The sequence below is a fragment of the Sphingomonas sp. GW821-FHT12D09 genome (assembly GCF_058807215.1).
This window is the reverse complement of the sequence record NZ_JBXAQL010000002.1, coordinates 489,544-547,214: the sequence shown is the minus strand read 5'-3', so window position 1 is coordinate 547,214 and position 57,671 is coordinate 489,544. Positions and strand designations below refer to the sequence as shown.

Below are 57,671 nucleotides of genomic sequence, written 5' to 3'. Positions count from 1 at the left end.
CGCCGGGGCCGATCTCGGCCTTCTTGATCTCGACGAAATTGCCGATCCTGGCGCCCTGCTCGATCCGCGCGCCGGGGCGCAGCCGCGCATAGGGACCGATCTCGGCGCCCGACAGAATCTCGGCACCCTCGATATGGCAAAAGGCGCGGATGGTGACGCGGTCGGCGACCGTCACGCCAGGGCCGAACACGACATCGGGCTCGATCGTCACGTCACGGCCGATCCGGGTGTCATAGGCGAACCACACCGTCTTCGGCGCAATCAGCGTGGCGCCTTCTGCCATGGCGCGGGCCCGGCGGCGCTGCTGCCATGCCTTTTCGAGCCCGGCGAGCTCGGCGCGGCTGTTGACGCCGGCCACTTCGATCGCGTCGGTCTCGACGCCGACCGAGAAGCGGCCCTCCCGGGCGGCGAGCTCGACCAGGTCGGTGAGGTAGAATTCGCCGGCGGCATTGTCGCTCTTGAGCTGGGCGAGCAGGCGGAACAGGTCGGACGAACGCACCGCCATCAGGCCCGAATTGCAAAGGGTTACCGCGCGCTCTTCCGGGCTCGCGTCCTTGTATTCGACGATCTTTTCCAGCCGGCCATCGGCGCCGACGATCACCCGGCCATAGGCGCCGGGATCCGCGGGGCGGAAGCCGAGCACCACCACGCTGGGGCCGCCCGCACCGTGCAGCGCGTCGAGCATGCGGCGCATCGTCTCGGGCGTGACCAGGGGCACGTCGCCATAGAGGATCAGCACGTCGCCGGTAAAGTCAGCGAGCACCTGCTCCGCCATGCGCACGGCATGGCCGGTACCGAGCTGCTCGGCCTGCTCCGCGGTCTCGACGCCGAGCGGATGGACCGCGGCCTCGACCTGCTCGCGCCCCGCGCCGACCACCACGACTTCACGCTCGGCGCCCAGTGCCTTCACGCTGTCGATCAAATGGAGCAGCATCGGCCGTCCGGCAATGGGATGGAGCACCTTGTGGGTGTCGGACTTCATCCGCGTGCCCTTGCCGGCCGCGAGGATGATTGCTGCGATCGGTGCGGTCATCGGTCCTCCGTTAGGCCCAGTCCCCTGCCATGATACGCTTGCCAATTCCATAGCTCCGCTGGCAGGCAGCACCGCGATGGCTGATTTCCCCTTCGATATCGTCGGTTTCGACCTGGATGGCACGCTGATCGACACCAGTGCGGACCTGCTGGGCGCGACCAACTATGCACTCGGCCTGGCCGGGCGGCCGCTGCTCGACAGGGCGGCAGTGGCGACGATGGTCGGGCGCGGCGCCAAGCACATGCTGGAGCAGGCGCTGGCGGCATCGGGCGGCTATGACGACGCACTGATGGAATGGCTCCACCCGACGCTCCTCGACTGGTATCGCGACCATCTCACCGACCATTCACGCCCCTTCCCCGGCATGATCGAAGCGCTGGACGTGCTGGCGGCCAAAGGCGTGACGCTGGGAATCGCCACCAACAAGCGCGAGGATCTGGCGGTTAAGCTGATCGAGGAACTGGGGCTGAGCGCGCGGTTCGCAGCGATCATCGGCGGCGATACGATGGGCAAGGGCAATGCCAAGCCCTCCGCCCTGCCGATCCAGGAGATGATCCGGCGCTGCGGCGGCGGGCGCGCGGCGTTCGTGGGCGATTCGATCTATGACACGCTGGCGGCGGGGAATGCCGGAGTGCCGAGCGTGGCAGTCAGCTTCGGGTTCCTGTCGCAGCCGATCGAGGAGCTGGGGGCGGATGCGGTGATCGACAGCTTTGCCGAGCTGGTGCCGGCGCTGGAGCGGCTGGGGGTTTCCTCTCCCGCTTAACCGCCGTCATCCCCGCGAAGGCGGGGATCCAGGATTACTCTGCCCGGTCGGTCCTTCTTGGCTCTGGATCCCCGCCTTCGCGGGGATGACGAGAAAAGGGGGGATGACGAATCAAGGGTTCTTCAGCTGGTGGAGCAGTACGGCATTGCCTTCGCTGTCGAGGATCACGCGCATCCGGCAGACGGGCGAATGGATCATGTCGGTCTTGAAGGTGACGCCCTTCGCTTCGAGATCGGCGCAGAGCGCGTCGAGATCCTCGACTTCGAAGGCAATCGTGCCGCCGGAATCGGCGGAAGGCTTGTTGCCGGTGACCGTGGTGAGCCCGAGGCAGCCGCCGCCGGGGAGATCGAACTCGATCCAGGGAATGCCCTCCGGCGCACGGCTGGGGGGCAGGCCCAGAATGTGCTCGTAGAAATTACGGGCCCGGGCGAGGTCGATGACCGGATACATGGTGAAGGCGACCTTGCGGAACATCGAACTACCCCTGCTGAACACCCGCCACGATAGCCACGCATCTCCTACAAAACAAGAATTTGTTCTCGTTATGTATCATGTCGTTAGCCGACCGGGCGATAGCCCTTGCGGTATTTGGTCCACAGGTGGCGCGCCAGCATCAGCGGCGGCATGCGCAGCCAGTGGCTCCGCACATAGAAGCCGAGCCGGGTAAGCCTGGCGGTCTGTCGACCCCAGCCGTTACGGGCAGTGAGGCGGCGGAGATAGAGGCGGTCGAGGGCGGTGCGGCCCTGCCATTCGGAGGGGATTTCGGTGCCGTACAGGGCGTGGCTGAGGCGGGCGGCCTGGGCCATTTCGCGGTGCAGGCCGTGGTGGCGGGCGCGGTCCGCCAGTCCCTCGGCGCTTCCATCCTGTAGCAGACAGTGAATATCCCAAAGGTTGCGCATGCCGCCGGCCAGGTCGCCGTCCGCCAGGAGGTGGGCGGCGGCGTGGACCAGCATGTCCGGACGCGAAAGGTTGCACAGTCCGTTTCCAAGCGGCTCGCTGGCGGCGAGCAGCCCCTCTGCGTCGGGACGGATTCGAGCGGTCAGCGGCAGGATGGTATGGTGCACGTCGATCATGCGGTCGCGCTCGCGGTGGATGAGCGGCGGCAGCTCGTGCATCCAGCGGCGGTAATAGGCGTCGTCATAGGGATCGGGCTTCACCCATTCCCAGCCCGCGGCGATGAGCGCGACTTCGACCTCGTCGATCCGGTCACGGGGCACGAGGATATCGAGATCGCCGATATTGCGGCCGACCGAGGGCGACAGCCCGGCTGCGGCGAAGGCGGTGCCCTTGAGGAGGACCACGGGCACGTCCAGCGGCGCGAGCGCACGCCTCGCCATCTCGGCTTCCCAGAGCGCTGCCTGGCGGACCTGCTCGGACGAGGCGATGGCATCGTCGACCAGGTGCTGGACCGGGGGCGGGAGCGCCAGGCCGTCCAGACGGTGGGCGAGCGTTCCGGCCATCTGCTCCGCCCGGCCGACGGCGAACAACTCCGTCCACTCGGCGGGAGTGAAGCCGAGCGCGGTTTCCGGCGCACGCAGGACGTTGGCGAGGCGCCAGCCGAGGCTCATGCGAGCGCTTCCACAAGCGCGATGCCAGCATCGGTGTCCGGATAGTCTATTGCGCGCGCCGGGACCGAGCGGACGAGCCGGGTGAGCGCGTCGAAGCCGCGCTCGGCCAGGTGGACATAGTTTGTCGAGGATTGGGTGAGGCGCACGAACGCTTCGCTGGGCTGGACCGGGCGCTCCGCTGCTTCGAAGCCGAAGCGGGGAAAGAGCAGCAACGCCGGCTCGGCAGGCTCGGCCATCGCGGCGATGGCGCGGGCATCGGGGACGAGGTGGCGGATATCGCCCTTGGGGGTGCCGGCGAGCAGCGGGCCGAAGCGGCCTGTCGGGTGCGCCGCCTGGGCGACGGCGATCGCTTCGTTCTTCAGGCTGATCAGGCGGGGAAAGGCGTGGGCGAGGCCGGTGGCGGGATCGATCAGCACGAACTCGTCGCCCATCAGCCGCCAGCCGCGCGCCATCAGCAGCGCCGCGAGGGTGGATTTGCCGGCGCCCGAGATGCCGGTCATCAGCACGGCCTTGCCGTCCCGTTCGACCGCGGAGGCGTGCAGCAGCAGATAGTGCCGCTGGGCGAGCGCCATCTGGAGGTTCATCCCCATCTCGGCGGCGAGCAGCCCCTGGGCGAGCGGCAGCGGCGCGGCATCCGGAATGGTGAAGTCGCCGCCGATATGGACGGACGGCCGGAGGAACCTGCGCCAGGGGCGTGCGGCGAAGAGGTGGACGTTGAAGTCCGGGATCTCGGGCTTTGGATAGTCTCGGTAAAGGTCTTCGAGCTGGGCGACGGGCGCGCGCCAGTGACTGCCGATGCGGAAGCCTGCGGGGCCGATCTGGAGATGGGTGACGTGCCTCACAGCCGCTCCACCAGTCCGGCGGCGACCAGCTCGTCGAGACGGACGGCGAGCGCCATGGGGTCGGCGTCGATCAGATCATAGCGGTCGCCAAGGCGTGCGAGCAGTTGGTCGACGGTGAGCTGGTCGGCGGCGAGCGCCTCCAGCATCTCGGGCACCGGCGCGTCGACGACATGGGTGATGCCCGAGGCGCGGTGGTAGATCAGGGTGAGCGCGTCGAGCGGGACGATCCGCAGGATTTCGGGCGGCGCGGCGCGGTAGCGGGTCATTTTGAGTCACGCGAAGGCGCGAAGGCGCGAAAGGAAGAGGGAAGAAGGGGTTTCGCGCGGAGGCGCGGAGAACGCGGAGGGGTCGGACGCGCGGCCAGCCCAAGCGCCGCATCAGCGGCGGGCATTTTGGAGACGTTCGGATCGAGCGCACCGCTGGCGCGGCGCGATACGTCTCTGCGCTCTCTGCGCCTCCGCGCGAACAAAATCTTCTTCTTCCTCGCGCCTTCGCGTCGTTGCGCGAGCCAATCCGCCACGGCGTTCAGCCGCGCGGCATCTGCAGCGAGGCGAAGCAGGTGAAGCCGCTGGTGCCCGATTGCAGGCGGCGGATGTAATTGGTGTAGGCGCGGCTCTGTTCGTAGGTCGTGCCCGGCAAAGTGCCGCCGTTGAGCGCGTTCTTCACGTCCTGCGCCTTGAACGGTGTGCCCGCCGCGGGAAAGGCGCCTTGGGTGCCGGCCGGAACGAGCTTGCCGTCGGCCGCGACATATTGGCCGGCGCGGCCCGGATCGGGGACGGGGATCTCGCAGTTCATCACCGAGGCGCTGGTCTGCGCCAGCGCCGGGCGGATCGAGACGATCGCCGAAGCGCTCGCCGCGCCCAGCATCAGCGCGCGACGGCTTGCGTTCGGTCCCTGATTTTCGTCTGCCATAGTGTCTTCTCCTGCGCCCTGCCCTCTTTCGCAATCGTAAATCGACGGCGCGATGCTTCCCCCTTCGTCAAGAAGCAGGCGAGCGACGGGACAATGGCGGGGTGACGAACCCGCGAGCGCCCCCTAGAAGGGCGCCGAATGGCCCATTTTTCCGGCATAAAGGCGCTGCTGGCGCTCGGTATCGTGGCTGCGGGCGCGCTGGTCGGGCTGTTGCTGAGCGGCGACGTGCAGATCAGCCTGGTCATGCTGGTGTGCGGGGTGGCCGCGGTGCTCGCCGCCACGGCCAGCGCCGATGCGATCGGACCGCTCGACACCGCCCCCGCCGTTGCCGAGGGACCGGGCATCGCCGAGATACTGGGCGCGATCGACGAGCCGATGCTGCTGATCGCAGACCGCCGCGTGATCGCCGCCAATGGCCCGGCGCGCACGCTGCTGGGCGAGCATATATTGGGCGAGGACGTGCGCGTGGCGATCCGCCACCCCGCCGCGGCCGAGCGGCTGCTCAACCCCGGCGACGAAGTGCCGGCGGCGCCGATCCACCTGGTCGGCCTGGGCACGCGCGACCAGCGCTGGGAAATGCAGGTGAAGACGCTGAGCGACGGGCGCCGCATCGTCCATCTGAGCGACCATACCGGCAGCTATGCCACCGACCGCATCCGCGTCGACTTCGTCGCCAATGCCAGCCACGAGCTGCGCACCCCGCTCGCCTCGCTGCTCGGCTATGTCGAGACGCTGGAGGATGGCGCGGGCGACGATCCGGAGCTGCGCGCGCGCTTCCTCAAGATCATGCACGGCGAGGCGCGGCGGATGCAGCGGCTGATCGACGACCTGATCTCGCTCAGCCGCATCGAGGCCGAGAAATATCGCGCGCCGGACCATCCGGTGGCGCTGGACGAGCTGATCGACGAAGTGTGCCTGGAGCTTTCGGGCGTGCCGCGCGCGGCGGACGTGGTCACCGAGGTCGGCGAGACGCTGCCAGTGCGCGGCGACGCCTCGCAATTGAGCCAGCTGCTCCACAACGTCATCGGCAATGCGATGAAATATGGCCGCGAGGGCACGCCGATCCTGGTCAGCCTGGCGCCTGAGGGCGACACGATGGTGCGCCTGAGCGTGACCGATCAGGGCGAAGGCATCGCGCCCGAGCATCTGCCGCGCCTGACCGAGCGCTTCTACCGTGTCGATTCGGGGCGCAGCCGCTCGCTGGGCGGCACCGGCCTGGGGCTGTCGATCGTCAAGCACGTCGTCGAACGGCACCGCGGACAGTTCGACATCACCAGCGCGGTGGGCAAGGGCTCGACCGTGTCCATCCTGCTTCCCGTGCACGCTGTCATAAAGACGTAACCGTGCTGCAACAGAGCCGGGGCGACCGCAGGGCGATTCTCGCCCCGCTGACTTGTTCCCGCAGGAGACACGCGATTTTCGGCAGGCTGGCACTCGTGGCGACTGCGCTGACGCTGACTGCCTGCAACGGCAACAGCGCGCGCGAGATCCGCGTCGTCGGCTCGTCGACCGTCTATCCCTTCACCACCGCCGTGGCCGAGGCCTTCGTCAACCAGGGCAGCGGGCACCGCGCGCCGGTGGTGGAATCGATCGGTACCGGCGCGGGGCTCAAGCGCTTCTGCGAAGGCGTGGGCTGGCAGTTCCCCGACATCGCCAACGCATCGCGCCGGATCAAGAAGAGCGAATATGCCGAGTGCCAGCGCAACCAGGTCGGCGAGATCATGGAAGTGCAGATCGGCATCGACGGCGTGGCGCTGGCCGAGGCGAACAAGGGCCCGAAGCTGACGCTGACCAAGAAGGACGTCTATCTGGCGCTGGCCGCGCACCCGTTCGGCAAGGACAGCAATCCGGCGCGGACCTGGCGCGACGTGAACCCGTCCCTCCCCGCCATCCCGATCCAGGTGATGGGGCCGCCCTCGACCAGCGGCACGCGCGACGCGCTGGTCGAGCTGGTGCTCGAGCCGGGCTGTGCCGAGGCCGATCCGGCGGTGCATGCGATGAAGGGGGCGAAGGACACCAGCCCCTATGACAATCGCTGCAAGCGCATCCGCGACGACGGGCCCTATATCGACAAGGGCGAGAACGATAATCTGATCGTCCAGGGGCTGGCGCAGAACCCCAATGCGATCGGCGTGTTCGGCTATTCCTATCTCGAGGAGAATGCCGACCGGCTGCACGGCGTGCCGATCGACGGCGTGGCGCCCAGTTATGCGACGATCTCCAGCGGCGCCTATCCAGGCGCGCGGCCGCTGTTCCTCTATGTGAAGAAGCGCCATCTGCGCGCAGTGCCGGGGCTGGCCGACTTCCTGAAGCTGTACGGCACGATGTGGAACCCCGGCGGCAAGCTGAGCCGGCGCGGGCTGATCGCGGCGCCCGACGCAGTGCGCGCGCATTCGCAGGACATCCTGGCGCAGCGCATCGCGCTCGATCCGGCCGGGCTGCACTGATGCACCCGCTGGCGCTGCTCTTCCTGATCGCAGGGCTCGGCCTGATCGGCTGGCTGACCGGGCGCGCGCGTGCGTTGCGGATCGATCGCGGCGGGGCGAAGCGGCTGCACTCCTTGCCCTCGCAGCATGGCTGGTACGTCGCGACCTGGGCAGTGCTGCCTGCGCTGCTGTTCGTCGCGGTCTGGGCCTCGCTCTCGCCCGGCCTGGTGCAAAGCGCGGTGCTCCAGCATCCCGCCGCGGCGCAGCTGCCGCAGTTTGAATTCGAGCGCGACGCGCTGCTCGCCGAAGCCAAGCGGGTGGCCGACGATCCAGTCGCCAAGGCCTATGACCCGCTCGCGCAAGCGCTCGCCGCGCCGACCCGCGCCGCCGAGCGCCGCTACAACTGGATGGGCGGCAGCATCGCGATTCTGCTCGCCTTTGCCTGCGGGCTGTTCGCCTGGTCGCGCGTGCGCGCGCAGCTAAAGGCACGCAGCCAGGTCGAGCGGATCGTCATGACCATGCTGCTGGTCGCCTCGCTGATCGCGATCCTGACCACGCTCGGCATCTTCCTGTCGCTATTGTGGGAATCGCTGCGCTTCTTCGAGCAGGTGTCGATCACCGACTTCCTGTTCGGCACGCACTGGAGCCCGCAGGTGATCGACGCGGTGCATCCCGGCAAGTCGCTGGGCGCGGTGCCCTTGTTCTGGGGCACCTTCTTCATCGGCGCGGTGATCGCGATGCTGGTCGCGATCCCGTTCGGGCTGATGAGCGCGATCTACCTGACCCAATATGCAGCGCCGCGGGTGCGCCGGTGGATGAAGCCGACGCTGGAGATGCTCGCGGGCGTGCCGACCGTGGTCTATGGCTATTTCGCCGCGCTGACCGTGGCGCCGGCGGTGCGCGACTTCGCGGTGATGCTGGGCATGCCCTTCGCTTCGTCCGAGAGCGCGCTGGCGGCGGGGCTGGTGATGGGGGTGATGATCATCCCCTTCGTCTCCTCGATGGCCGATGACTCCATCGCGGCGGTGCCGGCGGCGATGCGCGACGGCAGCCTGGCGATGGGCGCGACGCACAGCGAGACGATCTCGCGGGTGCTGCTGCCCGCCGCGCTGCCGGGCGTGGTGGCGGGGGTGCTGCTCGCCGTCTCCAGAGCGATCGGCGAGACGATGATCGTGGTGATGGCCGCCAGCGGCGCCGCGACGATCACGCTCAACCCCTTCGAGAGCGCGACCACCGTCACCAAGCAGATCGTCGACCTGCTGACCGGCGAGGCCGAGTTCGACAGCCCGAAGACGCTTGCCGCCTTCGCGCTGGGGCTGACGCTGTTCGTGATCACGCTGCTGCTCAACATCGTCGCGCTGCGCGTCGTGAAGAAATACCGGGAGGCGTATGAATAAGCCCGCTGCTCCCGCGCGCGCGCCGACGGACTGGAAGGCCGAGGCGATGCAGAAGCGCATCCGCCGTCGCTATGCGGCCGAGCGGCGCTTCCGCATGTTCGGCATGCTGGCGGTGATCCTCTCCGCCGCGTTCCTGGCCTTCCTGCTGTTCACGATGGTCGCCAATGGCTGGCGCGGCTTCACCCGCACCGAGATCGCGCTGCCGCTCGACTTCCCGGCCATGGCGATGAAGATCGACCCGGCGCAGCTTTCGACGCCGGGCGCGAACCTGGCGCTGGCGAGCGCGGAGCTGGAGGACAAGGTCGCCAATGCAGCACTCGCCGCTTACGGGCCGCAGGGCGTGCCGGTGCTGTCCGACGCCGCCTGGCTCAAGGCACGCGAGGCGCTGAAGGCCGATCCCTCGCTGCTCGGCCGCCGCACGACCCTGTGGGTGCCGGCATCGACCCAGATCGAGCAGGGGCTGCGCGGCAACGACGCCGCCGCGGCGCCGCTCGCGAAGAAGCTGGAGGGCGCGGGCAAGCTGCGCACCGGGTTCAATGCCGCCTTCTTCCATGAATCGGATTCGACCGATCCGGTCGCGGTGGGCATCTGGGGCGCACTCAAGGGTTCGCTGCTGACCATGGCGGTGACCTTCCTGATCGCCTTCCCGGTCGGCGTGCTCTCGGCGATCTATCTCGAGGAATATGCGCCCAAGAACCGCTGGACCGACCTGATCGAAGTCTCGATCAACAATCTGGCAGCGGTGCCCTCGATCATCTTCGGCCTGCTCGGCCTCGCGGTGTTCCTGGGCTCGTGGAGCCTGTTCGGGATGCGCGTGGGCCCGCTGCTGCCGCGCTCGGCCGCCTTGGTCGGCGGCGTGACGCTGGCGCTGATGATCATGCCGGTCATCGTCATCGCCAGCCGCAACGCGATCAAGAGCGTGCCGCCCTCGATCCGCGACGCCGCGCTCGGCATCGGTGCGAGCCGGATCCAGGTGGTGTTCCACCACGTCCTGCCGCTCGCCATGCCCGGCATCCTGACCGGCACGATCATCGGCATGGCGCGTGCCCTTGGCGAGACCGCGCCGCTGCTGCTGATCGGCATGCGCGCCTTCATCGTGACGCCGCCCGGCGGCTTCACCGATCCCGCCACCGTGCTGCCCGTCCAGATCTTCCTGTGGTCCGACGAAGTCAGCCGCGGCTTCGTCGAGAAGACCAGCGCCGCGATCATCGTGCTGCTGGTGTTCCTGCTCGCCATGAACGGGCTCGCCATCTATCTTCGCAACAAGTTCGAGACCCGCTGGTGATGACCGACGCTGCCCCCCTCCCCACCTCTGCGCACAAGATGTCGGCGCGGGGCGTGAGCGTCTCGTACAGCGACAAGCAGGCGATCCGCGACGTCTCGATCGATGTCGACATGGAGAATGTCACGGCGTTCATCGGCCCGTCGGGCTGCGGCAAGTCGACCTTCCTGCGCACGCTCAACCGGATGAACGACACCATCCCGAGCGCGCGGGTGACCGGCGACATCACGCTGGACGGCGAGGATATCTATTCCGCCGCCATGGATGTGGTGCAGCTGCGCGCCCGGGTCGGCATGGTCTTCCAGAAGCCGAACCCCTTCCCCAAGTCGATCTACGAGAACGTCGCCTACGGCCCGCGCATCCACGGCCTCGCCGCTTCCAAGGGCGCGATGGACGGGATCGTCGAGCAGTCGCTGCGCCGCGCGGGCCTGTGGGACGAAGTGAAGGACCGGCTGAGCGACAGCGGCACCGCGCTGTCGGGTGGCCAGCAGCAGCGCCTGTGCATCGCCCGCGCGATCGCCGTCGATCCCGAAGTTATCCTGATGGACGAGCCCTGCTCGGCGCTCGATCCGATCGCGACGGCCAAGATCGAGGAGCTGATCCACGAGCTCAAGGGCCGCTACGCCATCGTGATCGTCACGCACAACATGCAGCAGGCGGCGCGGGTCAGCCAGAAGACCGCCTTCTTCCATCTCGGCCAGCTGGTCGAATATGGCGACACCGACAATATCTTCACCGCGCCGAAGCAGGAGCGGACGAAGGACTACATCACCGGCCGGTACGGTTAGGATTGGGCACATGACGAGCAGCCAGGAACATACCGTCAAGGCCTTCGACCAGGATATCGGGCAGCTGCGCGCCCTGATCTCGCAGATGGGCGGGCTGGCCGAACAGGCGATCGAGGACGCGATGCTGGCGCTCCAGCGCGGCGACGCGAAGCTCGCGGGCGAAGTCCGGCTGAAGGACAAGCAGATCGACGCGATCGAGGCCGAGCTGGAGAAGCTCGTCGTCCGCGTGATCGCGCTGCGCGCCCCGATGGCGGACGATCTGCGCGAGGTCATCGCCGCGCTCAAGATCGCCGCGGTGGTCGAGCGGATCGGCGACTATGCCAAGAACATCGCCAAGCGCGTGCCGCTGATCCATGCCGAGGGCGAGGAGCGGATCGAAGTGGTCTCGATCCTGCCGGCGATGGGCCAGCTTGCCGCCGACATGGTCCACGACGTGCTCGACGCCTATTCGGCGCGCGATGCCGAGGCAGCGGTGCGGATCTGCAAGCGCGACAATGCGCTCGACGATTTCTACGATTCGATCTTCCGCACCCTGGTGACCCATATGGTCGAGAATTCGAAGACGATCAGCCAGGTGGCGCACCTGCTGTTCGTCGCCAAGAATCTGGAGAGGATTGGCGATCACGCCACCAACGTGGCCGAGATGGTCTATTTCGCGGCGACAGGCGATTACATGGCCGAGCGCGAGACCGGCGAAGCCGAGACGAACTGAGCGAATTGGGGAAGAACATGGCCCGCGTGAAAATGCTCCTGGTCGAAGACGATGCCGCGATTGCGGAGCTCGTCGCCTATCACTTCAAGCGCGAAGATTATGAGGTGAAGCACACCCCCGATGGCGAGGAAGCGCTGCTGCTTGCCAAGGAAGCGACGCCCGACATCGTGCTGCTCGACTGGATGGTCGAGGGGCTGAGCGGCATCGAGGTCTGCCGGCGCCTGCGCCGCATGCCCGAGACCGCGAACGTGCCGATCATCATGCTCACCGCGCGCGGCGAGGAAGAGGATCGGGTGCGCGGGCTGGAGACGGGTGCGGACGATTACGTCACCAAGCCCTTTTCCCCGCGCGAGCTGGTCGCCCGCGTCGGCGCGGTGCTGCGCCGCGTGCGCCCGGCGCTGGCCGGCGAGGCGCTGATCTATTCGGACATCGAGATGGACACGGTGGGCCACAAGGTCCGCCGCGGCGGCGAAGTGGTGCAGCTGGGGCCGACCGAATTCCGCCTGCTCAAGCATTTCCTCGAGCATCCGGGCTGGGTGTTCTCGCGCGAGCGGCTGCTCGACGCGGTATGGGGGCATGACAGCGACATCGAGAGCCGCACGGTGGACGTGCATATCCGGCGGCTGCGCAAGGCGATCAACCATGGCAACCGGCCGGACATCATTCGGACGGTGCGCTCGGCGGGCTATGCGCTGGATGCGGGGAACTAAGGCTTTTTAAGCCTGTCCCAGACCGTATTCCGTCATCCCCGCGAAGGAGTGGCAGAGCGGCGTCCTTCGTGACTCTGGATCCCCGCCTTCGCGGGGATGACGATCGTAGGTGGGCGGGTATCGCCTCCCACATGAACCCGATTTAACGAAACCAACCCCGGCCCTTCGCGTTGCTGGGTCCGGGCGTACCGAACGCGCCCGGTTCCCAGGAGAAAACCCCATGAAACTCCTTGCACTGGCCGCGGCCATGACGCTCGTCACCGGCGCCGCGCACGCGCAGACCTCGGCACAGAAGGCGGAAGCCCCGTCCAACAACGAAGCCAGCAAGCTGGGCGGCTATGCGCCCGCAGGCCCGCTGTTCAGCACCGGCACCACCCCGCCCCCGGGCACCCAGGTGATCTTCGTACCCAGCACCCAGACGCCGAGCCAGGCCTTTCCGCCGCCGGCGCCGAAGGATGCCTATCCGGTGTGCAAGCGCGGCCAGTTCGACGGCTGCCGCCAGCGCGGCGGCCGCTGAGCGCCGAAGCTCCCCGTTTTCGGGACCGAATGTGCCGGGCGCGCAACGTTTCGCCCGGCACATGCGTTTCGAGCGATGCGGGAGGGGACGGATTTGAGAGGAAGCACCGCATGAAGTTCATCTTGCTCGCATCGGCCCTGGCGCTTGGCGGCACTGCCTTTGCGCAGGACGTGCCCCAGACGGCACCGCAGACTGCACCGGCCCCGATGCCGCCTGCCCCGCCGACGGATACGCCGCCCCCGCCGCCTGCCCCCGACGCACCGCCGCCGCCGGCGACCACGCCGCCGCCCGCCGTGCCCGAGACGCCGGCTGCGCCGGATGCGGCGACCGCGCCGATGCCCCCTGCTCCCCCGCCCGCGCCCCAGGCTGCTCCAGCCCCGCCAGCACCTCCGGCTGCCGACGCGCCCATGCCTTCGGACCCGAAGAGCTATCCGCGCTGCTCGAAGACCATCAAGGATCATTGCCGCCAGTCGCGGTAAGGGGATTGCCGGCGGGCGCGCTTGCGTCCGCCGGTTCCTCGGCTAGGCTCCCGCGATCACTCCGGGAGCCTTTTTCATGACCATCGACTTCAAGGGCCGCGTCGCCATCGTCACCGGTGCCGGCGGCGGGTTGGGCCGCGGCTATGCGCTCGAGCTGGCAAAGCGCGGGGCCAGGGTGGTGGTCAACGACCTGGGCGGCGCGCGCGACGGCACCGGCCATTCGGACGCGGCATTGAAGGTGGTCGAGGAGATCGAGGCGCTGGGCGGCGAGGCGATCTCGAACGGCGGCAGCGTCACGGACTATGACCATATGGTCGCGATGGTCGAGACGGTGAAGGCGAAGTGGGGCCGGATCGACATCCTCATCAACAATGCCGGGGTGCTACGCGACAAGAGCTTCTCGAAGATGGAGCCCGAGGACTTCAAGTTCGTGGTGGACGTCCATCTGATCGGATCGGCGAACTGCACCAAGGCGGTGTGGGAGACGATGCGCGAACAGAATTACGGGCGCATCCTGATGACCGCCTCGTCCACCGGATTGTTCGGCAATTTCGGCCAGGCGAATTACGGCGCGGCCAAGCTCGGCCTGGCGGGGCTGACCAAGACGCTCTACCTGGAGGGCGCGAAATACGGGATCAAGGTCAACACGATCGCGCCCGTGGCCGGCACGCGGATGACCGAGGATCTGTTCCCCGAGGAAGCGTTCAAGGCCTTCGCGCCCGAGAATGTCGCGCCGGCGGCGCTGTTCCTCGTCTCTGAGGACGCGCCGACCAACCAGATCATCGGCGCGGGCGGCGGAGTGGTCCAGGCCGCCTATGTGACGCTTACCCAAGGCGCGAAGCTGGAGGCGCTGACGCCGGAGGCAGTGCAGGCGCAATGGGCGCAGATCGTGGATCGCACGGGCGAGATCGTGCCGGGATCGGGGGCCGAGCAGACGATGCTGATCCTGAGCAGGTTGCAGAAATCCTGACCACCCTCTTCTCCGTCATCCCCGCGCAGGCGGGGATCCAGAGCCAAACAGGACCGGTCGGGCCGAGTAACCCTGGATCCCCGCCTGCGCGGGGATGACGACGTTGCGTTTGGGCGGATGCGCCTTACCGTATTGCTTCACTAACACACGCATGATATACCCTCCCCCAACAGGAGGAGACTGCCATGTATAGCGAAAGCGATCTGGCCAGTGCCGTGGAAGCGGGGGCGCTTACCCCCGCTGCTGCGAATGCGCTGCGCAACTACGTCGCGGAGAGCCGGTCGGCGCCCGCGGTGGACGAAGAGCATTTCAAGCTGCTCACCGGCTTCAACGACATCTTCGTGGCGATTGCCGCCGCGCTGATCCTGGTCGCCGCGGGGCGCATCGGCGCCTATTTCGGCGAGATGCTGATCGGCATCGGGCCGGAGCCGCGCGTGGTGGGTGGCAACATGATCGGCGGGGGCTTCGCCGTGGCCGCGACCAGCTGGATGCTCGCCGAATATTTCACTGCCAAGCGCCGCATGGCGCTCCCCTCGATCCTGCTGCTGTTCGGCTTCATCGGCGGCGTGGCGGCGACGCTTTCGGGCATCTTCGCCGCGAACCTGCCCTGGATCGAGGAGCAGACGCATCTGGCGAGCGAAGCGCAGAAGCAGCAATTGGCCGGCGGCATCGCCGCGGTCGTCGGGCTGCTGACTGCCGCCGCGACCTTCATCCACTGGAAGCGCTTCATGGTTCCGATCACCGTGGCAGCCGGCGCGATGGTGATCGTCGGCATGGGCGTGGCGATCCTGCTCGCGCTGGTGCCCCAGGCCAAGGACTGGGTGAACGAGATGCTGCTCGTCGCGGGCGTGGCGATGTTCTTCTTCGCGATGCGCTGGGACATGAGCGACCTGGAGCGCCGCACCCGCCGCTCGGACGTCGCCTTCTGGCTCCACCTCGCCGCGGCGCCGCTGATCGCGCACCCGGTGTTCCACATGCTCGGCGTGTTCGACGGCGTGGTGACCGGCCCGGTCGCGGCGGTGGTGATCGCGCTCTACGTCGTCTTCGCCTTCGTGGCGCTGGCAGTGGACCGCCGCGCGCTGCTCGTCTCCAGCCTGATCTATGTGCTGTGGGCGATGTACGCGCTGTTCCAGGCGACCGGTGCGGTCGAGCTGGCGGCAGCGCTGACGGCGCTGGTGATCGGTTCGGCGCTGCTGCTGCTCTCCGCCTTCTGGCAGCCAGTACGCCGCATGGTCGTCGGTCTGCTCGGCGGGCTCGAGGAGCGGCTGCCGCCGACCCAGCTGGTTACCGCTTGACCCTTCCCGGCCGGGGACCTCGCGTTCCGGGCCGCGCTTTCGACGAGGAACGATATTCGATGCTGAACCTGACACTCGGCCTGCTGCTTGCCGCTTCCCAGCCTCTTCCGGCAGCCGCCGCTGTTCCCATGGCGGCAAAGACGGACAGCGCGCTCGTCGAACTCGTCGGCACCTTCATCGAGGCGGAGCGCGCGTTCGACCAGCAGCGGATCGCCGCGCTCGTCACCGCCGACTATGTCGAAGTGTCGCCGCTCGGCGATCTGGACCTGCACGATGCGTTCCTGGGCTTCTATGCAGCCGACAAGAAACAGCCGACGCCCGTCACCAAGCTGAGCGATCCGCTCGTCCGCATCTATGGCGATACGGCATCGATCATCGTGCGCCTGTCGTTCGAGCTGCCGGGTGCCGAGGGCCGGCCCGCCCGCGCCGTATCGATGCGCGCCGGCTTCCTGGCGGTGCGCGCCGGCGGGAGCTGGAAGCTCGCCTCGGCACAATACACGCCCGAGCGGGCGCCGAAGCCGCCGGTGAAGCCCTGAATCCGATCACGGCCTGACCTGACACAGGCTTTCGGAAGGGAGCGAGGTCCCCAGCCCTGTTCCCGACACCCCTGCCCCTCTCGCGCTCAGGCGCGGGAGGGGTTTTTCATTCCTCGACCAGCTTCATCAGCCTGCGCTCGACGGGCGCGAGGACCGGCCCGAGTTCGTGGCCGCGCTTGAGGATCATGCCGCTTTCATTGACCAGCGCCCACATGCCCTGGCGATTGCGCAGGGACGGGCGCTTCTCGATGCGGAACTCCGGCCGCTCGGCGGCGCGACGGAAGGCGGCGAAGGTCGCGGCGTCGTTGTCGAACGACATCGCATAGTCGCGCCAATGGCCGGCGGCGACCATGCGGCCGTAGAGATCGAGGATGCGGGTGAGCTCCAGGCGCTCGAAGCCGACCTGGCCGGGGCGTCCAATCGGGAGCGGCGTTACGGTGCCCATTTAGGCGCTGTCGCGCTGCTCCCCTTCGGGGCGCCGCTCGGCGAGCACGGCATCGAGCCGCTTGCGCATCGCCTCCAGCTCGCAGCGCATGATCTCGAGCTTCTGAGTCTGGGGATCGAACAGCTCGCTGCACGGCGTGCCATAGGGCACGAAGTCCTTCTGCCACTTCTCGGCCTCGACCAGGGTCGAGCGGGCCGGGATGCCGACCATCACCGCGCCTTCAGGCACGTCGCGGGTGACCACCGCATTGGCGCCGATACGGGCCCGCTCGCCGACCGTGATCGGCCCGAGCACCTGCGCACCCGAGCCGAGGATCGCGCCGTCCAGGATCGTCGGATGGCGCTTGCCGGCCACGCCATTGTCCGGGCTGGTGCCGCCCAGCGTGACGCACTGGTAGATAGTGACGTTGTCGCCGATCTCCGCGGTCTCGCCGATCACGACGAAGCCATGATCGATGAAGAAGTTGCGGCCGATCTTCGCACCCGGATGGATGTCGATCGCGGTGGCGAAGCGCGACCAGTGGTTCACCATGCGTGCGAGGAAGAACAGGCGATTGCGGAACAGCGCATGCGCGATGCGGTGATAGCCGAGCGCCCATACGCCCGGGTAGAGCAGGATCTCGGCATTGCTGCGCGGCGCGGGATCGCGCGCGCGGATCGAATCTAGATACGCCACCAGACGCTGGAACATGGCCGGTTCCCCTTTGCCGCGCCCATTTAGTGCATGATCGTCCGGATTTCCAGAACGGCCCATGCCCTGCTTTGCCGCGCTAAACAGGATGTATCTTGTTGGAACCCGTTACGCCCGTCATCCATTTCGTCCCGGCCCAACCTTCAAGGTACGAATGATCTTTGGAATCGACCTGAGCCTCCTGCTGCCGTTCATCGCGGTAGGATTTGCCGCCCAGATGGTGGACGGCGCGCTGGGCATGGCCTTCGGCGTGATCTCCAACACCTTGCTGCTCAGCCTGGGGGTGCCGCCCGCGGCCGCCTCTGCCGGCGTGCACACCGTAGAGACCTTCACCACCGCGGTTTCGGGCATCAGCCATGCGGTGCACAAGAACGTGAACTGGAAGCTGTTCCTGCGCATCGCGGTGCCGGGCGTGATCGGCGGGGCGCTGGGCGCCTATGTGCTTTCGAACATCAACGCGGCAACCGCCAAGCCCTTCATCCTCACCTATCTGACCGCGATCGGCCTCTATCTGCTATGGCGCAGCCGCCATTACCCGCCCAAGGAGAAGGCGCCCAAGATCGTCGAGCCGCTGGGCCTCGCCGGCGGCTTCCTCGACGCAGCGGGCGGTGGCGGCTGGGGGCCGGTGGTGACCAGCAACCTGCTCGTCCAGGGCGCCAGCCCGCGCACGACGATCGGCACGGTGAACACCGCCGAATTCTTCGTCACCACGACGATCTCGGCGACCTTCATCACCCAGCTCGGCTGGGGCGCGTTCACGCTTGCCACGGTCGGCCTGCTGATTGGCGGCGTGATCGCGGCTCCCTTCGGCGCGATGCTCGCGAAGAGAGTGGAGCCCAAGACGCTGATGCTGCTCGTCGGCGTGGTGCTGACGCTGACCAGCATCTACAATCTGTATCTCGCGCTGCGCTGAGCCCCATCGTCATCCCGGCGAAGCCGGGATCTCGTGCGACTCTTGTCCCGCGCCTTCGCCTGAGATCCCGGCTTTCGCCGGGATGACGGATATTTGGCCGTACCCGCGCCGAATATCTTGCAATGCAGAAGCTTTCAGCGAGACCCTTCGGATTCCCCACGCGTGTGAAGAATGCGGTGTGACGGCCATAGCTGCATGGCATTGCAGATAATTTACGCGATCACTCAATAAACCGAAACTGATCGATTAAAGCGATCACCCCGAGCGGGCTTTCCAATTTCACATTGCGGTGCAGCAGCCCTATCTCGCCATTGCAACAACAACCCCCGTTCCGGAGGAATACCAAGCAATGGCTCTCATCGGCAGCACCATCAAGCCGTTCACCGCGCAGGCCTTCAAGGAAGGCAAGTTCGTGCAGGTCACCGACGCGGACACGAAGGGCAAGTGGGCGGTGTTCTTCTTCTACCCGGCCGATTTCACCTTCGTGTGCCCGACCGAGCTCGAGGACCTGGCGGATATCTATCCGCAGCTCCAGAAAATGGGCGTCGAGGTCTATTCGGTGTCGACCGACACGCACTTCAGCCACAAGGCCTGGCACGATACCTCGCCAGCGATCGGCAAGATCAACTATTACATGCTGGGCGACCAGAACCACGTGCTGTCGACCAACTTCGACGTGCTGCGTGAGGGCCAGGGCCTGGCCGATCGCGGCACCTTCGTCGTCGATCCCGAAGGCGTGATCCAGCTCGTCGAGATCACCAGCGAGGGCGTGGGCCGCAACGCGGCCGAGCTGCTCCGCAAGATCAAGGCTGCGCAGTACATCGCGGCGCATCCGGGCGAAGTCTGCCCCGCCAAGTGGGAAGAGGGCGCCGAGACGCTGGCTCCCTCGCTCGACCTGGTCGGCAAGATCTGATCCCCAGACGCCCGTTAGCCCCCTGGCGGGCGTCCATGCGGCCCGGGACGGCAGTTTACCCTATCGTTCCGGGCCGTTTTGTATCTGATTCAGTTGGAGTTTCCCCATGCTCGACGCAAATTTGACCCAGCAGCTCAAGGGCTATCTCGTGAACATCCGCGAGCCTATCGAGCTCGTCGCCTCGCTGGGCGAGGATGCCAAGTCGCGCGAGCTGGAGGAACTGCTGGACGAGATCGCCGCGCTTTCGGACAAAGTGTCGGTGGTCCGCACCGATGACGATGCGCGCAAGCCCAGCTTCCTGATCCACCGCACCGGCAGCGATATCGGCGTGCGCTTCGCCGGGCTGCCGATGGGGCATGAGTTCACGTCGCTGGTGCTCGCGCTGCTCCAGGTCGGTGGCCATCCGAGCAAGGCTGCGCAGGAACTGATCGAGCAGGTCAAGAACCTGGACGGCGACTTCGCCTTCGAGACCTACTTCTCGCTATCGTGCCAGAACTGCCCGGACGTGGTGCAGGCGCTGAACCTGATGGCGGTGCTCAACCCGCGCATCAAGCATGTCGCAATCGACGGCGGGCTGTTCCCGGCCGAGGTCGAGGCGCGCAAGGTGATGGCGGTGCCCACCGTGTTCCTGAACGGCGAGCCCTTTGCCAGCGGCCGGATGGAGCTCGAGCAGATCGTCGCGAAGATCGACACCGCGGCCGGCGCACGTACCGCCGCCAAGATCGCGGCGAAGGAGCCGTTCGAGGTGTTGGTGATCGGCGGCGGGCCCGCAGGTGCCGCGGCGGCGATCTATGCCGCGCGCAAGGGCATCCGCACCGGCATCGCGGCGGAGCGCTTCGGCGGGCAGGTGCTCGACACCATGTCGATCGAGAATTTCATTTCGGTGCCGCACACCGAGGGTCCGAAGCTGGCCGCGCATCTGGAGCAGCACGTCAAGGACTATGACGTCGACATCATGAACCACCAGCTCGGCGCGAAGCTGATCCCCGCCAGGCAGGAAGGCGGGCTGCACGAAGTGGTGCTGGCGAGCGGCGCGAGCCTGAAGGCGCGCACCGTGATCCTTTCCACCGGCGCGCGCTGGCGGACGATGGGCGTGCCCGGCGAGGAGGAATATCGCAACAAGGGCGTGACCTATTGCCCGCACTGCGACGGCCCCCTCTTCAAGGGCAAGCGCGTGGCGGTGATCGGCGGCGGCAATTCGGGCGTGGAAGCCGCGATCGACCTGGCCGGGCTGGTCGCGCATGTCACGCTGATCGAATATGACAGCCAGTTGCGCGCCGACGCCGTGCTGCAGCGCAAGCTCGGCAGCCTGCCCAATGTGAAGGTGATCACCTCGGCGCTCACCACCCTGGTGGAAGGCGACGGCGAGAAGCTCACCAGCCTGACCTACAAGGACCGCAACCACGGCACCGAGCATCAGGTCGAGCTGGAAGGCATCTTCGTTCAGATCGGGCTGGTACCGAATACCGAGTGGCTGAAGGACGCGATTGCACTGTCCAACCGCGGCGAGATCGAGATCGATGCGCGCGGGGAAACCTCGCAGCCGGGGATCTTCGCGGCGGGCGACTGCACCACCGTGCCGTACAAGCAGATCGTGATCGCGATGGGCGCAGGGTCGACGGCGGCGCTGTCGGCGTTCGATTACATGATCCGCCTCCCGAATGAGCTGAGCGAGGCGGCTTGATCCTCTTTCCGTCATCCCCGAAGGCGGGGATCCAGCGTCACAAGCGATATCTTTCTTGGCTTTGGATCCCCGCCTGCGCGGGATGACGATTAAGATGGAATCACTATATACAGCGCCATCAATCGGCACAGGCGATCAATGGCCCAGACCTACCTCCCCACGCTCAAGCAGCTCCAGTACCTCGCCGCACTCAAGGACCATGGCCATTTCGGCCGGGCGGCGGAGAGCTGCTATGTCACCCAGTCCACGCTGTCGGCGGGTATCCGCGAGCTGGAGACGCTGATCGGCGTGGTGCTGGTCGAGCGGACGCGGCGGGTGGTGCGCTTCACGCCTTTGGGCGAGCGCATCGTCGACAAGGCGCGCCGCGTGCTGCGCGAGGCGGACGAGCTGGGCGACCTGGCCCGCGCTGCCGGGCGGCCGCTTTCGGGCGAGATGCGGATGAGCGTGATCCCGACGATCGCGCCGTTCCTCCTCCCGCGCATCCTGCCCAAGCTGCGCCGCGACTATCCCGACCTGAAGCTCTATCTGCGCGAGGAAACCAGCGGCCAGGCCTGTGAGGGACTGCATCATGGCCGGGCGGACTGCGTACTGCTCGCCCTCCCCTATGGCTGCGGTGACGTGGAGAGCGCACCGCTCTTCGACGATCGGCTGTTCGTGGCCTTCCGCGAAGGCGAGATGGACCCGACTGCCTCGATCCGCCCGGCCGAGATCGACGAGACGCGCCTGCTGATGCTCGAGGATGGGCATTGCCTGAAGGAGCATGCGCTGGCCGCCTGCAACCGGCCCGAAATGCGTTCGGAAGCGACGATGATGGGCACGTCGCTGCACACGATGGTGCAGATGGTCGACAATGGCCTGGGCGTGACGATGCTGCCCGAGATGGCGGTGGATTCCGGGATCCTCGACCATACCCAGGTCACGGCGCGGCCGCTGGATGCGGAGAATGCGTCGCGGCGGATTGCGCTGGTTTGGCGCAAGGCGAGCCCACGGGAACGGGACTTCCGGCTGCTGGCCGACGTGCTGAAGGAAGCTAGGCCTTAGTCTTCGGCGGAAGAGAAACCCTGGGCCCCGGCCTTCGCCAGGGAGCGGCTACCACTTGGCGGCGGCTTCGGCGTCGCTCTCTCGGGCCTGAACCCAGCTCGCCTCCTCCCCGCGCCACTCCCGCTTCCAGAACGGCGCGTCGGTCTTCAGCCGGTCGATAAGGTACGCGCACGCGTCGAGCGCTTCGCGGCGGTGGGCGGCGGCGGTGCCGATGAAGACGATGCGCTCGCCGACCCGCATCCGGCCGACGCGGTGGAGGATCGTCACGCCGAGCAGGCTCCAGCGGTCCATCGCCGCCTCGGCCAGGATGCAGAGCGTGTCCTCGGTCATGCCGGGATAATGTTCGAGCTCGAGCGCGGTGATGCCGTCGCCGCCGCGGACGACGCCAGTGAAGCTCGCGACCCCGCCCGCGCCGCGCTCTTCGAGCGCCGACAGCTCCATCGCCAGCTCGATCGGGGCTGAGTCGATCGAGACGCGGATCATCCGCCGGTCACCGGGGGGAAGAGCGCGACTTCCCTGGCAGCGCCAAGCGGCGTGTCGAGGGGCACGAAGCGCTGGTCGATCGCGGCGCGCAGCTTGGCGGGGTCGGCGAAGGCAGCGGCGTGGCCAGGGCTTTGCCCGGCGAGCCAGTCGATCAGGTCGGCGACGTTGTAGACGGCCTCGGGCGGAGCGACACGCTCCTGCCCTACCCCCACGGCCTCACGGACCCAGGCGAAGTAGAGCAGGTCCATCAAGTGTCCATGTGCTTGAGGCCGGTGCGGATATAGTCCCAGCCGGTGATCAGCGTGAGCGCGGCGGCGACCCAGAAGGCGATGAGCGCGGCGTCGAGCAGCCAGGTGAAGGGCAGCGCACCGGCGAGGATCAGCCCGCCCAGCGCAATCAGCTGGAGCGTCGTCTTCCACTTGGCGAGGCGCGAGACGGGGAGCGAGACCTGGATGCCGCCGAGGAACTCGCGCAAACCCGAGACGGCGATCTCGCGGACCAGGATCACCAGCGCCGGGATCAGGTGAACATCGGTGATGACCCCGCGTCCGGCCAGGATCAGCAGCACCGCGGCGATCATGATCTTGTCGGCGATCGGATCGAGGAACACGCCGAGCTTGGACACCGTACCCTGCGCGCGGGCGAGATAGCCGTCGAAATAATCGGTGATGCCCATCAGGCAGTAGATCGCGAAGGCGATGGCATATCCCAGCCGCCATTCGGGCCACCACAGGAACGCCGCGAGCAGCGGCACGGTGATGATCCGGGAGAGCGTGAGGATGTTGGGCAGCGTCAGCATGTTGGATGCTGTACCATCGCACTTACCCTTCCGTCATCCCCGCGAAGGCGGGGATCCGGAGCCAGGAACGGGTCGGCCGCGACTCTGGATCCCCGGCTTTCGCCGGAATGACGGTTAAAAGCCTTATTTCAGCAGCTTGAAGCGGATCGCCTGGCCGCCGCCGGGGGCGAGATCGAGGCTGAGCGTATCGGCGCTGGTCACGACTCGCTTCTCGATCGTGTAGGCGACCGGGTTCTTGACGTAGTCGGCATCGGCGGCGTCGCGGTAGATCTGCGCTTCGTAGCGCTTGCCGGAGCTGAGGAAGTCGAGCTTCACCGGCAGCTTGCGCGCGCTCTCGTCGGTGATCGCGCCGAGATACCAGTCGCCGCCGCCGCGCGGCTGGCGGGCGACCATGACATAGTCGCCGATCTCCGAGGCGAGCGTGCGCGTCGTCTCCCAGTCGGTCGGCACGTCGCGGATGAACTGGAAGGCGTCGAGATGCTTCTCGTAATTCTCGGGCAGGTCGGCCGCCATGTGGATCGGCGAGTAGAGCACGACATATTCGGCGAGCTGCGCGGCGAGGGTCGACTGGTTGCGCTCGGCGAGCAGCGTCTTGCCATGCTCCAGGTCGAAGATGCCGGGGGTGAAGTCCATCGGCCCGGCGAGCATGCGGGTGAAGGGGAGGATCGCGAGATGCTCGGGCGGATTGGTCGGACGACCCCAGGCGTTGAATTCCTGCCCGCGCGCACCTTCGCGGCTCACCCAATTGGGCCAGGTGCGGCGGAGACCCGTGTCCTTGACCGGCTCGTGCGTGTCCATCGTGATGTGGCGCTTGGCGGCCGCCTCGATGACCTTCAGATGATGCTGGACCATGAATTGGCCGGCGAACCACTCCTTGCCGCCCTCGCGATCGAGGATGTCGCCCGAATGGCGGACATAGCCCGTCTTCACCGCAGGCACGCCGACCTTGGCATAGAGATCGAGCGCGTCCTCTAGCTGGTTCTCGTAATTGACCACAGCGCCGGCGGTTTCGTGATGGCCGATCAGGTGGACGCCCTTGGACTTGGCATAGGCCGACAACATCGGCAGGTCGAAATCGGGGTACGACTTGGTGAAGCTGAACTTGTCGCCATTGTCGATCCACTCGCCGTCCCAGCCCTGGTTCCAGCCTTCGACGAGGACGCCGTCGAACCCGTATTTCGCGGCGAAGTCGATATAGCGCTTCACGTTCGTATCGTTGGCGCCGTGGGTCGGGCCGCTGCCCCAGGTCGTCTTGTTGAGGTGCATCTCCCACCAGACGCCGACATATTTGCCGGGCTTGAACCAGGTCCGGATGTCGGGGAGCTTGCTCGGCTCGTTGAGGTTGAGCTCGATCCGGCTGTCGGCCAGCGCGCCGGGCGTGGTGCCGATCAGGACGGTGCGCCAAGGCGTGGTGAAGGGCCCGGTCTTCTTCGCGCCGACGCCGTCGGGCCAGGGCATCAGCCAGGCAGTGAGCGTGCCGGCGCCATTGCCCTGGAGCAGCATGCTCGGGAAATCGACCAAAGCCGCTTCGTGGAAGGAAAGGTACAGCCCGTTGTCGCCCTTCAGCGTCAGCGGTGTCTCGGCGAGCGTGATGCGGCGCGCGTCGGTCTGGGTGTAGAGATACTCGTCGCGCTCCTGGCCGAGGCCTTCGTACCACCAGGCTTGGTACGCCCCTTTCGTCTTGAACTGGGTGCGATCGGCGGTGACGCCGACCTGCTGACCAGCGGGGATGCCGGCATAGGAATAGCGGAAGCCGATACCGTCATCGAAGATGCGGAAGGTGACCTGCATCGCCTTGTTGCGTGCAGTGTCGCCGGCGATCGTCACCGCCAGCTCGGCGTGATTGTCGCGGACCAGGCGTTGCTCGCCCCAGGGCTGCTCCCAACTGGTGTCCGAGGCGCCACGGCGGGCGTCGGTGATCGCGGTATAGCGCGCGTCGGGCTCGCCGGCGAAGCTGAGGCCGAGATTGGAGGGCGCGATGACGACCTGATCGCCGCGCTTCACTTCATAGAGCGCCTGCCCGGCTTCGACCGAGACGCAGACTTCGAGCACCTTGCCCGGCGACTGGGCGCATTCCCGATCGGCCGCGAAGGCGGTGTCGGGCAGCGCGAGTGCGAGAAGCGTGACGAGGGTACGAGAAGTCATCCGGGTTCTTTCCTGTGGGGAGATCATGATTTGAGGAACGCGGCGCGCAGGCGCTGGCGGAGCGCGGCGCGTTCGCTGGCGCGCATGTCGCCGAGGGCGCCGCGCTGGGACGGCGGGATGTGCGCAGCGCCACCCCCGGCGAAGACGTGCGTCTCGAACATCGCCCGCCAATAGGCGCGTTCCTGTTCGGGCAGATGCTTGTAGGCGAGGAGCGCAGCCAGGAAGACGTCGTTGGGTTGCTCGAGGCCGGCGCCGCTATCGCCCCACCAATAGTTCACCATCGCGTTGAACGGGCCCAGCGACGTGACGTGATGCCACCAGGTGCGCGGGATGAAGAGCGCATCGCCGGGATCGAGGAAGGCGACGCGCGCCGATGCCAGCGCATCGGCGAAGCGCGGGAAGCGGTCGAGATCGGGCGCCTCGGGATCGACCAGCGAGAGCGGCGGCGGATTGTCGAGCGGGCCGACATAGAGGTTCGCCACCTGATCGGGCGGGAAGAGCAGGAAGCGGCGGCGACCGGCGAGGACGCAGGCGAGGTTATGGTCGCGGTCGTTATGCGTGCGGGTGTGGACCGGACCGCCGATCCAGAGGCGCGGGCCCACGTCCGCCGGCAAGAGCGCCATCGGGTTCTGCGCGACGAAATCGGGCATCTGGCTGCTGAGCGGCAGCATCTGCACGGCGACGTACGGCGCATTGTCTTCGCCGGCGAGGCGCAGGATGCGGTCGAGCGCGTCGCTGAGGCGGGCACTGCGGCGGGTGAAATTGAACTCGCGCAGGTCCGCGCCATAGCCGAACTTGCCCTGGGTGCGCGCGGGCGCCTCCATTACCGGCACGGGCGCGCTGCGATCGAGACCCTTGAGATAGGCGGGAAGCTCCCCTGCCCGGCCGGCGGCGAGCGCGGGCCAATGCTCGAACAAGCCCTTGAGAACGACCGGCACGCCGGCGGCGATAAGGTCGGCGAGGTCGGCCGGAGGAGGCGCCGAACGCGCGGAGACGCGCGGCAGGCCGTCGAGCGGGCTCGGCTCGGGATCATGCGCGCGGCGCTGCGGCTCAGCCATGGGCAAGCCAGGTGTCCTGGGTCGGCTGGCGCAGCACCTGCTCGCGCACGAAGCCGAGCATGCGGCGGAACTGCGCCTTCACTTCCTCGGGCGGGACGCGGTCGATCGCCGGCGGCCAGCTTTCGGGCTCGACGCCGTGACCGAGGAACAGCGCGCGCCAGCTGTCGGGTGGGAGGTTCTCTTCCTCGAACGGGGCAAGCTCGGCGCGGGCGCGGAACAGGGCGATGGCGTGGGCAAGATCGGCCGGGACCGCGCTCTCGCGTGCTGCCTGCCAGAAGGGGCCGGCATAGCGGGCGAGCGCGTAATGCGCAGACTGGAAGTCGCGGATCCGGTCCAGCGCCTCGGTGGCGGCACGGTTATATTCGTCGCGCTCGGCGGCGAAGCCGGTGCCCGCGGGGAAATCGGCGAGGAGCTGGACCAGGCTCACCTGGAGGCCGAGCAGATCAAGGCCGTGGACGGGATCGAAGCTGGCGCCCAGCGTGACGGTGTTGCCCGTCCAGGGCTTGGCCGGACGCCCGGGTTCGACCGCGCGGGCGATGGCGCCGGCCAATGGCAGCCCGCTGGCGGCAGTCGCGGCGGCGAGCGCGTCCTGGTCGCTGGCGAGCGCGCTCGACCAGGCATGGGTGACGAAGGTCGCCGGGCGGCCGGGGTGCAGCGTGGTCCAGCCGGCGGGGCCGGCACGGTTCTCGGCATAGACGGGAAGGTTGGCGAAGGCCGGGCCGGCGGCGGCGAGGACGCGATCGACGGGGAAATGCGCGCGCCAGCTCAGGAAGTTCGCGCGGTCGATCAGCAGGCCGTTGGTGTCGACGAACAGGTCTGCGGTCAGCCGGCGACCTTCGCCCAGATCGAGCGCGACGATCGCCTCGCCTTCGCGCTCGGGCACCGCTTGGCTGGCGGTGTGGATCGTGACCCCGTAGCGGAGCGCCGCCTCGCGCAGCAGGCCCGCATGCGGGACCGCCGGCAAATGATAGCCATAGTCGCAGCGGCCATAGATCTCGTTCTCCTCGTCGGGCAGCATCAGCCGGCCCCGGCGCGCGGCGGCGGCGGTGAGCGAGAAATCGTCGAGCGGGACGTTCAGGCCATAGGCCCGCGCCTTGACCCAATGGGCGAAGAAGTCGCGCCCGCCGATCTGGGTACCGGCCGAGCCATAGGCATGGAGAAAAGCCGGATGCGCGCCGGCAAGATCGGTGAAGTTCTGGCCGAGCGTCAGGCTGCCGCCGGTGGCACGGAGCAGGCCGGCCTCGTCGATGCGGAGCTGGCTGTGCAGTGCTTCGAGCGCGGGGAAGGTGGCATAGGCATCGACCGGCGCGAGTGCGGTGGGCAGCTCGACCGCCTCGACCTTCACCCCCGAAGGACCGAGCCCGCGCGCCAGCGCGGCGGCGGCGAGCCAGAGCGGGGCGTCGCGGCCGGCGACGATCACGGTGGAGGGGGTGCTCATGCGACCACCACCCGGTCATCGGCCGCACCGCGGGCGGCGGAGCAGTAGCTTTCGATGAACTCGGCGTGGGCGGGCAGCGCCGCCGCATTGGTGGCGATGCGTTCCTTAAGGTCCGCCAGGCGATCGACGACTTCGTCGAGCGGGGCGCGATCGGCGAGGCGATCATGGGCGTGGGGGATGATCCCCTGCCCCATCAGCACCGCCAGCCAGCTGTCGCGCGAGAACAGGCCGAGCTTATAGTCGGGCGCGCGGCCGCTGGAGCGGAACAGGTCGATCTTGTGCGCCAGGCTGTCCGGCAGCGTCATGTTGCGGACATGGTCCCAGAGCGGTTCGCCATGGCGGGCATTGGCGGTGTAGTGGAGCACGAGGAAGTCGCGGGTGCGGTCGTAATGGATCGCGAACAGCCGGTTGAACTCGGCGGCAAGGCGCGGATCGGGCAGGCTGCCCGGATTGGGCATCAAGTTGGCGAGGTCCATGACCGCGGCCTGGATCAGGAAGATGCTGGTCGACTCCAAGGGCTCGAGGAAACCCGAGGACAGCCCGATCGCGACGACATTGCCCTCCCAACCGCGCGCGCGCCGCCCCGCCTGGAAACGCAGCATGCGGGGTTCGAGAAGCGGAGTGCCGTCGATCGCGCCGAGCACCGTCTCGCGTGCCTGCTCCTCGGAGCAGAAGCTGCTGGAGAAGACATAGCCATTGCCGGTGCGGTGCTGGAGCGGGATGCGCCAGGTCCAGCCGCCGGTCTGGGCAGTGGAGCGCGTGAAGGGAGTGATGCCGGAAACGCTGGTGCAGGGCACGGCCATGGCGCGGTCGCAGGGGAGCCGTTCGCTCCAGTCGTTCCAGGCGACGCCCATCGTTCCGCCCAGGAGCAGCGAGCGGAAGCCCGAGCAATCGATGAACAGGTCGCCTTCGATCCGAGCGCCGGATTCGAGCGAGACGCTCTCGACCAGCCCGCTCTCGGGGTTTCGGGCGACCTCGACGATCTTGCCCTCGACCCGCCGCACGCCGCGCTGGGTCGCCCAGCCGCGGAGGAACTGGGCATAGAGGCCGGCGTCGAAATGATAGGCGTAGGAGAAGGTCGAGCGGATCGAACGCGTGTCTTCATTAGGCAGGTCGAACACGCCTTCCCGGCACATCGCCACGGCGAAGCTATAGTCGAACCAGTCGCCGACATCCTGCCCCGCCTGCCTGGCGCGCAGCCAGTGATGCTGGAAATCGATGCCGCCCCAGCGCTCGCCGAAGGTGCCGAAGGGGTGAACATAACGCCCGCCGGGCTTGTCCCAGCCGACGAACTCGATGCCGAGCTTGAAGCTGCCCTGGGTGGCGGCCATGAACTCGGCCTCGTCGAGCCCGAGCATCGCATTGAACTCGCGGATGTGCGGCAAGGTAGCCTCGCCCACCCCGACCGTGCCGATCTCGTCGGACTCGATCAGCGTCAGCGCATAATCCGTATTGGGCAGCAGGCGGGTGAGCCCGGCCGCGCACATCCAGCCGGCGGTGCCGCCGCCGACGATAACGACGCGGAGAGGCGTCGCGCTGGGGTTCGACCTGGGTTGCATGGCACCCGCTCGCGAAAAGAGAAAAACGGCGCCGCCGGAATGAAGGAACGGCGGCGCCGAGGGGAGTTAGAATTTGAACCGGGCGCCGAACTGGAAGCGGCGATCGACGCGGCTCCAGTTTGCGTCACGGTAAACAGGCTTGGCACCCGGCGTCTTGTTCGAGTCGCCGAAGATCTGCTGCTGGAACACGCTGGTGGTGCCGAGCAGGTTCGATCCTTCGATCGACAGCTCGACCCATTTGGCCAGCGAGAAGCGCAGCGATCCGTCGAGATAGCCGGCCTCCTTCTGGAACACCGGCAAGCCGATGCAGCAATCGAGGTTGTTGGTGAGGAAGCGCGAGCGCCAGTTATAGGCGACACGCATGCCGACCGGGCCCTTTTCGTAGAGCAGCACGGCGTTGAACGTGTGCTTCGAGATGCCCGCCAGATAATGCGAGTCGATCACCGTGCCGCGCCCGCCCGAGACGTCGAGGCCCGCGCCGAAGCCGCCGGTGCCGCCCGCATCGAGCGCGCCCTGCGTCACCAGGTTCGAGTTGCTGATGCCCGACTGATCCACGAACGTGTAGTTCAGCTGGGTGCCGAGACCGCTGAGCGCGCCCGGCAGGAAGTCGAAGAAGGTCTGGAACGCGACTTCGACGCCCTTCAGCGACCCGCCATCCTCACCATTGCGCGGACCGCGCATCAGCACCGTCTGGGTGGAGCCGTTGTTGGTGAAGCTGCGGTAGAACTCGCCGTACGCGATGCTGCCGTTGAGCTTCTTGTAGAAGCCGTCGATCGTGAACGAGCTGCTGCGGCCGAAATAATGCTCGAAGGTGAGGTCGAACTGGTCGGCCGTGATCGGCTTGAGCGCCGGATAGCCCGATTCCGCGCGGAACACGAAATTGTAGCCCGTGACCGTGCCGGCGCCGTTCCTGACGAGGTAGGGCGAAGTCGCCGTGCCGTCGAGCGTCGGGCCCTGGATCGAGACGAAGTTGCGCAGCAGGCCGAAGTCCGGCCGCGACATCGCCCGCGAATAGCCGAAGCGCACGAAGCTCTTGTTGTCACTGAAACCCAGCCGCAGGTTGAAGCTCGGCAGCCAATTGTCATAGCTGGTCGTGTAGGTGTTGGGCGTGCCGCCGCCGCTGGCGAAGGCCGTCACCGCCGGCGTGACGAAGCACATCGGGTTGACCACCCAGCCCGCCGGCAGCGGACCGCCGCAGGGGACATAGTTGGCGAAGGTGCTGGTCAGCGGATAGCCGACGCTGCCGTCCGACGCGATCTCGGTATGGACGTAGCGCAGGCCGATATTGCCGCGGACATTGACCGAGCCGAGGTTCATGCCCTCCCCGCCGAAACGGAGCATCGCATAGGCCGCGCTGGTCTTCTCCTGGACGTGCATCACCTCGGAGGGGAGGTAACAGCCCTCGATCGTCGCGTCGGCGCGGTCGCAGATCGGCGACCAGCCCGGCGAGATCGGCGAGTTGGTGGTCGGACCGCTCAGGCCCTGCACCAGCCGCGCGCGGTTCATCAGCGTGTCGCGGTTGAGATAGACCAGACCAGGATTGGCGTAGACATTGCCGTCGAAGAAGTTGCTGCCGAGCGTGGTGGTCTCCCACATGCCGGCGCCATAGCCCTTGAAGTCCGGGTGTCCCGCGGCACAGGCTGGATAGGCACCGCCCGTGGTGTTGTCGATGTTGAAACCCGGGCCGTTGCAGTTCCACGAAGCCGAGATCGGCGTCCAGTTGAAGGTCGAGTAGCGCACCGTCTGGCTGCGATCGGCATAGCGCACGCCGACCTTCAGCGAGTCCAGCCAGCCGCCCTCGTTGAAGTCATAATCGACGTCGCCGCGGAAGGCGGTTTCCTTGGCGTCGTTGTCCTCCATGTGCGCCTGGATGAACGGCAGCCAGTAATTGTGCGGATTGGAGACGCCGCCATTGGCATAGTTGACGTTCGAGCCCGGCAGCAGCGCCACCTTGGGGGTCCCGTCGCTGTTCACGCTGTACTGCATGTTGGCCATCGATCCGACCGCGACGAGGATGTCATCGTTGGTGGTGTTGGCCCAGATGTGCTGCACGTCGAGATTGACGTGCAGCCGGTCGGTCGGATCCCAGCTTATGTTGCCCGAGAGGTCTTGGGTCCGCTCACGGTGATCGAAGTTGCGCGCCTCGTTCTGGAAATAGAGGCCGTCCTGCAGCGTCGAGCAGACCGACGGCGCCGCGCAATTGTTGACGAAGGGGACGCCCGGCACGGCAGAGCCGGTGTTGATCGCGTCGGCGGTGCTGCTCCAGCTGCCCCCCCAGCTGCCATGCGCCTGGGTCAGCGTGCCCGAGCGGAGCATGCCGTCCGGCCCGAAGGTGAAGGCGGGCGTGCCCGGCGCCGCGCCGAGGATCGACGTCGCGCGCGGATTGAAGGCGGACGCACCATAGGCGTTGCCGTCGAAGATCACATGGCTGGCGCGCTCGAGCCAGGCATTGTGATATTCGGAGTCCATATATTGCGCGGTCAGGCGGAAATTGCCCGAGTTGTTCTCGTACTGGCCGGCCAGCGCGATGCCGCGGCGGGTGCGATCGTAATCGACCTGCGAATAGCGGATGCCGTCGGGGATATAGGCCCAGCTCGAGCCGCCGAACGGGTTGGCGGTGCAGGCGACGGTGCCGTTGTTGACCACGCCATTGCCGCCGGCGCCGGTCGCGCCGGCCGAGCAATACGTGTCGATCTTGTCCATGATCACGCTTTCGGTGCGCGTGACGACATGGCTGCGGGCGATGTCCGCCATCAGGCCGAAGCGGCCGATATTGGTCTCCCAGGTGTTGGAGATCAGGCCCGAGAATTCGCCGGTCCACTCCTTGGAGCGGTCGCCATAGGTCGCCTTGGCGTTGCCGGCCACGACGAGGCCCTTCTGGTCGAACGGCAGGCGCGTGCGCAGATTGACCGTGCCGGCCAGGCCGCCTTCGATCATCTCCGCCGTCTGGTTCTTGTATGCATCGACGCCCGCCATCAGTTCGGGCGAGATGTCATTGAAGTTGAGGCCGCGATAGGAGTCGGCCGAGAAGCTGTCGCGCCCGTTGAACTCCGTGCGGACGAAGGTAAGGCCGCGGATGAGCACGCCGGTGGGCTCGCCCGAGGGATGCGTGGAGTCGTCGGTCGACTGCATGCGCGACGTGGTGATGCCAGGCACGCGCTGCAGCGCGCCCGACACCGAGGTGTCCGGGAAGGCGCCGATATCGGTGGCGGTGATCGAGTCGACGACCGTGTCGGAATCGCGCTTGATCGTCTGCGCGCTCTCGAGCGCCTTGCGGACGCCGACGACGACGATCGCGTCGCCGCCCTCTTCCTGCGTGGTTTCGGGTGCGGCGGCCTGGGCCTGGGCGGTCTGCGCCTGCGCGGCGCCGGCAAAGCCCATCAGGGCCATGGCAGCTAGCGAGGCACTCCCCCTGAGTGCGGTGATCTGTTTCATGTTTCCTCCCTCCGTTTCGCCCCTTTGCGGAGCTGTTGCACGCGCGGATGCCGCAGGGCCCTACCCCCGCGGCGCCGCGTCAATCCGATTGCTGGTGCGCGGAAGCGTGATCGCGCGAAACGCGCGCACGGCCGTGCCGCGCGCTACTGCGCTGTATCGCAAGCCGGCTTTGCCGCGCTTTCCCCAAGACACCCTCCTCGTGCCGGCGACGCTCAATGACGCCACCGTGCCGTGAAAGCCGCCCGTCCGAGGCATGGAATGCCATCGGCCCTACCGGGCGGCTAACTTTGCGTAACTTTGCGTAAATTGAGCATGATCGCAAGAGGGAAATTTATGGCTGGAAATATCTGACTATCTTGTTGTTTATAAAGTATATTGTCTGAAGCATTAGACCGGTTAGCGCAAAGTGTTACTGCAACAAACGACTCACAAGCTGCAATTTCACCTTGCGCATTATGCAAATGTTGCACAAACAGGCGCACATAATGCAACGCCACGCAGTCTTGCATGCCTGGAAGGGGCTAGGGTCGGGAGCCGGTATCGGCGCTGCGCGGCAGCGTGAGCGCGAAGCCGGCGGCGATCAGCAATGCCGCGGCGGCAAGGACCAGCGCATATTCGGCCTGGCCATGGAAGACGCGGCCGACCAGCGGGCCGAGCATCGTCGAGGCGACCAGCTGGGGGATCACCAGGAACATGTTGTGGATGCCCATGTACACGCCCGCCTTGCCCGGAGGCACGCTACCGGCGAGCATGGCATAGGGCATCGACAGGATCGCCGCCCAGGCCAGGCCGACGCCAATCATGGGCAGCCACAACGCCACCGGATCCTCGACGAGCAGGAAGCCGACCAGGCCTGCCGAGCCGAAGCACAGGCAAAGCGCATGCGTCGCGCGGCGGCCGATCCGCTCGCCGATGCGGGGCAACAGCAACGCGCCCAGAGCCGCGACGCCGTTATAGCCGGCGAACAGCACCCCCACCCAATCGGCCGCGGCGTTGTATCCCTGCGAAGTCGGATCGGTGGTGCCGTAGTGACGCAGCGCCAGCGCGGGCACGGTGTAGATCCACATCGCGAACAGGCCGTACCAGGTGAAGAACTGGACGATGGCGAGGCGCTTGAGCAGCTGCGGCATCGAGCGGATGTCCTCGACGATCTCGAGCATGCCGATCGAGCTGCGCCCCGAACGGCGCAGGCGGACGACCACCGCCTGGAGCAGGCCGAACAGGAAGGCGATGCCGGCGACGACGTAGATTTCGCGCTTCCAGCCAGCGAGCGCGGCGGCACCCGCGATGCCGAGGCCCGCGAGCATCCAGACCACGCCGTGGCGCAGCAGCGAGGCGGCACGCTCGGGCGAGAGGACATGCGGCAGCGTCGCCTCGGCGGGCGGACGCTCGGGCGCCGGGCATTCGCGGGTGGTGACGATCGTCCAGGTCACCGCCACCAGCAGGCAGACGCCGCCGATATAGAAGGCAGTACGAACGGATTGGGGCAGCATGCCGGGCTGGGGCTGGCCGCTCAGCCCTGCCCAATGGACCAGCATCCAGGGCAAGGCGGAGGCGAACACCGCGCCGATGCCGATGAAGAACACCTGCATCGCGAAGCCGGCGGTGCGCTGCGCCTCGGGCACCTTGTCCGCCACCAGCGCGCGGAACGGCTCCATCGCGATGTTGATCGAAGCGGTGAGCACCCAGAGCATCAGGCTCGCCGCCCAAAGCGTGGTGGCGTTGGGCATCAGGAACAGCGCGAGCGCCGTGCACAGCGCGCCCGCGAGGATATAGGGACGCCGCCGCCCGAGGCGCCCGCGGGTGCGGTCGCTCAGATGGCCGATGATCGGCTGGACGAGCAGCCCGGTCGCGGGTCCGGCGATCCACAGGATCGCAAGGTCGTCGAGCTCTGCGCCCAGCGTCTGGAAGATGCGGCTCGTATTGACGTTCTGCAGGCCCCAGACGATCTGGATGCCAAGCAGGCCGAAGCACATGTTCCATATTTGCAAAAGGGTGAGCCGCGCGGCCGCAGGGGTAGTACCGGACACGGCGTCACGCGCCTTGCTCGGCCGACCTGCTTGCAATGGCACCCCCTCGATGCGTTAACTCGGCCGTTTTCGGCTCTTCTCAAGCTTGGGCACAATGGGCAGCAGTAGCAACAACAATACGACGCTGCAGGATCTCGCGCAGCTGGCCGGCGTGTCGATCTCGACCGTCTCGCGGGCGCTCAACGATCATCCCCTGATCAGCGCGCGGACCAAGCAGAAGATCTGGGCGCTGGCACGCGACCATGATTATCCATTCCGCCCCTATATGCCGGCAGCACCGGTGGGGGCGGAGGGGACGATCGTGATCGTCACGCCCTTCATGCGCGGGCGGCCGCTGCCGCTGTCGCACCCTTTCTTCCTCGAGCTGCTCGCCAGCATCGGCGAGGCGGCGCGCGCGCGCGACTGCGACTTCACGGTGAGCCACACCACGCCGCACGATTATGAAGACCTGGTCGCCACCACCACGACCAGCCGGGCCAATGGCGTGATATTCCTGGGCCAGTCGATGCTGCACGATGCCTTCAACCAGCTCGTCGATTCCAATGCCAATTTCGTGGTGTGGGGCGCACAGATGGCGGGGCAGCGCTATTGCTCGATCGGATCGGACAACCAGTTGGGCGGTCGGCGTGCGACTGCGCATCTGGCGCGGCTGGGACGCAAGGCGATCCTGTTCCTGGGTGGCACCGATCCGGAATCGATGCAGCGCAAGCGCGGCTATGCCGAGGCACTGAAGGAAGCCGGGCTGGAGATGGACCCCAAGCTGGTCGTGCCGGTCGATTTCGAGCTCGAATCCGCCGACGCCGCGGTCAGCCGGCTGTTGCGGCGACAGGTCCATTTCGACGGAATCGTCGCTTCCTCAGACCTGATCGCACTGGGCGCCATCCGCGCGCTGCGCCGAGCGGGCGTATCGGTACCGGACGATGTTTCGGTGATCGGCTATGACGACATGATGCTCGCGCGCCTCAGCACTCCGGCGCTCAGCACGATCCGGCAGGACACGTTCGAGGCCGGGCGCCAGCTCGTCTCGCGCATCCTCGACCCCTCCGCCGATCCCAGCGCCGAGCGGCTGCCGACCGATCTGATCGTGCGGGAATCGTGCGGGGGGTAAACCCACAGCGCTACTTCTCGAAACCGTCATCCCGGCGACAGCCGGGACCCAGAGCCCCAAGCGACACGGCAGAGAAACCCTGGGCCCGGGCTTTCGCCGGCGTGACGAAGGGGGGAGCGCCTCGCCGGTAAAACCGATTAACCGATTGCCGCCCTGCATGCCCCTCGGCTATGTCCACGCCTCATTGAGCGGGAACACCCGCGTACAGAGATAGGGTTGGCTTATGCATGGTGCGGCGCTCGGTTTGATGCGGGAGCGCCGGTTCCTGCCGCTGTTCGTCACCCAGTTCCTCGGCGCGTTCAACGACAATCTGTTCAAGAACGCGATGATCTTCTTCGCGACCTACCAGATCTTCAACTCGGTGGAGCAGGAGACCCGGTTCAGCGCGATCGCGACCGGCATCTTCATCCTGCCCTTCTTCCTCTTCTCCGCGCTCGCCGGCCAGCTCGCCGACAGCTACGACAAGGCGAAGATCATGCGGATCATCAAGGCCTGCGAGATCGGGATCATGCTGGTGGGCGCCACCGGAATCTTCCTGCAGAGCCTGGTGCTGATGCTTGTCGCGCTGGTCGGCATGGGCGTGCATTCGGCTTTCTTCGGCCCGATCAAATACGCGATCCTGCCGCAGCAGCTGGAGGAAGACGAAGTGCTGGGCGGCACCGGCCTGGTCGAGGCGGGCACTTATATCGCGATCCTGTTCGGCACGATCGTGGGCGGCGTGATCAGCGCACACGCCGCGGCCTTCGCCGTGGTCGGCGTAGCGGCGATCGGCTGGCTGGCCTCGCTCAAGATACCCTCGGCACCGCCGATGACCACGCTGAAGCTAGACTATAACGTCTTCCGCGCCTCGTGGCGGCTGATCTCGGCGACGATGCACATCCGCCGCCTCTATCTGGCGATCATCGCGATCAGCGTGTTCTGGACGATCGCCGCCGTGCTCGGCGTGCTGTTCCCGCCGCTCGTAAAGAATGTGTTCCACGCCCAAAAGGACGTCGCGAGCGTGTTCCTGGGCATCTTCTCGGTGGGCATCGCGATCGGGTCGGTGATCATCAACCGGCTGCTCAAGGGCCATGTCTCGGCCAAATATGCCGTGCGCTCGGTGCTGGGGATGATGATGTTCGTGATCGGCTTCTACGTCGCCGCGCATATCTGGCCGGTAAGCGAGGGGCCGTTGCTCAAGACCGCCGAGTTCGTGACGATGCCGATCGGCTGGGCGGTGCTGGTGCTGCTGCTCGGGATCGCGATCACGGGCGGCATGTTCGTGGTGCCGCTCTACGCCTTCCTGACCACCACGGTGGACAAGTCGCAGACCTCGCGGACGGTGGCGGCGAACAACATCGTCAATTCGGGCTTCATGGTGGCCGGCGCGGCCATCACCTTCGGGATGACCAACATCCCCGGCATCGGCGTGGCCGAGTGCATGTGGGTCGTGGTGCTGCTCTGCCTGGCCTCGGCCTGGTGCGCGCAGCGGCTCTACAAGGCGGAAGACGCCCCGCATGCGCCGGATGTGTTGCCCTGACCGGGCAACCGCGCCGTCAGGCGATGAAGGTGTAGAAGCAGACGAAGAACGAGACGAAGCTCAGCGCGAAGAGCTTGATGTCGCTGTCATCGCGCAACTTGCGCTGCTGCGCCACGGCGATACGCACATGGCGGCGGAACGGGTGGCGGCGGGGCTCGTAGCCCTCGAGAAGGAGCTGGCTTTGCATGGCCAGCAGTTAACGACTTCTTAACTTTTGCCGCCAGCGTTACGTTTAGTTAACCAGTGTCCGGCTGCGGGACAGCTTTTGGTTATTTCGGCGCGGGGCCGGTGCTCGATCGCACCATGAGCTTGTGCTCCAGCGCGATGCGCGGCTGCGACGCGGCGCCCGCAAGGATCAGCTCGGCTGCGGCGGCAGCGAGATCATAGACCGGCTGGTGGATGGTGGTCAGCGGCGGCCACACGGCGCGCGCCAAGTCCGAATCATCGAACCCCGCGATCGAGAGCTGGCCCGGCACGTCGATATCGCTCTCATGCGCTACCGCGAGCGCGCCTGCGGCCATATCGTCATTGCCGGCGAAGATCGCGGTTGGACGGTCCTCGAGCGCCAGCAGCTCGCGCGCGGCAGCGGCACCGGAGGCGAAGTCATTCTGCGCGGCGACCACCAGCGCAGGATCGAAGGCAATGCCATGCGCTTCGAGCTCGGCCTTGTAGCCCGCGAGACGATCGGTCGAAGAGGCATGGCTCTCGAGGCCGCGGATCATCGCGATACGGCGATGGCCGAGCCCGATCAGATGGCCGGTGAGCTCGCGCGCGGCGGCGACATCGTCCATCGACGCCGACAGACCCGCGTCCGGACGCACACCCGGCGCGATGCGGACATAGGGCAGCCCGCGCCGGTCGAGCTCGTCGAGCAGCTCGGTCGCCTCGGTCACCGGCGGTGACAGGATCAGCCCGTCGAGATGCGTCTCGTCGATCAGCGCGAGCACGTTGGAGATCAGATCGGGCGACTGGCTGTCGATCGGCTGGATCAGCAGGCGATAGCCATGCTCGGTGCAGCGCTGCTGCGCACCGGCCTGGACGTGATAGATGTAATAGGGGCTGGGATTGTCGTAGAGCAGCCCGACCTGAAAGGACTTGCGCCCGGCCAGCGTACGGGCGGCATGGCTCGGGCGGAAGTTCAGCCGGGCGACCACTTCCTCCACGCGCCGGCGCGTCTCTTCGCTGACATGCTTCTCGTTGTTGAGCACGCGGCTGACGGTCTTGAACGACACGCCGGCGATCTTCGAGACTTCCTTGATCGTGGGACGGCTGGACATTTCATTCCCCGCCGGGAAGCGGCCCCGGCCTTTGACCAGCCTTATTTGACAGCGCTGGCAGTGCGCAAGCTAAGAAGAGGACGCGATGGCCGTGGTTTCTCCCCTCCCCGCTGTGGAATGGATCGCCGCGCGGCTCCGGCCCGGCGCCCGCCGGCCGTTCGTGTTGGGCATTTCGGGCGCGCAGGGCAGCGGCAAGTCCACGATCGCGCGTGCCTTGGCCATGCGGTTCGGCTGCCCGACACTGTCGCTCGACGACCTGTATCTCGAGGGGGCGGTGCGGCAGCGCCTTGCGGAGACCATCCACCCGCTGCTGCGCACCCGCGGCGTGCCTGGTACGCATGACGTCGCCGCCGGACTGGCGGCGATCGCGGCGCTTGACGAAGGCCCTGCCCTGCTTCCCCGGTTCGACAAGGCGCGTGACGAACCCGGCGCGCCCGAGATGGTGGAAGGCCCGGCCGCCATGCTGATCCTGGAGGGCTGGTGCCTGGGCGCGCGCCCGCAGGCGGAGGCAGAACTGGCGGCGCCGATCAACGATCTCGAGCGCATCCACGATCCCGACGGGCGCTGGCGGCGCTGGGTCAATGATCAGCTGGCCGGCCTCTATCAGGCTTTGTGGGCGCGGATCGACCAGCTCGTCTTCCTCGAGGCGCCGGCTTTCGAAGCCGTGGCGGGCTGGCGGACCGAGCAGGAACGCGCAGCGGACGGACCGATGACCGACGAGGACGTCCGCATCTTCGTGCAGCATTACGAAAGATTGACGCGTCACCTGCTGCGCCATGGCCGCCAATGGGCCGATCTCACGCTCCGGCTGAATCCGCAGCGTCAACCGATTGATGCAGGGTAGTCCCGTCCGAATCCCGCCTCGCGTCGGGACTCATTACGGAAATTACACGTGCGACGGAATGTTTCTGCCTATACAGGAACAGCTCTAAACGCCGGGAAACAAAAACAAACCCGGGAAACAAACAAACCCTGGAGTTTGGTTTGGCGTCGCAACCACTACGCGTACATCGGCATTCGACGGCCCATGTCGATCCCCAGGACCGGTACGATGTGTGGCGCAGCCATTGGCCGGGCCAGACCCCGTTATACCATACTGAACCGTTGGAGGCTTTTCGCGTCTCGAGCAGCATCGTGCAGCTCGGGGAGGTCACGCTCGCCTATGTCGATATCGCCGCCCAGCGCTGGAAGCGGGACAAGAGGCTGATCGACCAGGGCAATGATTCGATGGCGCTCACCGTAAATCTGGACGGCAGGGCCGCCGGCATCGCGGGAGGGCATGACTGGGTGCAAACTCCCGGTTCGGCGATCATAGTCGATCGCGCGCAGACGTCGCATCACGAGTCCGCCGGCGGGCGCAGCATCGGCATCAACATACCGCGGGCGATGGCGATCGAGGCCGGACTCAATGTTGCCAGCCTGCACGGCCAGACGCTGAACCCGGCGCAGATCGCGATGTTCACCTCGCATGCGCTCCAGGTGCGTGAGGCGCTGCCCCGGTTCTCCGCAGACGATGCGCCGCTGCTGGGCCGCTCGATGCTCGATGTGCTGGTGCTGTCGCTCAAGGGCGCCGGCCGCACCGAGGCACCCGGTTTCCGCGAGGATCCGGCGACATTGCTGCTGCGCGCCCAGCAGGAGATCCATGCGCATCTGGGCTCGTCGGGGCTCACCATAGCCAATCTGTGCCGCAGGCTTGGCATCTCGCGCAGCACCCTGCACCGCCTGTTCGAGCACGGCGGCGGCGTGCAGGCCTATATCCGCGACATGCGGCTGGAGGCGGCGCGCCACGCGCTGCTAAACCCGGAAAATGTCGAGCGGATCGGCGATGTCGCCGAACGGCTGGGCTTCAGCGATGCGGCGCATTTGAGCCGCCTGTTCAAGGCCCGCTTCGGCGAAACGCCCAGCGATTGCCGCGCCAGGAGCATGTTAACCCGTTGATGTCCCGAAGCGGGAGCCGTGTCGCAATGCGACATAGATCCAATTCGGTGACACATCTGTTCAACGAGGAATCGCCCGACCTGTCCTAGGGGTTTTCGCTATGTCTGACGCGTTTCCGTGAGTCGCGGCGCGTTCTCCAAAGCGGTTTCGGGGGCTTCCAGAATGTTCGATCGTAGCAATGGCGCGCGTGCGTCCAAGTCGGTTTCGGCACGTGCGCGTCGCGAGGCGATGCTGCGCAAGGCGCTGCTCGGCTCGACTGCACTGATCGGCGTCGCCCTCGCCACGCCGGCGCTGGCCCAGTCGACCAGCCCCGCGGGCGGCGGCACGATCTCGGGCACGGGCACCTATAACGACAGCACCGCCGGCAGCGGTGGCGTGACGGTACTTGGCACGCAGAGCGCCGGCATCACCATGGCCGGCGTGACCATCGCCAACACCACCGGCACCCCCAACGCCGACGGCTATACCCAGCAAGCCGCCAACGGCCAGAGCGCGGTGCTCTACACCACCGGCACCAATACGCTTTCGACGAACCAGGCGAACGGCAGCGCCCTGCGCATGACCGCATCTAACGCCAACGTCGCCTGGGCGATCGGCCAGCTGGACACCGCTTCGGTGACCAATCTGACTGGCGTGGACTATGGTGCCTATTTCAGCGCCAGCGGCTTCGTGAACGTCGTCGATTTCGGCACCGTCAGCAGCCTGCGCAACGTCACTGCCACCAACGGCGTCTCGGGCATCTATGCGATAGCCGGCTCGACGGTGAACCTGTCGCTGAAGGCGCCGACGATCTCCGGCTTCGCCACCGGCGTCACCGCCCTGTCCGCCACGGGCACCACCGTCACCACCACGGGCGGCACGATCACCACGCTTGCCAACGGCACCGGCATCTATGCCGCCGCAAGCAACGCCAGTGGCGGCGTTATCATCTCGTCCGGCTCGGCGATCACCACGAGCGGCGGCGCGGGCACCGGCATCTACATTCCGACGAGCAACGCGAGCAACAACGTGACGACCACGGCCGGCGGCACGATCAACGGCGGCAGCGTCGCCATCCAGATCAACTCGGCACAGGCCGGGCAGTCGAACACGGTGACCGTCGGCGCCGCCATCGGCAACTCGGCGCGCCCGAACGCGGGCGTCCTGTTCAACGGTGTCGGCGTGGTCGGCGGGATCAATACCGTCTACGCGAATGCGGACATCCTGTCGGGCAATGGCCTCTACGCCATCGGCTCGGGCTGGACGAACACCGATCTCGCGGTCAACATTGCCTCGGGCGTAACCGTCTCCAGCACGGGCGGCGCGACGATCGGCGCCGGCCACGACATCACCATCGTCAACAACGGCACGATCAGCGCGACCAACGCCAGCGGCACCGCCGTGCGCAATTCGCAGGGTCCCTCGACGCTCACCGTGACCAACAACGGCACGATGACCGCCGGCAGCGTCGTGGTCTCTGGCGCGGCGGCGACCAACGTCACCAATTCCGGCACGATCACCGCGACGACCAATTCAGCGATCATTGCAGGCCGCGGCGGCACGATCACCAACAACAGCAGCGGCCACATCACCGGCGGCTCGGGCGCCAGTGGCTGGGCCGTGCGCTTCGACAGCAACGTCTCTTCGGGCGGACAGGTCCTCAACAATGACGGCCAGATCACCGGCGGCGGCGCCGGCGCGATCAGCATCGACGCGACCACCGCCTCGACGCTCAACCTCAATGCCGGCTCGACGACGACCGGCCTGATCAAGGTTGCCGGCAGCGGCTCGACCTCCGTCAACCTCCTCGGCTCGCTGACGGGCAATTATGATGCCAGCACCGCTACCGGCTGGCAGAGCTTCACGCTTTTCTCGACCGGATCGATGCAGGGCGCGACCTTCGGCTCGGGCGCCGATACCTTCACCTGGGCCGGCGGCGCGTTCAGCGGCACGATCGACGGCGGCACGGGCACGGACATGTTCGCGGTCGCCCTCGGCTCGGGCGCTTACCGCACGGTCGCGCTCGACACCTTCTTCGCCAACATCACCAATTTCGAGACCTACAGGCTCGTCAGCGGCAACCTGACCCTGAGCGGCAGCCGTGACGGCGGCCCGGGCTGGCAGTCGCTGGGCGGCTCCGGCAACACGATCAACCTGACCGGCGCACTGACCAACATCGCCGACAACGGCATCACCCTTATCAATGCCGGCTTGGTCAATCTGACCAGCAGCGCGCAGCTGAGCACGACCGGCCACGGCATCTATTCGCTCGCCAATGGCAACAACATCCAGAATGCCGGCACGATCACCGCCGGCAACGGCTCGGTCTCGGGCATCCTGGTCGGCAGCGGCACGATCGGCAACACCGGCACGATCACCTATGCCAGCGGCGGCTCGATCGCCAATGCCGGCTATGGCATCTATGCCTCCAGCAACAACGCCACGATCACCAACTCGGGCAGTGTGACCGGCCATTGGTCGGGCGTGCGCATCGGCTACAGCACTATCCTGACCAACTCCGGCCTGCTACGCGGCGATCGCTTCGCGGGCATCGAGATCACCGCCCAGCTTGCCAGCACGATCACCAATAACAGCGGTGGCCGGATCTATGGCGCCACGGGCGAGGGCTCGGGCATCCAGATCAACAGCGGCGCCGTCACCGTCACCAACAACAGCGGTGCGCAGATCGTCGGCACCGGCAATGCGGGCATCTGGAACCAGGGCTCCGGCCTGCTGACCGTCGTCAATGGCGGCACGATCGCCACCGGCACGCTCGACGGCTCGAACAACTATGTCGCGGGCGGCATCACCACCGGTATCCGCAGTGGCAGTGCCAACATCACCAATTCGGGCCTGATCGAAGGCCAGTCCGGCGGCATCATCACAAGCGGCGCGTTGACGCTGACCAACACCGGCACGATCAACGGCCGCGGCACCGGCAATTTGAACTTCGACGGCGTCAATGTCGGCGGCGTCTCAACGATCCTGAATGCGGGCACGATCTCGCAGTCAGCCTATGCCGCGATCTACTCGGGCGGCGGCGGCACGATCACCAACGCCGCAGCGGGCACGCTGACCGGCGGCAACGCCGGCCCGGGTGGCGTTGCAGTCGTGCTCGGATCGGGCGGCACCTTCAACAATTACGGCACCGCAAACAGCGGGAGCGGCAATGGCGTGGCCGTTGGCAACATCGCCGCCACGATCAACCTGTTCGCCGGCTCGACCACCGGCAGCGTCACCGGCGGCAGCGGCAACGACACGCTGGCGATCTACAATGGCGGCATCGCGGGCGATGCGGCGATTATCGACACCGGCAGCGGCATCACGCTGCGCAACGCGGGTGCGCTGGCGGCAGCGACCTTCGGCACGGTCGATCTCGGCACCGGCAACGACACGCTGCAGCTGCGCGGCACCGGCTCCGGCGGCAGCTTCTCGATCGCCACTTCGACCGGTGCGGAGACGCTGACCAAGCTCGATGCGGGCACCTGGACGCTCACCGGCGCGGCGATCACGCCCGGAATCCGCATCGATGCCGGCACCGGTACCTCTGCGGGCACGCTGGTCTTCAACGGCACCACAGGCCTCACCGGCACGATCTATGTCAACGGCGGCACCATCCGGGCCAACACCGTCGGCGCGTTCGGCACCGGCGCGATCCACATGGTCGATCCGACCGTGCAGTTCGGCGCGGCCGGCACCTATGCCAACAACTTCCTGCTCGATGTCGCCGCCCCGGCGAGCGCCGACCCGACGATCTTCGACAACCAGTCGGGCGGCCTGGTGACCCTGTCGGGCAACATCACCACCGGCACCGGCAACAACGTCAACGGCCAGGCGATCGCGGCAGCACAGGACGTGACCTTCACCGGCAGCGCCGGCAGCGCGTTCACCGTGAGCGGCGCGAACAACTGGAGCGGCGCCACCACGATCAACACCGTCTCGCTCACGGTGAGCGGCGGCGCCGCGATCGGCGACGCCAGCGCAGTAACCGTCAACGGCGGCGCCAATCTTGTGCTGGCGAACAGCGAAACGGTCGGCAGCCTCGCTGGCGCCGGCAATGTGCAAATCGGCGCCAACACGCTGACCCTGGGCGGCAACAACGCCTCCACCACCTTCAGCGGCGCGATCACCGATCCGGGCGGGATTACCTTTGTCGGCAGTTGGAATATCTCGGCCGGTCCGTCGTTTACGACGAATCCGCCTACCTACACGGCGCAAGAAGCCGCCGCCTTGCTCTTCGGCGGCAATGCAGGCGACTATCGCATCTCGACCGCAGGCAGCAGCGCCGGCGCGATCAACGACCTCGCATGGTATAACATCTACGGCCAGTCGACCGTCCAGGCGGCGGCCAATTACCGCGTGGACGGCGGTAGCGCCGGCTACAACGCCGTTGGCGACACCTCCGCCTATGTCGGCGATCATATCGGCTCCCTGATGAACTATGCGTTCGGGCTCGGCAGCGCGGGCGGCACGCTGACCAAGACCGGTACCGGCACGCTGACGCTGAGCGGCGCAAACACCTATAGCGGCACCACCACCATCTCGGGCGGCACGCTGGCGCTGGGCGGCACCGGCACACTGGCATCGACGCCGATCGTCAACAACGCGACCTTCGATATCTCCGGCCACACCGGCGCGGCCAGCATCCTGAACCTGACCGGCACCGGCACGACGACGCTCGGCGCCAATACGCTAAACATCACGGCGGCCAACGGCACCTATAGCGGCGCGATCAGCGGCACCGGCGCGCTGAGCGTGAGCGGCGGCGCGTTGTACACGCTGACCGGGTTCAACAGCTATACCGGCGGCACGACGATCACCGACACAGGCACCCGCCTCCAGGTAGGCAACGGCACCGCCAACGGCCGGATCACCGGCACCGCCACGGTCGATTCGGGCGCCACGCTGATCTTTTCGCGCAACGACAATTACGACATGACCGTCGCGGTCAACGGCGCGGGCACCGTCCAGGCGCTCGGCACCGTGTCGCTGAGCGGCGCGATCACCAACAGCGGCGCGCTCAACGTCAACTCGGCAACCGGCGGCACGGTCACGCTGACCGGCGCGCGCAGCGGCGCGGGCACCAGCGCAGTGACCGTGGCCGGCGCGGGCAACACGCTCCACGTCGGGCTGACCGGCTCGGTCGCCGGTGGCCAGCAGCTCGGCGTCTATCTCGATGGCATCGGCAACGGGGTCGACAATTTCGGTTCGATCACCAACACCGGCACCGGTGGCCAGGCCAACTGGGGCGCCGCGATCGGCGTCGCCGCGACCAGCGGCACCAGCGTGATCAACAACGGTTCCGCCAGCAATTCGTCGGCGACGATCAGCGGCCAGAATAGCGGCATCAACCATTTGGGAAGCGGCGGCGTGACCGCCACCGGCCTGCTGACGGTCAACAATTACGGCCTGATCACCGGCAGCGCCTATAACGCCATCGAGAACCAGGGCGGCTCGGGCGCGCTCACCATCACCAACTATGCCAGCGGCCGCATCGTCGGCCCGGGCAATTCCGGCGGCGGCAACGGCATCGGCATGGGCGGTACGGGGACGCTCACGCTCACCAATGCCGGCCAGATCGTCGGCCGCACCAACGGCATCGCGACCGCCAGCACGGTCAACATCACCAACAGCGGCACGATCGCGTCGGGCACGCTCTCCGGCGGCACCAGTGGCACGCTCACCGTAGGAAGCGGCGCGGGCGTCACCGTCGCCGGTGGCTCGGTCACCAACCAGTCGGGCGGCCTGATCACCGGCACGTACGCGATCTCGTCTAACGCAGCGCTGATCCTGGCCAATGCCGGCACTCTCACGGGCACGACCAACGGCGTCTACCTGACGACCGGCGGCAGCCTGACCGTCACCAGCAACACCGGCACCATCACCAGCGGCACCGGACTTTTCGGCGCCATCTACAGCACCGGCAACGTCACCCTGCAGAATTATGCGGGCACGACCACCGGCGACGCCTGGGGCGTGCTGACACAGGGCATTCTGAACGCGACGATCACCGGCGGCACGATCACCGGCACCAACCGCAATGCGCTCTATTCCGGCGGCGCCAACAGCACGATTACCAATGCGGGCACGCTGATCGGCGGCAACGCGGCGATCTATGCCGACGGCGCGAACCTGAGCGTGACCAACACCGGCACGATCCGCATCACCGGCGGCAGCGCCAACACGATCGTCAGCGGCATCTATGCCAGCGCGGCGGATGCACAGGTAACCAATAGCGGCACCATCGAGAGCACGCTGGCCAGTGGCCGCGGCGTCTATCTGCTTGCGGGCGGCACGGTGACCAACCAAGCCGGCGGCACGATCAACGGCGGGATCGAAGGCATTCGCGCTGACGGCGCGGTGACCATCACCAACAACGGCACGATCAGCGGCACCACCGCCGCGATCAACCTGACCGGCACTTTCAACGACACGATCACCTTGAATGCCGGCTCGACCACCACCGGCGCGATCAACTTGGGCGCAGGCAACGACACGCTCAACTGGAACGGCGGCACCTTCGCCGGCGTCGATGCCGGCTCCGGCACCGACGTGTTCAACGTCAGTCTCGCCGCTCCTGCGACGCTCAGCCTTGCCAACGTCACCGGCTTCGAGACGCAGAACCTGCTGGGCGGCACTCTGACGCTCACCGGCACGCAGACCGGCGAACCTGGCTGGACCTTGTCGGCGGGCACGACGCTCAACATCGGCGCGGCGGGCCAGGCCGCGAACCTGGCGATCACCGGCACAGGCGCAACCGTGGGCGGCGCGGGCACCCGGGTGAACATCGCCTCGGGCAGCACGCTCTCCGCCAGCATCTGGGGCGTGACCGGCAGTGCGGACAGCATCCGTGTCTACAACGACGGCACGATGCGCGCGACCGGTATCGGCGCGGCGCTCAACCTGCTCCGCACCAACGCCTATCTGGAGAATCACGGCGCGATCACTGCGGTCAACAGCGCTGCCAACTACTCGGTCGTCTGGATGAACGGTGCCGGCGCGACCGCGTTGAACAGTGGCACGATCACCGGCGCGACTGCGGCCGGCAACTACAACGCCGCGGTCGGCATGACCGGCCCGGGCAGCCGCTTCGAGAACCAGGGCACAGGTTCGGTCGTCACCGGCCAGCGTGGCGTTCTGCTCGGCACGAATGCCACCGTCGTCAACAACGGCACGATCAACGCCACGGTCGATAACGGCATCAGCGTGGGTGCGGGCAGCACCGTCAGCAACAGCGGCACGATCAACGCCAATGGGACCGTCGATGCCTGGGGCGTCTTCGCCCAGGGCGGCGCCACGATCACCAACACGGGCTCGATCAACGGCGGTAGCGGCCTCTGGCTGCAGGGTGCGGGCGCGACGTACACCGTCACCAATGCGGGAACCATCACGGGTGGCAGCAGCGCCACCTCCAGCTGGGGCGTCAACGTCGTCGACGGCAATGCCACGATCACCAGCAGCGGTACGATTACCGGCCTCGGCGCAGGCGCGATGGCGCTGGGCGGCACGGGCACGATCAACGTCAACCTGCAGGCTGGCTCGACCACGACCGGCAACATCATCTCGGCAGGCGCAGGCGTGCGCAACCTCGAGATCGCCGATGCCTTCAACGGCATCTATGACGCCTCGGCCGGCACCGGCGTCGATCACATCACTCTGCGCGCAGGCGGCGTACTGGGCGCCGCGGGCACGCCCGCCGGCACCATCGTCGCCGATCTTGGCGACGGCGATGACCTGTTCACCTACTATGGCGGCGCGATCAACGGCATCGTCAGCGGTGGCGCGGGCTATGACCGCCTGGACGCCGACCTGGGCGTGGGCCAGAGCTACAATGTCACGCTCGCCAACTTCACCGACTTCGAGGCGTTCGGCCTGGTCTCGGGCGACCTGACCATCACCGGCACCGGTGCCGGGAGCGATGCGGACATCTATGCCGGCAACGGCAGCCCGGCGGGCACGGTGACCTTCACCGACACCGCCAACCTGACCGGCGACATCTACGTCAACGGCGCGACCATCCGTGCGACCACCGCGGGCGGCTTCGGCTCGGGCACGATCCACATGATCGACCCGACCGCGATCTTCGGCGCCACCGGCACCTATGCCAACAACATCAGCCTCGAGGTCGTCACGCCGTCCTCGGCGGATCCGGCCACGCTCAACGCCGATGCCGGCGTGATCGCGACGCTGACCGGAGCGATCACCACCAGCGGCAATGCGGGTGTCGATCCGGCCCAGCAACTCGTCATCGGCGGCACGGGCACGATCGTCCTCGCCAACGCCGCCAACAGCTGGACCGGCACCACCACGATCAACGCGGGTGCGACGCTCCAGGGCGCCAGCGACACGATCTCGGGCTCGGCGATCGTCAACAATGGCGTGCTCGCCTATCAGCAGTCGGCCAGCGGCACAGTCTCGCAGGACATCTCCGGCACGGGCAACGTCCGGGTGGGCGGCCTGGCGGCCGGCAATGCCCTAACCTTCGCGGGCACGAACAGCTTCATCGGCTCGATCTTCGTGCAGGATGCATCGAACGTCGCGATCAGCGGCTCCACCAACACCGGCACTGCGATCGGCGTCGCCCTGGGCAATGGCGCGAGCCGCCTCGACGTGACGGCGACCGGCAGCCTCACCACCAGCAATACCGCGGTGAGCGGTTCGGGCGCGAACCAGGTCGTCAACAACTTCGGCGCGATCGCCAGCACCGGCGACGCGGTCCTGATGAGCGGCGCCAACGCCCTGCTCGACAATAGCGGCACCATCACCGGCGGCCGCGGCTTCTCGTCCAACAGCGCCGATGTGCAGCTGGTCAACCATGCCGGCGCGACGATCACCGGCAATGTCTACGACGCGGTGTATCTCGCCAATGGCGGCACCGTGGTCAATTCGGGCACGATCCAGTCGCTCGACACCTATACCGGCATCTATGTGGCCGGTGCCGCGGGCACGATCACCAACAATGCCGGCGGCTCGATCACGAGCCAGGGCACTGGCGTGTGGCTCAACAGCACCGGCTCCAGCATCGTCAATCTCGGCACCGTGAGCGCCGCCACCAACGCGGCGATCTATGTTTCCGCAGCCGGTACCGTCACCAACTCGGGCACCATCATCGGCGGCTCGACGGGCTATGGCGTATCGGCCAACGCCGCATCGACGATCACCAACCAGGCGGGCGGCACGATCAACGGCGGCCTGGGCGCACTCTACCTGGACGGCTCCAGCCTGATCACGGTCAACCTGGATGCCGGCTCGACCACGACCGGCCTGATCGGCTCGAACGGGACCGGCAACCGCCTGGTCAACATCTTCGGCACGCTGAACGGCAGCTATGCCGGTGGCGCGGCCGTGGACGCGATCACGCTCGACACCGGCGCGACCCTCACCGGCATGCTCGACGGCGGCGCGGGCATCGACACGCTGACGCTGACCGGCACTGGCTCGGCAACGCTGGGCGCCGTGTTCAACATCGAGAACGCGACCAAGTCGGGCACTGGCACCTGGACGCTAGGCACCGCCAATGACGTGGCGGCCTGGGCAATCACCGGGGGCACGCTGGTGACCGGTGGCGCGATGAGCACCGGCGCTTCGGTCGACATCGCTACCGGAGGCACGCTCCAGCTGACCGGCAACCAGGGCATCGGCACGCTCTCGGGCAACGGCGCGGTGGCGCTGGGCGCCAACACACTGGGCCTGCTCTCGGGCACCAGCAGCTTTGGCGGTGCCCTGAACGGCACCGGCGATCTGCTGATCGACGGCGCCAACCTGACCTTTGGCGGCACGGCGGGCTATACCGGCCTCACCGAGGTCCGCACCGGCAGCCTGACCCTGGCGGCCGGCGCGAGCTTCGATCCGGCTTCGACCCTGCTGGTCGGGACTGCCGGCACGCTCGACCTGGGCACGACCGACGCAACGGTGTCGGTGGCGACGCTGCGTGGCACGCTGAACGGGACCGGCACCCTCACCGCGACGCAATACGCCCTGATCGGTGCAACGGTGAACGGCAACCTTGGCACCGGCACCGTCTATTCGAGCGGTGCCACGGCGCTGAATGGTACGGCTGCGGGTAATGTCGCCCTCAATGACGGCACGCTGACGCTCGGCGCGGCGAACCGCCTGGCGGACACCGCCACGGTGCAGGTCGACACCGGCGCGACGCTGAACCTCGGCGCGTTCAACGACACGATCGGCGTGCTCGCGCTGGGCGGTACGCTAGCCGGCACCGGCACGCTGACCGCGGACCAGTATCAGCTGACCGCCGCGACCGTGAATGCGAACCTCGGCACCGGTACGCTGTTCAACCTGTCGGGCACCTCGACGCTGAACGGCACCGCCGCGGGTGACGTCTCGGTCCAGGCCGGCACGCTGTCGCTCGGCACAGCGAACCGCCTGGCGGACACCGCCGCAGTGACGGTCGCCTCGGGCGCGACGCTCAACCTGGGCGCGTTCAACGACACGATCGGCGTGCTTGCGCTGAACGGCACGCTCGCCGGCAGCGGCACGCTCACTGCGGACCAGTATCAGCTCGCCGCGGCTACGGTGAATGCCAATCTCGGCGCGGGCACCCTGTTCAACCTGTCCGGCGCCTCCACCCTCAATGGCACCGCCGCAGGGGATGTTTCGGTCGAGGGCGGCACGCTGGCGCTAGGTGCTGGCGATCGCTTGGCGAATACCGCCACGGTGACGGTTGCCTCGGGCGCGGCGCTGAACATCGGCGCGTTCAACGACACGGTCGGCGTCCTCGGGCTGAGCGGCACGCTGGCCGGCACCGGCACGCTGACGGCGGGCCAGTATCAGCTGACCGGCGCGACGGTGAACGCCAACCTCGGCGCAGGCACCCTGTTCAACTTGTCGGGCACCTCGACGCTGAACGGTACGGCCACGGGGAATGTCTCGGTCCAGGGCGGCACGCTGGCCCTCGGCGCTTCGGATCGCCTCTCGGATACCGCCACGGTGGCGGTTGCCTCGGGTGCGACGCTGAACATCGGCGCGTTCAACGAGACCGTGAGCACGCTCGGCCTGAGCGGCACGCTAGCCGGCACGGGCACGCTGACGGCGGGCCAGTACCAGCTGACCGGCGCGACGGTGAACGCGAACCTCGGCGCGGGCACGCTGTTCAACCTGTCGGGCACCTCGACGTTGAACGGCACCGCTACGGGCGACGTCTCCGTCCAGGGCGGCACGCTGCGCCTTGGCGCGGCCAACCGCCTGGCGGACACCGCCACGGTAATGACCGCTGCGGGGTCGACCTTCGACATCGGTACCTACAACGAGACGATCGGCGCACTGGCGCTGGGCGGCACGCTGGCCGGCACCGGGACGCTCACCGCGGCCCAGGTCCAGCTCAACGCCGCGACGGTGAACGCCAATCTCGGCGCGGGCACGCTCACCAACATGACCGGCACTTCGGTGCTGAACGGCACGGCAGCAGCGACCGGCGTCACCGTCCAGGGCGGCACGCTGCGTCTCGGTGCCAGCGACCGCCTGGCCGATACCGCGACGCTGGGCGTGGCATCGGGCGCGACCTTCGATCTCGCCACCTATAACGAGACCGTGGCGGCGCTTGCCGGCACCGGCACGGTCGCGCTGGGCACCGGCCGCCTGACGCTGAACACCGCCTCGAACTCGGGCTTTGGCGGGTCGATCACCGGCTCGGGCTCGATCGACAAGCAGGGCATCGGCACGCTGACGCTCGCCGGTACCTTCGCCACCACGGGCCGCTTCGACGTGTCGGCGGGCACCCTCGCCTTTACGGGTTCCACCCAGGGCGGCATCCGCGTCCAGGGCGGCACGCTGATCGGCGGCGGCACACTGGCTGGCGCGCTGACGGTCAACTCGGGCACCTTCTCGCCGGGCGGCCTCGCCACCGGCGCGCTGGGCGCGATCAACCCAATCGGCTCGTTCACCGTGGGCAGCCTGGTCGCCACCGGCGGCACGCTGCTGTTCGACTTCGGCGGCACGAGCCTCAACTTCGCTTCGGACAGCATCAAGGTGAACGGCACGGCCACGCTCTCGGGCGGCACGGTGCAGGTCAACGCGCTGACCGCGGCGGCAAGCGACTACCGGTTCAACCAGCTCTACACGATCGTCCAGGCGAACGCCCTGACCGGCACCTTCGCCAATGGCAGCGTATTCGCCACCGTGGCGAGCAACCCGAACCTGAAGTGGCGCCTGCGCTACGATCTGGTCGCCAATGCCGTCGTGCTCCAGGTCCAGAAGAACATGGAGTTCAGCGACGGCGTGGCGGCGGGCGACACCAACACGCTCGCCGTGGCCAATGCGCTAAGCAATTCGACCACCGGCAACGCGTCGGACAGCTGGGCGGCGACGCTCAACTCGATCACGGCGCTGAGCACGCAGCAGCGCGTCGCGGCGTTCAAGAGCTTCAGCGGCGAGATCCTGGCCGATGCCTCGACCACGACGATCGCGGCAAACAACCTGTTCACGGACCTGCTGCGCCAGCGCGTCGGCGATGGCAGCGATGCGCTGGTCGGCGGAGGCTTCGCCGGTTCGAGCCTGGCCGATATCCGTTCGACCACTACCCAGGGCAACAGTTTCGCCTCGGCCCTGTCGGGCGCGACGCTGCCGGGCACGGATGGCGGCGATGCCGGCGATACCGGCAAGGGCGGCATCTGGGGCCAGGTCTATGGCGGCTATCAGAAGCTGCTCGGTGACGGCGTCCATGCCGGTCTGGAGACGACCACGGCGGGCGTCGCCATGGGTATCGAGACCCGGATGGACGGCTTCACCGCCGGCATCGCGGGCGGCGTCGCCCAGATCGACTCCGACATGGACAGCCGTAACTCGACGGTCAGCGGCAACCAGTATCAGCTGGGCGGCTATGTCAGCTACGACACCGGCACGGCGTTCGTGGCGGCATCGGGCAGCTGGTATTCGAGCGACCTCGACAGCAAGCGCACGCTGAGCGTCGGCAGCACCACGTCGCTGGCCACGGGCGACATCCACGCCGATGGCTATTCGGTGGGCGTCACCGCCGGCTTCCGCGCCGAGCTGGGCAACGGTCTGCGCCTGGCGCTGATCGGCAACGCCAGCAAGGTCCGCAACCAGCAGGACGGCTTCACCGAGAATGCCGCGGGCGGCCTAGGCCTGCAGATGGCCTCGGCCAACCGCGACCTGTTCACCGCCGGCGGCGAGCTGCGCCTCGGCGCCAAGGTGAAGACCGGCTCGGGCACGGCGATGCCGTGGGTGAGCATGGGCGTGCGCTACAATTCGGGCGATCTCGATACGGCGGGCACGGTGCGCTTCAGCGGCGCGCCGACCGGCACCGGCAGCTTCGGCGTCCAGGGGGTGCGGATCGCGCCGGTGCTCGGCACGCTGGGCGTCGGCATCGATGCACGGGCCAGCAAGAATGTCCGCTTGGGCGTCGCGCTGGAAGGCTCGGCGGGCGAGAACACCCGCGAGGGCCGTGCCTCGGTTCGTGTGAAGATCGGCTTCTAATAGCAGCGGAGCCACGGCGCGAAGGGGTTGGAATCCCGCTTCGTGCCGGACACCGTGGCGGCCTCACCCTGGGGGGAGGCCGAGAGCCCGCGCAGGGGGACTGCGCGGGCTCTCTTGCTATCTGGCGCCGTCGCCTTCCGCTCCTGCCCGCCATCGCCCTCGAAATCCCGGGAAGGTCCTGGTGGATGGCAAAGCGGATGCCGACGCATCTTCAGGGCGTCGCTCGCATCCAAACCCGACCGGGTAAAGGAGATGACGAGCGTACCGGGAATCACGGTGAGCAGATAATTGGCGGAGAGCGCCGCCGTGATCGAACGGGCGAGGGTGTCCGCCAGGTCGGTCGCGGCTCGGCGCTCGAGAGACCGATGCAGCTTGAGTGACCGTGCAGCCATGCCGGCGTTGCAGTTGTCGAAGGCATAGCTGCCGCCGCGTCCACCTAGTCTTTGCCGAGCACCCCGCTGGGCGCGAGCCCACCGTTGACGGCGATGGTCCCGTCATAGGTTACATGGGCGCCGAAGGGCATGACCAAGAACACCGGGCGGTCGCGGGCCGGGCTTGGCAACCAGGCGCGGCGAACCGAGGCGATCGGCGGATCGGTGCTGCTCGAACGGGGGGCCGAGCACGCGCTTCACGCTGCTGTTTCCCATGGAACGTCTGGCTGCGCGATAGAGTTGGCGGAGGCAGCAAAGGGCTGCGTCCCGGTAATTTGCACTGGAAGTGCCAAAACGAAAAAAGCCCGCATTTCTGCGAGCTTCTTTCAGGGGAATGGTGGAGCCGAGGGGGATCGAACCCCTGACCTCTGCAATGCCATTGCAGCGCTCTCCCAGCTGAGCTACGGCCCCAAACCCCCGGGAAGACGGGCCCTCTAGATGGGCCCTGAGGGTCTGGCAAGGACCTTTTTGAGGTCCTCGCCAATTTCCCCGAAATTACTGCCCGAACTTACTGATCGTCCTCGTCGCCGCCGGTCTCGACGCCCAGGTCGTCGTCGCCGCCCAGATCGACGTCATCGTCCGGCGACGGCTCTTCGTCGTCGGCGCCGATGTCCAGATCCTCGTCACCCAGGTCGGAATCCTCCACCACGGGCTTCTCGGTCTTCACTGCCTCGAACGGCAGCGGCTGCTTGGACTTCAGGATCGGTTCCGGCTCCCAGCTGTAGCTGCAGCTGATGCACGTGACCGGTTCGTCCTTGGTCAGATCATAGAAGCGCGTTCCGCACTTCGGGCACGCGCGCTTGGTGCCCCATTCCGGCTTCACCATGTGTTGCCTCTTCGCCTTTCAAAATCTTGGATTTCGGGATGTTGTCCCGGAAAGTGGGGCGCGCCTTGCCATGCCGCAAGGGCGCTGTCAAAGCCGCGTATCATGTCCGGTTCCACTCCCCGCCCGCTCAGCATCGCTTCCCGTGGCCCCTTGAAGGGCAATGTCACCGTTCCCGGCGACAAGTCGATCAGCCATCGCTCGCTGATGTTCTCGGCCCTTGCCGTCGGCGAAAGCCGAATCGAGGGGCTGCTCGAAGGTGAGGATGTGCTGGCAACCGCCGCGGCGATGCGGGCGATGGGTGCGACGATCACGCGTGGCGAGGACGGCGTCTGGAAAGTAAGTGGTGTCGGCGTGGGCGGGCTGCTCCAGCCCGAAACCGCGCTCGACATGGGCAATTCGGGGACTTCAACCCGTCTGTTGATGGGCCTCGTCGCCAGCCATCCGATCACCGTGACCTTCACCGGCGATGCCTCGCTCTCCAGCCGCCCGATGGGCCGCGCGATCGAGCCGCTCAGCCAGATGGGCGCCGAGATCACCGCGAGCCCCGGCGGCCGCCTGCCGCTGATGCTCAGGGGCATCAATCCCGCCGTCCCGATCACCTATACGCTCCCCGTCGCCTCGGCGCAGGTGAAGTCGGCGGTGCTGCTCGCCGGGCTCAACACGCCGGGCATCACCCGGGTGATCGAGCCGGTGCCAACGCGCGACCATAGCGAACGGATGCTGCGCGGCTTCGGCGCCGAGCTGACCGTCGAGGACAGTCCAGAGGGCAAGATAATCTCGATCCGCGGCGAGGCGGAGCTGAAGCCCCAGCACATCATCGTGCCAGGCGACCCCTCCTCCGCAGGCTTCTGGATGGTCGCGGCATCGATCGTGCCGGGCTCCGACATCACCATCGCCAATGTCTGCATGAACCCCACCCGCACCGGGCTGATCCAGGCGCTGCGGATGATGGGCGCGTCGATCGACGAAGTCGATTCGCGCGAAGTCGGCGGCGAGCCGGTCGCGGACTTGCGCGTGCGGCACGCGCCGCTGAAGGCGATCGATGTGCCGCCCGAACTCGCCCCCAGCATGATCGACGAGTATCCGATCCTGTTCGTCGCCGCGTCGGTGGCGGAAGGCCGCACCCTGGCCCGCGGCGCGCATGAGCTGCGCGTCAAGGAATCGGACCGGATCGCGACGATGCGCGCGGCGCTGGAAGCCAATGGCGTCATCACTGAGGAATTCGAGGACGGCCTGGCGATCACCGGCACCGGCGGCGCGCCGATTCCAGGCGGCGGCAATGCCGTCTCGATGCTCGACCACCGAATCGCGATGAGCATGACCGTCGCCGGCCTCGCCGCCGCCGCGCCCATCGCGATCGACGATGTCGCGCCGGTGCAGACCAGCTACCCCGCCTTTTTCGACGTATTGGACAGCTTGACCGCATGATGCTCGGCCGCCGCGCTTTCCTGGGCGGCATCGCTGCCGGCGCCATTGCCCTGCCCGCCTGGGCGCGGATGCGGGACGAGATCCTGTTCAGGCCCGACCGTGAGCTGATGGTCCCGGTCGAGGGCGGCAGCGTCTATGTGCGGGTGAATGGCGACCTCAAGGGCCCGCGCCCGCCGCTGATCTATGCGCATGGCGGCCCGGGCGGCGACCATTCCGGCCTTCTCCCGCTTACCGCCCTTGCCGGCGAGCGCGCAGTGATCCTGTGGGACCAGCTAGACAGCGGCCGCTCCGATGCTCCGCTGGATCCGAAGAACTGGAAGGTCTCCCGCTTCGTCGACGAGATCGACCGGATCCGTGACGCGCTCGGCATCACCCGCTGGCATGTCGGCGGGGGCAGTTGGGGCGGCACGCTGGCGATCGAATATGGCGCGCGGCACCGGCCCGACACAGCGAGCCTGATCGTCCAGTCCCCTCTGGTTTCGACGAAGAGCTGGATAGCCGATGCGAACCTGCTCCGTTCGCAAATGCCTGGAGAAGTACGCACCACGCTGGAAAAGTGCGACACCGCCGCGCCGCCCCCGGCCGAGACCTGCGAGGCTGCGACGTGGGACTTCTATCGCCGCCATGTGATCCGCTCGGAGCGCACGGACGAGTTCGCCGCGTACCGCGCCCGTGCGCCGCGCAACGCAGGCGACACGCTGTACAATCGAATGTGGGGCAAGGCCGAGTTCGTCTCGACCGGCACCTTGCGCGATTATGACGGCGAAGGGCTGCTTGAGAAGCTGGACGGCCCAAAAACGCTCTTCGTCTGCGGCGAATATGACGAAGCCCGCCCGAAAACCGTATC

45 protein-coding genes and 1 tRNA gene (2 of these 46 only partly in view) are annotated in these 57,671 nt (G+C 67.2%); 24 read left to right on the top strand and 22 right to left on the bottom strand.

Going from position 1 to position 57,671, the window contains the following annotated elements; all coding sequences use genetic code 11:
* Positions 1-1,033: the 5' portion of a bifunctional UDP-N-acetylglucosamine diphosphorylase/glucosamine-1-phosphate N-acetyltransferase GlmU gene (glmU, locus tag AC1RPL_RS12660; RefSeq protein WP_493069650.1), read on the bottom strand. Its footprint begins 323 nt before the window's first position; only the first 1,033 of its 1,356 coding nucleotides appear in the window; the start codon lies at positions 1,031-1,033; its stop codon lies beyond the left edge, outside the window.
* A gap of 76 nt (positions 1,034-1,109) precedes the next feature.
* Here glmU and AC1RPL_RS12655 point away from each other — a divergent pair, with 76 nt between their 5' ends.
* Positions 1,110-1,796 (top strand): HAD hydrolase-like protein, encoded by a 687-nt coding sequence (locus AC1RPL_RS12655; RefSeq protein ID WP_493069649.1) that lies wholly within the window; start codon positions 1,110-1,112, stop codon positions 1,794-1,796.
* Positions 1,797-1,907: 111 nt separating this feature from the next.
* Here the strand turns inward: AC1RPL_RS12655 and AC1RPL_RS12650 are convergent, their stop codons facing one another.
* The 5 genes from AC1RPL_RS12650 to AC1RPL_RS12630 form a co-directional block, all read right to left on the bottom strand.
* Complete coding sequence (locus AC1RPL_RS12650) at positions 1,908-2,270, bottom strand: VOC family protein (protein WP_493069648.1); 363 nt, start codon at positions 2,268-2,270, stop codon at positions 1,908-1,910.
* Positions 2,271-2,353: 83 nt separating this feature from the next.
* Positions 2,354-3,364 carry a nucleotidyltransferase domain-containing protein gene (locus AC1RPL_RS12645; RefSeq protein ID WP_493069647.1) on the bottom strand — a complete coding sequence of 337 codons (1,011 nt, stop codon included), beginning with the start codon at positions 3,362-3,364 and terminating at the stop codon, positions 2,354-2,356.
* Positions 3,361-4,206, bottom strand: a complete 846-nt coding sequence (locus AC1RPL_RS12640; protein ID WP_493069646.1) for an HprK-related kinase A — start codon at positions 4,204-4,206, stop codon at positions 3,361-3,363. The genes AC1RPL_RS12645 and AC1RPL_RS12640 overlap by 4 nt, the downstream gene beginning before the upstream one ends.
* Positions 4,203-4,472 (bottom strand): HPr-rel-A system PqqD family peptide chaperone, encoded by a 270-nt coding sequence (locus AC1RPL_RS12635; protein ID WP_493069645.1) that lies wholly within the window; start codon positions 4,470-4,472, stop codon positions 4,203-4,205. Before AC1RPL_RS12635 ends, AC1RPL_RS12640 begins: the two co-directional genes overlap by 4 nt.
* Before the next feature lie 259 nt (positions 4,473-4,731).
* Positions 4,732-5,118: a hypothetical protein gene (locus AC1RPL_RS12630; protein ID WP_493069644.1), complete on the bottom strand. Its 387-nt coding sequence runs from the start codon at positions 5,116-5,118 to the stop codon at positions 4,732-4,734.
* Positions 5,119-5,256: 138 nt separating this feature from the next.
* Here AC1RPL_RS12630 and AC1RPL_RS12625 point away from each other — a divergent pair, with 138 nt between their 5' ends.
* The 12 genes from AC1RPL_RS12625 (at position 5,257) to AC1RPL_RS12570 (ending at position 16,230) form a co-directional block, all read left to right on the top strand.
* Entirely contained in the window at positions 5,257-6,459 is a 1,203-nt protein-coding gene (locus AC1RPL_RS12625) for an ATP-binding protein (protein WP_493069643.1), read from the top strand.
* A gap of 95 nt (positions 6,460-6,554) precedes the next feature.
* Positions 6,555-7,565, top strand: a complete 1,011-nt coding sequence (locus AC1RPL_RS12620; RefSeq protein ID WP_493069642.1) for a PstS family phosphate ABC transporter substrate-binding protein — start codon at positions 6,555-6,557, stop codon at positions 7,563-7,565.
* Entirely contained in the window at positions 7,565-8,941 is a 1,377-nt protein-coding gene (pstC, locus tag AC1RPL_RS12615; protein WP_493069641.1) for a phosphate ABC transporter permease subunit PstC, read from the top strand. The genes AC1RPL_RS12620 and pstC overlap by 1 nt, the downstream gene beginning before the upstream one ends.
* On the top strand, positions 8,934-10,226 hold the full coding sequence (gene pstA, locus AC1RPL_RS12610) for a phosphate ABC transporter permease PstA (protein WP_493069640.1): 1,293 nt from the start codon (positions 8,934-8,936) through the stop codon (positions 10,224-10,226). The genes pstC and pstA overlap by 8 nt, the downstream gene beginning before the upstream one ends.
* On the top strand, positions 10,226-11,011 hold the full coding sequence (gene pstB / locus AC1RPL_RS12605; protein ID WP_493069639.1) for a phosphate ABC transporter ATP-binding protein PstB: 786 nt from the start codon (positions 10,226-10,228) through the stop codon (positions 11,009-11,011). The genes pstA and pstB overlap by 1 nt, the downstream gene beginning before the upstream one ends.
* 10 nt (positions 11,012-11,021) lie before the next feature.
* Complete coding sequence (phoU, locus tag AC1RPL_RS12600) at positions 11,022-11,723, top strand: phosphate signaling complex protein PhoU (protein ID WP_493069638.1); 702 nt, start codon at positions 11,022-11,024, stop codon at positions 11,721-11,723.
* A gap of 17 nt (positions 11,724-11,740) precedes the next feature.
* The gene (gene phoB, locus AC1RPL_RS12595; protein WP_348972644.1) at positions 11,741-12,433 is read left to right on the top strand and encodes a phosphate regulon transcriptional regulator PhoB; all 693 of its coding nucleotides are present in this window, start codon (positions 11,741-11,743) and stop codon (positions 12,431-12,433) included.
* Positions 12,434-12,653: 220 nt separating this feature from the next.
* The gene (locus AC1RPL_RS12590) at positions 12,654-12,950 is read left to right on the top strand and encodes a hypothetical protein (RefSeq protein ID WP_493069637.1); all 297 of its coding nucleotides are present in this window, start codon (positions 12,654-12,656) and stop codon (positions 12,948-12,950) included.
* 110 nt (positions 12,951-13,060) lie between these two features.
* Entirely contained in the window at positions 13,061-13,429 is a 369-nt protein-coding gene (locus AC1RPL_RS12585; protein WP_493069636.1) for a hypothetical protein, read from the top strand.
* 76 nt (positions 13,430-13,505) lie between these two features.
* A complete protein-coding gene (locus AC1RPL_RS12580) occupies positions 13,506-14,399 on the top strand; it encodes an SDR family NAD(P)-dependent oxidoreductase (protein ID WP_493069635.1) in 894 nt (297 codons plus the stop codon).
* Positions 14,400-14,584: 185 nt separating this feature from the next.
* Entirely contained in the window at positions 14,585-15,694 is a 1,110-nt protein-coding gene (locus tag AC1RPL_RS12575; RefSeq protein ID WP_493069634.1) for a hypothetical protein, read from the top strand.
* Between the two features lie 59 nt (positions 15,695-15,753).
* Positions 15,754-16,230, top strand: a complete 477-nt coding sequence (locus AC1RPL_RS12570) for a nuclear transport factor 2 family protein (protein WP_493069633.1) — start codon at positions 15,754-15,756, stop codon at positions 16,228-16,230.
* 106 nt (positions 16,231-16,336) lie between these two features.
* Here AC1RPL_RS12570 and AC1RPL_RS12565 read toward each other — a convergent pair whose 3' ends face one another.
* Both AC1RPL_RS12565 and epsC read right to left on the bottom strand, forming a co-directional pair.
* Positions 16,337-16,675: a DUF2794 domain-containing protein gene (locus tag AC1RPL_RS12565; protein ID WP_493069632.1), complete on the bottom strand. Its 339-nt coding sequence runs from the start codon at positions 16,673-16,675 to the stop codon at positions 16,337-16,339.
* Positions 16,676-17,365, bottom strand: coding sequence for a serine O-acetyltransferase EpsC (gene epsC, locus AC1RPL_RS12560; protein ID WP_493069631.1), 690 nt, complete (start codon positions 17,363-17,365; stop codon positions 16,676-16,678).
* A 154-nt stretch (positions 17,366-17,519) separates the two neighbouring features.
* Here epsC and AC1RPL_RS12555 point away from each other — a divergent pair, with 154 nt between their 5' ends.
* The 4 genes from AC1RPL_RS12555 to AC1RPL_RS12540 all read left to right on the top strand — a co-directional run bounded on the left by AC1RPL_RS12555 (position 17,520) and on the right by AC1RPL_RS12540 (position 21,916).
* Positions 17,520-18,278, top strand: a complete 759-nt coding sequence (locus tag AC1RPL_RS12555; protein ID WP_493069630.1) for a sulfite exporter TauE/SafE family protein — start codon at positions 17,520-17,522, stop codon at positions 18,276-18,278.
* Positions 18,279-18,627: 349 nt separating this feature from the next.
* On the top strand, positions 18,628-19,191 hold the full coding sequence (ahpC, locus tag AC1RPL_RS12550) for an alkyl hydroperoxide reductase subunit C (protein WP_493069629.1): 564 nt from the start codon (positions 18,628-18,630) through the stop codon (positions 19,189-19,191).
* A 106-nt stretch (positions 19,192-19,297) separates the two neighbouring features.
* A complete protein-coding gene (gene ahpF / locus AC1RPL_RS12545; protein WP_493069628.1) occupies positions 19,298-20,875 on the top strand; it encodes an alkyl hydroperoxide reductase subunit F in 1,578 nt (525 codons plus the stop codon).
* A 138-nt stretch (positions 20,876-21,013) separates the two neighbouring features.
* Positions 21,014-21,916 carry a hydrogen peroxide-inducible genes activator gene (locus AC1RPL_RS12540; protein WP_493069627.1) on the top strand — a complete coding sequence of 301 codons (903 nt, stop codon included), beginning with the start codon at positions 21,014-21,016 and terminating at the stop codon, positions 21,914-21,916.
* A gap of 48 nt (positions 21,917-21,964) precedes the next feature.
* Here the strand turns inward: AC1RPL_RS12540 and AC1RPL_RS12535 are convergent, their stop codons facing one another.
* The 9 genes from AC1RPL_RS12535 to AC1RPL_RS12495 all read right to left on the bottom strand — a co-directional run bounded on the left by AC1RPL_RS12535 (position 21,965) and on the right by AC1RPL_RS12495 (position 34,863).
* Complete coding sequence (locus AC1RPL_RS12535) at positions 21,965-22,399, bottom strand: molybdenum cofactor biosynthesis protein MoaE (protein ID WP_493069626.1); 435 nt, start codon at positions 22,397-22,399, stop codon at positions 21,965-21,967.
* On the bottom strand, positions 22,396-22,647 hold the full coding sequence (gene moaD, locus AC1RPL_RS12530; protein ID WP_493069625.1) for a molybdopterin converting factor subunit 1: 252 nt from the start codon (positions 22,645-22,647) through the stop codon (positions 22,396-22,398). The genes AC1RPL_RS12535 and moaD overlap by 4 nt, the downstream gene beginning before the upstream one ends.
* Entirely contained in the window at positions 22,647-23,198 is a 552-nt protein-coding gene (pgsA, locus tag AC1RPL_RS12525) for a CDP-diacylglycerol--glycerol-3-phosphate 3-phosphatidyltransferase (protein ID WP_493069624.1), read from the bottom strand. Before pgsA ends, moaD begins: the two co-directional genes overlap by 1 nt.
* Positions 23,199-23,321: 123 nt before the next feature.
* Complete coding sequence (locus tag AC1RPL_RS12520; RefSeq protein ID WP_493069623.1) at positions 23,322-25,343, bottom strand: glycoside hydrolase family 97 protein; 2,022 nt, start codon at positions 25,341-25,343, stop codon at positions 23,322-23,324.
* Between the two features lie 23 nt (positions 25,344-25,366).
* Positions 25,367-26,401, bottom strand: a complete 1,035-nt coding sequence (locus AC1RPL_RS12515; RefSeq protein WP_493069622.1) for a cupin-like domain-containing protein — start codon at positions 26,399-26,401, stop codon at positions 25,367-25,369.
* Entirely contained in the window at positions 26,394-27,839 is a 1,446-nt protein-coding gene (locus AC1RPL_RS12510; protein ID WP_493069621.1) for a tryptophan 7-halogenase, read from the bottom strand. Before AC1RPL_RS12510 ends, AC1RPL_RS12515 begins: the two co-directional genes overlap by 8 nt.
* Positions 27,836-29,398: a tryptophan halogenase family protein gene (locus tag AC1RPL_RS12505; RefSeq protein ID WP_493069620.1), complete on the bottom strand. Its 1,563-nt coding sequence runs from the start codon at positions 29,396-29,398 to the stop codon at positions 27,836-27,838. Before AC1RPL_RS12505 ends, AC1RPL_RS12510 begins: the two co-directional genes overlap by 4 nt.
* A gap of 66 nt (positions 29,399-29,464) precedes the next feature.
* Positions 29,465-32,833: a TonB-dependent receptor gene (locus AC1RPL_RS12500; protein WP_493069619.1), complete on the bottom strand. Its 3,369-nt coding sequence runs from the start codon at positions 32,831-32,833 to the stop codon at positions 29,465-29,467.
* 521 nt (positions 32,834-33,354) lie between these two features.
* The gene (locus tag AC1RPL_RS12495) at positions 33,355-34,863 is read right to left on the bottom strand and encodes an MFS transporter (RefSeq protein WP_493069618.1); all 1,509 of its coding nucleotides are present in this window, start codon (positions 34,861-34,863) and stop codon (positions 33,355-33,357) included.
* Positions 34,864-34,957: 94 nt separating this feature from the next.
* Here AC1RPL_RS12495 and AC1RPL_RS12490 point away from each other — a divergent pair, with 94 nt between their 5' ends.
* Positions 34,958-35,971: a LacI family DNA-binding transcriptional regulator gene (locus tag AC1RPL_RS12490; RefSeq protein WP_493069617.1), complete on the top strand. Its 1,014-nt coding sequence runs from the start codon at positions 34,958-34,960 to the stop codon at positions 35,969-35,971.
* Between the two features lie 247 nt (positions 35,972-36,218).
* Complete coding sequence (locus AC1RPL_RS12485; RefSeq protein ID WP_493069616.1) at positions 36,219-37,490, top strand: MFS transporter; 1,272 nt, start codon at positions 36,219-36,221, stop codon at positions 37,488-37,490.
* 16 nt (positions 37,491-37,506) lie between these two features.
* On the opposite strand, the gene AC1RPL_RS12480 is transcribed toward AC1RPL_RS12485, so the two are convergent.
* Together AC1RPL_RS12480 and AC1RPL_RS12475 are read right to left on the bottom strand one after the other, a co-directional pair.
* Positions 37,507-37,677 (bottom strand): hypothetical protein, encoded by a 171-nt coding sequence (locus AC1RPL_RS12480; protein ID WP_493069615.1) that lies wholly within the window; start codon positions 37,675-37,677, stop codon positions 37,507-37,509.
* Positions 37,678-37,759: 82 nt separating this feature from the next.
* Positions 37,760-38,767, bottom strand: a complete 1,008-nt coding sequence (locus AC1RPL_RS12475; protein ID WP_493069614.1) for a LacI family DNA-binding transcriptional regulator — start codon at positions 38,765-38,767, stop codon at positions 37,760-37,762.
* 85 nt (positions 38,768-38,852) lie between these two features.
* On the opposite strand from AC1RPL_RS12475, the gene AC1RPL_RS12470 reads away from it, so the two are divergent.
* The 3 genes from AC1RPL_RS12470 to AC1RPL_RS12460 all read left to right on the top strand — a co-directional run bounded on the left by AC1RPL_RS12470 (position 38,853) and on the right by AC1RPL_RS12460 (position 54,139).
* Positions 38,853-39,611, top strand: coding sequence for a kinase (locus AC1RPL_RS12470; protein WP_493069613.1), 759 nt, complete (start codon positions 38,853-38,855; stop codon positions 39,609-39,611).
* A gap of 260 nt (positions 39,612-39,871) precedes the next feature.
* The gene (locus tag AC1RPL_RS12465) at positions 39,872-40,705 is read left to right on the top strand and encodes a helix-turn-helix transcriptional regulator (RefSeq protein ID WP_493069612.1); all 834 of its coding nucleotides are present in this window, start codon (positions 39,872-39,874) and stop codon (positions 40,703-40,705) included.
* A gap of 162 nt (positions 40,706-40,867) precedes the next feature.
* Positions 40,868-54,139 carry an autotransporter-associated beta strand repeat-containing protein gene (locus tag AC1RPL_RS12460; RefSeq protein ID WP_493069611.1) on the top strand — a complete coding sequence of 4,424 codons (13,272 nt, stop codon included), beginning with the start codon at positions 40,868-40,870 and terminating at the stop codon, positions 54,137-54,139.
* Here AC1RPL_RS12460 and AC1RPL_RS12455 read toward each other — a convergent pair.
* The 3 genes from AC1RPL_RS12455 to AC1RPL_RS12445 all read right to left on the bottom strand — a co-directional run bounded on the left by AC1RPL_RS12455 (position 54,136) and on the right by AC1RPL_RS12445 (position 55,396).
* A complete protein-coding gene (locus AC1RPL_RS12455) occupies positions 54,136-54,531 on the bottom strand; it encodes a hypothetical protein (RefSeq protein ID WP_493069610.1) in 396 nt (131 codons plus the stop codon). The genes AC1RPL_RS12460 and AC1RPL_RS12455 overlap by 4 nt on opposite strands.
* 374 nt (positions 54,532-54,905) lie before the next feature.
* A tRNA-Ala gene (locus AC1RPL_RS12450) sits at positions 54,906-54,981 on the bottom strand.
* Between the two features lie 97 nt (positions 54,982-55,078).
* Positions 55,079-55,396, bottom strand: coding sequence for a TIGR02300 family protein (locus AC1RPL_RS12445; RefSeq protein ID WP_493069609.1), 318 nt, complete (start codon positions 55,394-55,396; stop codon positions 55,079-55,081).
* A gap of 102 nt (positions 55,397-55,498) precedes the next feature.
* Here AC1RPL_RS12445 and aroA point away from each other — a divergent pair, with 102 nt between their 5' ends.
* Together aroA and AC1RPL_RS12435 are read left to right on the top strand one after the other, a co-directional pair.
* Positions 55,499-56,824 carry a 3-phosphoshikimate 1-carboxyvinyltransferase gene (gene aroA / locus AC1RPL_RS12440; RefSeq protein WP_493069608.1) on the top strand — a complete coding sequence of 442 codons (1,326 nt, stop codon included), beginning with the start codon at positions 55,499-55,501 and terminating at the stop codon, positions 56,822-56,824.
* A protein-coding gene (locus tag AC1RPL_RS12435; RefSeq protein WP_493069607.1) for a proline iminopeptidase-family hydrolase crosses the window boundary here: on the top strand, positions 56,821-57,671 show its 5' portion. The gene runs 133 nt beyond the window's last position; only the first 851 of its 984 coding nucleotides appear in the window; its start codon is at positions 56,821-56,823; its stop codon lies off the right edge, out of view. The genes aroA and AC1RPL_RS12435 overlap by 4 nt, the downstream gene beginning before the upstream one ends.

What these genes read in the sequence shown, in the direction of transcription:
- AC1RPL_RS12655 (WP_493069649.1), top strand. Translation starts at nt 1,110, where the DNA reads ATGGCTGATTTCCCCTTCGATATCGTCGGTTTCGACCTGGATGGCACG.
- AC1RPL_RS12650 (WP_493069648.1), bottom strand. Translation starts at nt 2,270, where the DNA reads ATGTTCCGCAAGGTCGCCTTCACCATGTATCCGGTCATCGACCTCGCC.
- AC1RPL_RS12645 (WP_493069647.1), bottom strand. Translation starts at nt 3,364, where the DNA reads ATGAGCCTCGGCTGGCGCCTCGCCAACGTCCTGCGTGCGCCGGAAACC.
- AC1RPL_RS12635 (WP_493069645.1), bottom strand. Translation starts at nt 4,472, where the DNA reads ATGACCCGCTACCGCGCCGCGCCGCCCGAAATCCTGCGGATCGTCCCG.
- AC1RPL_RS12630 (WP_493069644.1), bottom strand. Translation starts at nt 5,118, where the DNA reads ATGGCAGACGAAAATCAGGGACCGAACGCAAGCCGTCGCGCGCTGATG.
- AC1RPL_RS12625 (WP_493069643.1), top strand. Translation starts at nt 5,257, where the DNA reads ATGGCCCATTTTTCCGGCATAAAGGCGCTGCTGGCGCTCGGTATCGTG.
- pstC (WP_493069641.1), top strand. Translation starts at nt 7,565, where the DNA reads ATGCACCCGCTGGCGCTGCTCTTCCTGATCGCAGGGCTCGGCCTGATC.
- pstA (WP_493069640.1), top strand. Translation starts at nt 8,934, where the DNA reads ATGAATAAGCCCGCTGCTCCCGCGCGCGCGCCGACGGACTGGAAGGCC.
- pstB (WP_493069639.1), top strand. Translation starts at nt 10,226, where the DNA reads ATGACCGACGCTGCCCCCCTCCCCACCTCTGCGCACAAGATGTCGGCG.
- phoU (WP_493069638.1), top strand. Translation starts at nt 11,022, where the DNA reads ATGACGAGCAGCCAGGAACATACCGTCAAGGCCTTCGACCAGGATATC.
- phoB (WP_348972644.1), top strand. Translation starts at nt 11,741, where the DNA reads ATGGCCCGCGTGAAAATGCTCCTGGTCGAAGACGATGCCGCGATTGCG.
- AC1RPL_RS12590 (WP_493069637.1), top strand. Translation starts at nt 12,654, where the DNA reads ATGAAACTCCTTGCACTGGCCGCGGCCATGACGCTCGTCACCGGCGCC.
- AC1RPL_RS12585 (WP_493069636.1), top strand. Translation starts at nt 13,061, where the DNA reads ATGAAGTTCATCTTGCTCGCATCGGCCCTGGCGCTTGGCGGCACTGCC.
- AC1RPL_RS12580 (WP_493069635.1), top strand. Translation starts at nt 13,506, where the DNA reads ATGACCATCGACTTCAAGGGCCGCGTCGCCATCGTCACCGGTGCCGGC.
- AC1RPL_RS12575 (WP_493069634.1), top strand. Translation starts at nt 14,585, where the DNA reads ATGTATAGCGAAAGCGATCTGGCCAGTGCCGTGGAAGCGGGGGCGCTT.
- AC1RPL_RS12570 (WP_493069633.1), top strand. Translation starts at nt 15,754, where the DNA reads ATGCTGAACCTGACACTCGGCCTGCTGCTTGCCGCTTCCCAGCCTCTT.
- AC1RPL_RS12565 (WP_493069632.1), bottom strand. Translation starts at nt 16,675, where the DNA reads ATGGGCACCGTAACGCCGCTCCCGATTGGACGCCCCGGCCAGGTCGGC.
- epsC (WP_493069631.1), bottom strand. Translation starts at nt 17,365, where the DNA reads ATGTTCCAGCGTCTGGTGGCGTATCTAGATTCGATCCGCGCGCGCGAT.
- AC1RPL_RS12555 (WP_493069630.1), top strand. Translation starts at nt 17,520, where the DNA reads ATGATCTTTGGAATCGACCTGAGCCTCCTGCTGCCGTTCATCGCGGTA.
- ahpC (WP_493069629.1), top strand. Translation starts at nt 18,628, where the DNA reads ATGGCTCTCATCGGCAGCACCATCAAGCCGTTCACCGCGCAGGCCTTC.
- ahpF (WP_493069628.1), top strand. Translation starts at nt 19,298, where the DNA reads ATGCTCGACGCAAATTTGACCCAGCAGCTCAAGGGCTATCTCGTGAAC.
- AC1RPL_RS12540 (WP_493069627.1), top strand. Translation starts at nt 21,014, where the DNA reads ATGGCCCAGACCTACCTCCCCACGCTCAAGCAGCTCCAGTACCTCGCC.
- AC1RPL_RS12535 (WP_493069626.1), bottom strand. Translation starts at nt 22,399, where the DNA reads ATGATCCGCGTCTCGATCGACTCAGCCCCGATCGAGCTGGCGATGGAG.
- moaD (WP_493069625.1), bottom strand. Translation starts at nt 22,647, where the DNA reads ATGGACCTGCTCTACTTCGCCTGGGTCCGTGAGGCCGTGGGGGTAGGG.
- pgsA (WP_493069624.1), bottom strand. Translation starts at nt 23,198, where the DNA reads ATGCTGACGCTGCCCAACATCCTCACGCTCTCCCGGATCATCACCGTG.
- AC1RPL_RS12520 (WP_493069623.1), bottom strand. Translation starts at nt 25,343, where the DNA reads ATGACTTCTCGTACCCTCGTCACGCTTCTCGCACTCGCGCTGCCCGAC.
- AC1RPL_RS12515 (WP_493069622.1), bottom strand. Translation starts at nt 26,401, where the DNA reads ATGGCTGAGCCGCAGCGCCGCGCGCATGATCCCGAGCCGAGCCCGCTC.
- AC1RPL_RS12510 (WP_493069621.1), bottom strand. Translation starts at nt 27,839, where the DNA reads ATGAGCACCCCCTCCACCGTGATCGTCGCCGGCCGCGACGCCCCGCTC.
- AC1RPL_RS12505 (WP_493069620.1), bottom strand. Translation starts at nt 29,398, where the DNA reads ATGCAACCCAGGTCGAACCCCAGCGCGACGCCTCTCCGCGTCGTTATC.
- AC1RPL_RS12500 (WP_493069619.1), bottom strand. Translation starts at nt 32,833, where the DNA reads ATGAAACAGATCACCGCACTCAGGGGGAGTGCCTCGCTAGCTGCCATG.
- AC1RPL_RS12490 (WP_493069617.1), top strand. Translation starts at nt 34,958, where the DNA reads ATGGGCAGCAGTAGCAACAACAATACGACGCTGCAGGATCTCGCGCAG.
- AC1RPL_RS12485 (WP_493069616.1), top strand. Translation starts at nt 36,219, where the DNA reads ATGCGGGAGCGCCGGTTCCTGCCGCTGTTCGTCACCCAGTTCCTCGGC.
- AC1RPL_RS12480 (WP_493069615.1), bottom strand. Translation starts at nt 37,677, where the DNA reads ATGCAAAGCCAGCTCCTTCTCGAGGGCTACGAGCCCCGCCGCCACCCG.
- AC1RPL_RS12475 (WP_493069614.1), bottom strand. Translation starts at nt 38,767, where the DNA reads ATGTCCAGCCGTCCCACGATCAAGGAAGTCTCGAAGATCGCCGGCGTG.
- AC1RPL_RS12470 (WP_493069613.1), top strand. Translation starts at nt 38,853, where the DNA reads ATGGCCGTGGTTTCTCCCCTCCCCGCTGTGGAATGGATCGCCGCGCGG.
- AC1RPL_RS12460 (WP_493069611.1), top strand. Translation starts at nt 40,868, where the DNA reads ATGTTCGATCGTAGCAATGGCGCGCGTGCGTCCAAGTCGGTTTCGGCA.
- AC1RPL_RS12455 (WP_493069610.1), bottom strand. Translation starts at nt 54,531, where the DNA reads ATGGCTGCACGGTCACTCAAGCTGCATCGGTCTCTCGAGCGCCGAGCC.
- AC1RPL_RS12445 (WP_493069609.1), bottom strand. Translation starts at nt 55,396, where the DNA reads ATGGTGAAGCCGGAATGGGGCACCAAGCGCGCGTGCCCGAAGTGCGGA.
- aroA (WP_493069608.1), top strand. Translation starts at nt 55,499, where the DNA reads ATGTCCGGTTCCACTCCCCGCCCGCTCAGCATCGCTTCCCGTGGCCCC.